At 61.5% G+C, this 56667-nt stretch carries 61 protein-coding genes and 1 tRNA gene (2 of these 62 cut by a window edge); 30 read left to right on the top strand and 32 right to left on the bottom strand.

All coding sequences use genetic code 11. From position 1 onward, the window contains the following. From VFO29_10195 to VFO29_10185, 3 genes are all read right to left on the bottom strand, one after another. Nucleotides 1-547: the 5' portion of a hypothetical protein gene (locus VFO29_10195; protein HET9393872.1), read on the bottom strand. Its footprint begins 224 nt before the window's first position; the window shows 547 of its 771 coding nt (coding positions 1-547); its start codon is at nt 545-547; its stop codon lies beyond the left edge, outside the window. A gap of 71 nt (nt 548-618) precedes the next feature. Beyond that, nucleotides 619-1755, bottom strand: a complete 1137-nt coding sequence (locus VFO29_10190; protein HET9393871.1) for an MbnH family di-heme enzyme — start codon at nt 1753-1755, stop codon at nt 619-621. Nucleotides 1756-1759: 4 nt separating this feature from the next. After that, on the bottom strand, nt 1760-2608 hold the full coding sequence (locus VFO29_10185) for an MbnP family copper-binding protein (GenBank protein ID HET9393870.1): 849 nt from the start codon (nt 2606-2608) through the stop codon (nt 1760-1762). 109 nt (nt 2609-2717) lie between these two features. Here VFO29_10185 and VFO29_10180 point away from each other — a divergent pair, with 109 nt between their 5' ends. The 3 genes from VFO29_10180 to VFO29_10170 are packed head-to-tail and all read left to right on the top strand — an operon-like array spanning nt 2718 to nt 4064. Next, entirely contained in the window at nt 2718-3068 is a 351-nt protein-coding gene (locus tag VFO29_10180) for a metalloregulator ArsR/SmtB family transcription factor (protein ID HET9393869.1), read from the top strand. Then, the gene (locus tag VFO29_10175; GenBank protein ID HET9393868.1) at nt 3052-3561 is read left to right on the top strand and encodes an SRPBCC domain-containing protein; all 510 of its coding nucleotides are present in this window, start codon (nt 3052-3054) and stop codon (nt 3559-3561) included. Before VFO29_10180 ends, VFO29_10175 begins: the two co-directional genes overlap by 17 nt. A 50-nt stretch (nt 3562-3611) precedes the next feature. Then, nucleotides 3612-4064 (top strand): hypothetical protein, encoded by a 453-nt coding sequence (locus tag VFO29_10170; GenBank protein HET9393867.1) that lies wholly within the window; start codon nt 3612-3614, stop codon nt 4062-4064. Here VFO29_10170 and VFO29_10165 read toward each other — a convergent pair. Further along, the gene (locus VFO29_10165; GenBank protein ID HET9393866.1) at nt 4061-4441 is read right to left on the bottom strand and encodes a hypothetical protein; all 381 of its coding nucleotides are present in this window, start codon (nt 4439-4441) and stop codon (nt 4061-4063) included. The genes VFO29_10170 and VFO29_10165 overlap by 4 nt on opposite strands. Between VFO29_10165 and VFO29_10160 the strand changes: the two genes are divergently transcribed. The 6 genes from VFO29_10160 (at nt 4433) to ileS (ending at nt 12886) form a co-directional block, all read left to right on the top strand. Next, nucleotides 4433-5752 (top strand): S41 family peptidase, encoded by a 1320-nt coding sequence (locus tag VFO29_10160; protein HET9393865.1) that lies wholly within the window; start codon nt 4433-4435, stop codon nt 5750-5752. The two genes, VFO29_10165 and VFO29_10160, sit on opposite strands and share 9 nt — an antisense overlap. A 162-nt stretch (nt 5753-5914) precedes the next feature. After that, nucleotides 5915-5987: transfer RNA gene (locus tag VFO29_10155), tRNA-Val, on the top strand. A gap of 9 nt (nt 5988-5996) precedes the next feature. Continuing rightward, on the top strand, nt 5997-6776 hold the full coding sequence (locus VFO29_10150; protein HET9393864.1) for an enoyl-CoA hydratase: 780 nt from the start codon (nt 5997-5999) through the stop codon (nt 6774-6776). Nucleotides 6777-6984: 208 nt separating this feature from the next. Beyond that, nucleotides 6985-8985 (top strand): DUF5693 family protein, encoded by a 2001-nt coding sequence (locus VFO29_10145; GenBank protein ID HET9393863.1) that lies wholly within the window; start codon nt 6985-6987, stop codon nt 8983-8985. A gap of 5 nt (nt 8986-8990) precedes the next feature. Beyond that, nucleotides 8991-10094: a polysaccharide pyruvyl transferase CsaB gene (gene csaB, locus VFO29_10140; protein ID HET9393862.1), complete on the top strand. Its 1104-nt coding sequence runs from the start codon at nt 8991-8993 to the stop codon at nt 10092-10094. Continuing rightward, a complete protein-coding gene (gene ileS / locus VFO29_10135; GenBank protein HET9393861.1) occupies nt 10091-12886 on the top strand; it encodes an isoleucine--tRNA ligase in 2796 nt (931 codons plus the stop codon). The genes csaB and ileS overlap by 4 nt, the downstream gene beginning before the upstream one ends. 226 nt (nt 12887-13112) lie before the next feature. Here ileS and VFO29_10130 read toward each other — a convergent pair whose 3' ends face one another. Genes VFO29_10130 through VFO29_10105 form a run of 6 tightly spaced genes read right to left on the bottom strand, consistent with a single transcriptional unit; the run spans nt 13113 to nt 17477 of the window. After that, complete coding sequence (locus tag VFO29_10130) at nt 13113-13559, bottom strand: c-type cytochrome (GenBank protein HET9393860.1); 447 nt, start codon at nt 13557-13559, stop codon at nt 13113-13115. Between the two features lie 9 nt (nt 13560-13568). After that, a complete protein-coding gene (ygiD, locus tag VFO29_10125) occupies nt 13569-14342 on the bottom strand; it encodes a 4,5-DOPA dioxygenase extradiol (GenBank protein HET9393859.1) in 774 nt (257 codons plus the stop codon). Next, nucleotides 14339-15430 (bottom strand): tRNA guanosine(34) transglycosylase Tgt, encoded by a 1092-nt coding sequence (tgt, locus tag VFO29_10120; protein HET9393858.1) that lies wholly within the window; start codon nt 15428-15430, stop codon nt 14339-14341. Before tgt ends, ygiD begins: the two co-directional genes overlap by 4 nt. Further along, entirely contained in the window at nt 15427-16320 is an 894-nt protein-coding gene (locus tag VFO29_10115; protein HET9393857.1) for an RluA family pseudouridine synthase, read from the bottom strand. The genes tgt and VFO29_10115 overlap by 4 nt, the downstream gene beginning before the upstream one ends. Further along, entirely contained in the window at nt 16298-16717 is a 420-nt protein-coding gene (gene lspA, locus VFO29_10110) for a signal peptidase II (GenBank protein HET9393856.1), read from the bottom strand. The genes VFO29_10115 and lspA overlap by 23 nt, the downstream gene beginning before the upstream one ends. 31 nt (nt 16718-16748) lie before the next feature. After that, complete coding sequence (locus VFO29_10105; GenBank protein ID HET9393855.1) at nt 16749-17477, bottom strand: cytochrome c biogenesis protein CcdA; 729 nt, start codon at nt 17475-17477, stop codon at nt 16749-16751. A 26-nt stretch (nt 17478-17503) separates the two neighbouring features. Here VFO29_10105 and lgt point away from each other — a divergent pair, with 26 nt between their 5' ends. The 5 genes from lgt to leuB all read left to right on the top strand — a co-directional run bounded on the left by lgt (nt 17504) and on the right by leuB (nt 21073). Then, on the top strand, nt 17504-18334 hold the full coding sequence (lgt, locus tag VFO29_10100; protein ID HET9393854.1) for a prolipoprotein diacylglyceryl transferase: 831 nt from the start codon (nt 17504-17506) through the stop codon (nt 18332-18334). Further along, complete coding sequence (locus tag VFO29_10095) at nt 18331-18981, top strand: YggS family pyridoxal phosphate-dependent enzyme (GenBank protein ID HET9393853.1); 651 nt, start codon at nt 18331-18333, stop codon at nt 18979-18981. Before lgt ends, VFO29_10095 begins: the two co-directional genes overlap by 4 nt. Before the next feature lie 64 nt (nt 18982-19045). Next, the gene (gene sepF / locus VFO29_10090) at nt 19046-19450 is read left to right on the top strand and encodes a cell division protein SepF (GenBank protein ID HET9393852.1); all 405 of its coding nucleotides are present in this window, start codon (nt 19046-19048) and stop codon (nt 19448-19450) included. After that, on the top strand, nt 19447-20004 hold the full coding sequence (locus VFO29_10085; GenBank protein ID HET9393851.1) for a DivIVA domain-containing protein: 558 nt from the start codon (nt 19447-19449) through the stop codon (nt 20002-20004). Before sepF ends, VFO29_10085 begins: the two co-directional genes overlap by 4 nt. Before the next feature lie 13 nt (nt 20005-20017). Further along, nucleotides 20018-21073 (top strand): 3-isopropylmalate dehydrogenase, encoded by a 1056-nt coding sequence (gene leuB / locus VFO29_10080; GenBank protein ID HET9393850.1) that lies wholly within the window; start codon nt 20018-20020, stop codon nt 21071-21073. Here the strand turns inward: leuB and VFO29_10075 are convergent. Beyond that, nucleotides 21059-21418, bottom strand: coding sequence for a hypothetical protein (locus VFO29_10075; GenBank protein HET9393849.1), 360 nt, complete (start codon nt 21416-21418; stop codon nt 21059-21061). The genes leuB and VFO29_10075 overlap by 15 nt on opposite strands. Nucleotides 21419-21462: 44 nt before the next feature. Here VFO29_10075 and VFO29_10070 point away from each other — a divergent pair, with 44 nt between their 5' ends. The 5 genes from VFO29_10070 to VFO29_10050 are packed head-to-tail and all read left to right on the top strand — an operon-like array spanning nt 21463 to nt 23784. Then, nucleotides 21463-21981, top strand: a complete 519-nt coding sequence (locus VFO29_10070) for a flagellar basal body rod C-terminal domain-containing protein (protein HET9393848.1) — start codon at nt 21463-21465, stop codon at nt 21979-21981. After that, on the top strand, nt 21978-22706 hold the full coding sequence (locus tag VFO29_10065; protein ID HET9393847.1) for a flagellar hook-basal body protein: 729 nt from the start codon (nt 21978-21980) through the stop codon (nt 22704-22706). Before VFO29_10070 ends, VFO29_10065 begins: the two co-directional genes overlap by 4 nt. Further along, nucleotides 22699-22857 carry a hypothetical protein gene (locus VFO29_10060; protein HET9393846.1) on the top strand — a complete coding sequence of 53 codons (159 nt, stop codon included), beginning with the start codon at nt 22699-22701 and terminating at the stop codon, nt 22855-22857. Before VFO29_10065 ends, VFO29_10060 begins: the two co-directional genes overlap by 8 nt. Beyond that, nucleotides 22821-23525, top strand: coding sequence for a sigma-70 family RNA polymerase sigma factor (locus tag VFO29_10055; protein ID HET9393845.1), 705 nt, complete (start codon nt 22821-22823; stop codon nt 23523-23525). Before VFO29_10060 ends, VFO29_10055 begins: the two co-directional genes overlap by 37 nt. After that, nucleotides 23506-23784: a hypothetical protein gene (locus VFO29_10050; protein ID HET9393844.1), complete on the top strand. Its 279-nt coding sequence runs from the start codon at nt 23506-23508 to the stop codon at nt 23782-23784. The genes VFO29_10055 and VFO29_10050 overlap by 20 nt, the downstream gene beginning before the upstream one ends. Here VFO29_10050 and VFO29_10045 read toward each other — a convergent pair. The 7 genes from VFO29_10045 to VFO29_10015 are packed head-to-tail and all read right to left on the bottom strand — an operon-like array spanning nt 23755 to nt 30082. Beyond that, entirely contained in the window at nt 23755-24495 is a 741-nt protein-coding gene (locus VFO29_10045; protein ID HET9393843.1) for a purine-nucleoside phosphorylase, read from the bottom strand. The genes VFO29_10050 and VFO29_10045 overlap by 30 nt on opposite strands. Further along, entirely contained in the window at nt 24492-25991 is a 1500-nt protein-coding gene (gpmI, locus tag VFO29_10040; protein ID HET9393842.1) for a 2,3-bisphosphoglycerate-independent phosphoglycerate mutase, read from the bottom strand. The genes VFO29_10045 and gpmI overlap by 4 nt, the downstream gene beginning before the upstream one ends. Next, nucleotides 25988-26731 carry a triose-phosphate isomerase gene (gene tpiA, locus VFO29_10035; GenBank protein ID HET9393841.1) on the bottom strand — a complete coding sequence of 248 codons (744 nt, stop codon included), beginning with the start codon at nt 26729-26731 and terminating at the stop codon, nt 25988-25990. Before tpiA ends, gpmI begins: the two co-directional genes overlap by 4 nt. After that, nucleotides 26728-27930 (bottom strand): phosphoglycerate kinase, encoded by a 1203-nt coding sequence (locus VFO29_10030; GenBank protein HET9393840.1) that lies wholly within the window; start codon nt 27928-27930, stop codon nt 26728-26730. The genes tpiA and VFO29_10030 overlap by 4 nt, the downstream gene beginning before the upstream one ends. Continuing rightward, entirely contained in the window at nt 27930-28943 is a 1014-nt protein-coding gene (gene gap / locus VFO29_10025) for a type I glyceraldehyde-3-phosphate dehydrogenase (protein ID HET9393839.1), read from the bottom strand. Before gap ends, VFO29_10030 begins: the two co-directional genes overlap by 1 nt. Before the next feature lie 16 nt (nt 28944-28959). Then, nucleotides 28960-29844 (bottom strand): DNA-binding protein WhiA, encoded by an 885-nt coding sequence (gene whiA / locus VFO29_10020; protein HET9393838.1) that lies wholly within the window; start codon nt 29842-29844, stop codon nt 28960-28962. Beyond that, on the bottom strand, nt 29837-30082 hold the full coding sequence (locus VFO29_10015; GenBank protein HET9393837.1) for a S4 domain-containing protein: 246 nt from the start codon (nt 30080-30082) through the stop codon (nt 29837-29839). Before VFO29_10015 ends, whiA begins: the two co-directional genes overlap by 8 nt. On the opposite strand from VFO29_10015, the gene VFO29_10010 reads away from it, so the two are divergent. Both VFO29_10010 and VFO29_10005 read left to right on the top strand, forming a co-directional pair. Continuing rightward, entirely contained in the window at nt 30081-31550 is a 1470-nt protein-coding gene (locus tag VFO29_10010) for an MATE family efflux transporter (GenBank protein ID HET9393836.1), read from the top strand. The genes VFO29_10015 and VFO29_10010 overlap by 2 nt on opposite strands. A 198-nt stretch (nt 31551-31748) precedes the next feature. After that, nucleotides 31749-32063, top strand: a complete 315-nt coding sequence (locus VFO29_10005; GenBank protein HET9393835.1) for a hypothetical protein — start codon at nt 31749-31751, stop codon at nt 32061-32063. Nucleotides 32064-32067: 4 nt separating this feature from the next. Here VFO29_10005 and VFO29_10000 read toward each other — a convergent pair whose 3' ends face one another. Genes VFO29_10000 through mfd form a run of 4 tightly spaced genes read right to left on the bottom strand, consistent with a single transcriptional unit; the run spans nt 32068 to nt 38242 of the window. Further along, nucleotides 32068-32466, bottom strand: a complete 399-nt coding sequence (locus VFO29_10000) for a hotdog domain-containing protein (protein ID HET9393834.1) — start codon at nt 32464-32466, stop codon at nt 32068-32070. After that, nucleotides 32445-33668 (bottom strand): nucleoside triphosphate pyrophosphohydrolase, encoded by a 1224-nt coding sequence (gene mazG, locus VFO29_09995; GenBank protein HET9393833.1) that lies wholly within the window; start codon nt 33666-33668, stop codon nt 32445-32447. The genes VFO29_10000 and mazG overlap by 22 nt, the downstream gene beginning before the upstream one ends. Nucleotides 33669-33683: 15 nt before the next feature. Further along, a complete protein-coding gene (locus VFO29_09990; protein ID HET9393832.1) occupies nt 33684-34619 on the bottom strand; it encodes a peptidylprolyl isomerase in 936 nt (311 codons plus the stop codon). Between the two features lie 23 nt (nt 34620-34642). Further along, nucleotides 34643-38242 (bottom strand): transcription-repair coupling factor, encoded by a 3600-nt coding sequence (gene mfd, locus VFO29_09985; protein ID HET9393831.1) that lies wholly within the window; start codon nt 38240-38242, stop codon nt 34643-34645. Between the two features lie 67 nt (nt 38243-38309). On the opposite strand from mfd, the gene VFO29_09980 reads away from it, so the two are divergent. Further along, nucleotides 38310-38756 (top strand): hypothetical protein, encoded by a 447-nt coding sequence (locus VFO29_09980; protein HET9393830.1) that lies wholly within the window; start codon nt 38310-38312, stop codon nt 38754-38756. Here VFO29_09980 and VFO29_09975 read toward each other — a convergent pair. After that, complete coding sequence (locus VFO29_09975; GenBank protein ID HET9393829.1) at nt 38696-40123, bottom strand: hypothetical protein; 1428 nt, start codon at nt 40121-40123, stop codon at nt 38696-38698. The two genes, VFO29_09980 and VFO29_09975, sit on opposite strands and share 61 nt — an antisense overlap. Here VFO29_09975 and VFO29_09970 point away from each other — a divergent pair. Further along, nucleotides 40100-41428 carry a thymidine phosphorylase gene (locus VFO29_09970; protein HET9393828.1) on the top strand — a complete coding sequence of 443 codons (1329 nt, stop codon included), beginning with the start codon at nt 40100-40102 and terminating at the stop codon, nt 41426-41428. The genes VFO29_09975 and VFO29_09970 overlap by 24 nt on opposite strands. A gap of 3 nt (nt 41429-41431) precedes the next feature. On the opposite strand, the gene VFO29_09965 is transcribed toward VFO29_09970, so the two are convergent. Both VFO29_09965 and VFO29_09960 read right to left on the bottom strand, forming a co-directional pair. Continuing rightward, on the bottom strand, nt 41432-42217 hold the full coding sequence (locus VFO29_09965) for a sulfite exporter TauE/SafE family protein (protein HET9393827.1): 786 nt from the start codon (nt 42215-42217) through the stop codon (nt 41432-41434). Nucleotides 42218-42227: 10 nt separating this feature from the next. Then, entirely contained in the window at nt 42228-43187 is a 960-nt protein-coding gene (locus VFO29_09960; GenBank protein ID HET9393826.1) for a glycosyltransferase family 2 protein, read from the bottom strand. 96 nt (nt 43188-43283) lie between these two features. On the opposite strand from VFO29_09960, the gene VFO29_09955 reads away from it, so the two are divergent. Together VFO29_09955 and VFO29_09950 are read left to right on the top strand one after the other, a co-directional pair. Beyond that, nucleotides 43284-43796, top strand: a complete 513-nt coding sequence (locus VFO29_09955) for a hypothetical protein (protein HET9393825.1) — start codon at nt 43284-43286, stop codon at nt 43794-43796. Nucleotides 43797-43804: 8 nt separating this feature from the next. Next, nucleotides 43805-44260 carry a hypothetical protein gene (locus VFO29_09950; protein HET9393824.1) on the top strand — a complete coding sequence of 152 codons (456 nt, stop codon included), beginning with the start codon at nt 43805-43807 and terminating at the stop codon, nt 44258-44260. Here the strand turns inward: VFO29_09950 and VFO29_09945 are convergent. Continuing rightward, nucleotides 44257-45087, bottom strand: a complete 831-nt coding sequence (locus VFO29_09945) for a hypothetical protein (GenBank protein ID HET9393823.1) — start codon at nt 45085-45087, stop codon at nt 44257-44259. The genes VFO29_09950 and VFO29_09945 overlap by 4 nt on opposite strands. Next, the gene (locus VFO29_09940) at nt 45084-47051 is read right to left on the bottom strand and encodes a hypothetical protein (protein HET9393822.1); all 1968 of its coding nucleotides are present in this window, start codon (nt 47049-47051) and stop codon (nt 45084-45086) included. Before VFO29_09940 ends, VFO29_09945 begins: the two co-directional genes overlap by 4 nt. Nucleotides 47052-47107: 56 nt before the next feature. Here VFO29_09940 and VFO29_09935 point away from each other — a divergent pair, with 56 nt between their 5' ends. From VFO29_09935 to murJ, 3 genes are read left to right on the top strand one after another with little or no spacing between them, the layout of a single operon-like run. Continuing rightward, the gene (locus VFO29_09935) at nt 47108-48238 is read left to right on the top strand and encodes a phosphopentomutase (GenBank protein HET9393821.1); all 1131 of its coding nucleotides are present in this window, start codon (nt 47108-47110) and stop codon (nt 48236-48238) included. Then, entirely contained in the window at nt 48229-48915 is a 687-nt protein-coding gene (locus VFO29_09930; protein ID HET9393820.1) for a sugar transferase, read from the top strand. Before VFO29_09935 ends, VFO29_09930 begins: the two co-directional genes overlap by 10 nt. Beyond that, a complete protein-coding gene (murJ, locus tag VFO29_09925; GenBank protein ID HET9393819.1) occupies nt 48911-50530 on the top strand; it encodes a murein biosynthesis integral membrane protein MurJ in 1620 nt (539 codons plus the stop codon). Before VFO29_09930 ends, murJ begins: the two co-directional genes overlap by 5 nt. On the opposite strand, the gene VFO29_09920 is transcribed toward murJ, so the two are convergent. From VFO29_09920 to VFO29_09905, 4 genes are read right to left on the bottom strand one after another with little or no spacing between them, the layout of a single operon-like run. Beyond that, on the bottom strand, nt 50527-51510 hold the full coding sequence (locus VFO29_09920) for a GNAT family N-acetyltransferase (protein ID HET9393818.1): 984 nt from the start codon (nt 51508-51510) through the stop codon (nt 50527-50529). The genes murJ and VFO29_09920 overlap by 4 nt on opposite strands. Beyond that, nucleotides 51507-52415: a class I SAM-dependent methyltransferase gene (locus tag VFO29_09915; protein HET9393817.1), complete on the bottom strand. Its 909-nt coding sequence runs from the start codon at nt 52413-52415 to the stop codon at nt 51507-51509. The genes VFO29_09920 and VFO29_09915 overlap by 4 nt, the downstream gene beginning before the upstream one ends. Next, a complete protein-coding gene (locus tag VFO29_09910) occupies nt 52412-53377 on the bottom strand; it encodes a glycosyltransferase family 2 protein (GenBank protein HET9393816.1) in 966 nt (321 codons plus the stop codon). The genes VFO29_09915 and VFO29_09910 overlap by 4 nt, the downstream gene beginning before the upstream one ends. Continuing rightward, on the bottom strand, nt 53358-53771 hold the full coding sequence (locus VFO29_09905) for a hypothetical protein (GenBank protein HET9393815.1): 414 nt from the start codon (nt 53769-53771) through the stop codon (nt 53358-53360). The genes VFO29_09910 and VFO29_09905 overlap by 20 nt, the downstream gene beginning before the upstream one ends. A 78-nt stretch (nt 53772-53849) precedes the next feature. Between VFO29_09905 and VFO29_09900 the strand changes: the two genes are divergently transcribed. After that, on the top strand, nt 53850-54014 hold the full coding sequence (locus VFO29_09900) for a hypothetical protein (GenBank protein HET9393814.1): 165 nt from the start codon (nt 53850-53852) through the stop codon (nt 54012-54014). A gap of 77 nt (nt 54015-54091) precedes the next feature. Here VFO29_09900 and VFO29_09895 read toward each other — a convergent pair whose 3' ends face one another. Continuing rightward, a complete protein-coding gene (locus VFO29_09895; GenBank protein ID HET9393813.1) occupies nt 54092-55711 on the bottom strand; it encodes a DUF2079 domain-containing protein in 1620 nt (539 codons plus the stop codon). A gap of 109 nt (nt 55712-55820) precedes the next feature. On the opposite strand from VFO29_09895, the gene VFO29_09890 reads away from it, so the two are divergent. Then, nucleotides 55821-56667: the 5' portion of a hypothetical protein gene (locus VFO29_09890; GenBank protein HET9393812.1), read on the top strand. Its footprint extends 458 nt past the window's final position; only the first 847 of its 1305 coding nucleotides appear in the window; its start codon is at nt 55821-55823; the stop codon falls past the right edge of the window.

The raw sequence follows: 56667 nt of genomic DNA, 5'->3' as shown, positions 1-56667 counted from the left end.
CTTCGGTTTTTGTTAAATTGGACTTGGTCTGAATAACGACGTCCCGAGCTTCTGCAAGGAGCGCCTCGAGGTGTTTAACGGAATCTTCGGCAGCGCTAACCGCGTGCTGTGCCGCGTTTACTTCAGCATCTATCTGAGCGCGATGCTGTTCCGCGTTCTCGCGCTGTTCCGTGAGCGCTCTTGCCTGCGCTTCAGCGTCGCGCTCCGCCTCAGCAAGTTTCGCGACCGCGGCGCGTTTTTCGTCGAGCCGCAGACTCTGAGCGAGCTCCGCTTCGGCCGCTTCTTTTTCGAGCAGTTGCGAGATCTGCCGCGCGTCGTTCAGGAGCTTTTCGAGCCGCTCGCGATGATCTTCGGCGCTGGGGGGAGGCGCCGTGGGTTCGATCGGCTTAGCCGTGACGGTTTCAGCCGCGGCCGGCGCTTTGAAGGCGTAGCGGTCCTCGTTCTCCAGTTCGCTGACCTGCAAATCGCCCAGCACCTTCTCGAGCTGCTGCGGCGCATCGCCGCGTGGTTTGCTACGCGCACCAAATGCACGGCCAATAAGGCTCATAAAAGAGCCGGTTTCCGCATGAGAGTCCCTCCCAAATACTCTATCGGCAGGGCGTCCGCGAGATACAGTCTCTAGTGCTTCAAAAAGGGGTCTGAAAGCGCAGGATTCGTTAAGAACGTTTGGTCTGTTAGCGAATTCAGGAACGCCATGAGGTCGCGGCGCTCTTGGGCGGTTAACGCAAACCCTCGAATCACCAGGTCTTTGTGGGGATTGAGGCGGCCGATGCCCCGGTAGGGGCCGCCGGTAATCGTCCTCCCGCCCGCGCTGTAATGGTCGAGGGCAGCGTCGAGGTCCTTCACGCTTCCATCGTGCATGTAGGGCGCGCGAACGGCGACGTTCCGCAGCGTCGGCGCCTTAAACGCGCCCATGTCTTTCGGCCGGCGCGTGAACTCATACAGTCCGGGATTATTGACCGGGTATGCTCCGTCCGGGCCGATGTTATACAATCCCGTGTTGTGGTAGGCGGTGCGAAAGATGCGCGTCCGGATGTCGGCCGACGAATCGCTGAAATTGATGCCGCCGTGGCAATGAAAGCACTCCAGCTTTTCTCCGAAGAATAACGCCTCGCCGCGTTTTGCCGAAGCGCTAATCGCGGACGGCTTGCCGCCATACCGGTAGAGGTCGTACGGCGAGGAGAACGAGACAAGCGTTCGTTCGAATGAAGCGATCGCTTTTGTGATCGTTCCGAGCGAAATGGGCTGAGCGATGGCGGGGAATGCTTCGCCGAACAGTTTGCGATACAACGCCTGCGCCTGCAACCGGGCGACAAGTACTTTCTCGTGACCCGCAAGGCCGAGCTCGACGGGATGCTCGCCGAACATCGGCAACAGCATCTGCCGCTCGAGCGAATGCTGCGTTGGGTTTGCCCACGTCAGCGCCGTGTTGTAGCCGACATTCGTTAGGTTCGATGCGCGGCGAGGATGATGCTGGCCGGTACTTCCAATTGCGGTCGGCTTGTTATCGGTAAAACCAAACCGCTGCTGGTGACATGTCGCGCACGAGAATGTCTGATTGAGCGAAAGGCGTTTGTCATAAAACAAGTATCTGCCGAGCGTCACTTTTTCTTGCGTCATCGGATTATCGCTCGGTACGATCGGCGGAGCCGCCCATGGTGGCAGGTTCCAACGATAATGGGCAGCGGGACCGGCCGACGCAATCGCAATGGTGGCTGCAATCCACGTTGCAGCCAAAGTTCCGAAAAAACGCATAGCGTTAACGAATCCGAAAAAGCCGCTGTTTGGCTGCCGGTTCGCCTTCAAAGGTCACGCCGAGATCGCGCATGACCGGCTGGCACGCGTCGCCGCGCCCCGACATGCACCCGCCCTTTTGGGCGAGCTGCATCAGGTCTGCATCTGCGAACAGATCCGCAACGTCCGCCACAATGACGTTCTTGGCCGGATCGAAGCCGTCCAGGTCGACGGTGGCGCGATTCGGACTCGCGCAGTGCGCGATTTTAGCGCTCAGGACGCACCCGGTGCTCCCTACGTGAAGAATGTATGATGCGGAGCGGCCCGACGACGCGACCCGGGCGTCGAACCGCAGGAACTTGTAACCGTCCTGCCAGCTCCAAAACATGTCGGACAGATTCAAAGGAGAGAGAGCGATCGTGGCGTCGGCGTGATCCAGATCGTCGGGAACTCCCAGCACGAACTCGATGCCGGTGTAGCGCTGTCGCGGCGCGGACCCCACGATTTGCGTGTGCAACTGCGGCGATCCGTTGGCGCAGCCGCTGTGCGGATCTTCGAAGCTCAGGAACGCGACGTCGCGGCGTTGCCAGACGCCGTCCTGCTGCAGCGTCAGCGGCACGCGTTTTCCGCCGGCTGCAATCAAGGCGACCTGGGATAGATAAAAACGAAAGTATTGGGGAGTCGCGGTCGCGCCGTCACGGCCCAATGAATATGCCAGGCCGCACTGAAACGGCCGCGCACCGACCGTAGCCTCGAAGCGAATATGAAAAGTCTCTGAGGCTCCTAGCGGCGCGGCGGGACCCGGCACAGCCCGGGCTGCCAGAACCGTGATTAAAATCAGGAGCATGCGGATCGCCGAGGTTGTCCAGGTCACTCCTTTCATCGTAGTGCGAACGAAGCATCGCGGTCTTGTACGGAGTTAGCTTGGGGCACATAGCGCGAAATGGTTGACAAACATATAAGTGATTGCTTATGATTAAGCCATGCCTGCCGCGCCGGACCTGGTCATGCGTACGCTCTCGGACCCGACGCGCCGCGCGATTTTCGAGCGCATTGCCGCCCAGAAAGAAGCCAGTGTGGGGGCGCTGACAGCGTACGCCCGCGTTTCGCAGCCGGCCGTTTCCCAGCACTTGAAAGTCCTGTACGAAGCGCGGCTCGTTTCACCGCGGCGTGAGGGCCGCAACACGTATTATCGCGCCGAGCCGCGCGGGCTCGAGCCATTGGCCGCATGGCTGCGGCAACACGAGCGCGCCTGGGCGCAGCGCCTCGATCGCCTGGAAACCTATGTGCAGCAACTGCACGGAAAAGAGAAGAGCCGTGGCCGCAAACGATAAGACCTCCGAACCGATCCTAACGCTTACGCGCGTGCTCGATGCCGCGCCGGATGTCGTGTTCAAAGCCTGGTACGAACCCGAGCACCTGAAACAGTGGTTCGCGCCCGACGGCTTTACGATTCCGCATTGCGAGATCGACCTGCGCCCCGGCGGCACGATGTTGTTCAGCATGCAGTCGCCGCAGTGGCGGGAAGGGCGCGCCGTCTATTCCAAGGCCACGTTTCAAGAAGTCGAGATTCCCAAGCGCACGGTCTCGCTGGTGCATTTTTCAGACGAGCACGGAAACTTCCTCAAACCGGCGGAGTGCGGGTTAAGCGAAGATTTCCCCGACGAGATGGTGATGACGGTAACGCTCGAACCGCTCGACGGCGGCAAGAGAACAAAGCTCACGGTCACGCAGTCGATTCCGCTCTCCGTTGCCGAGCCTAACGGTGCCCTAATCGGATGGGGACAGACGCTCGATCATCTCGTCGAGCACCTGAAGACGATGTAGGTGTCCGGACTTTGCCGGGAGTAAGGCAGTGCTTCAAAGGAGTGCTCTTTATGAAGAGATCGATGGCTCTTATCTTGGGCGCCGCCGCAGTCGCCACGCTGACAGGATGCCCGTTTGGCGCCTCCTACACGGGCCCGACGGCATGTGCCCTGCTCACCGCACCGCTGGCTCAAAGCGTCATCGGCGCCCAAGCAAAACAAACCAGCTCGGAGAAGCTCAGCGACTACGTTACGACGTGCGAATATCGTAACGGCCTGAACACCGTTTCAGTGGAAGCGGGCAGCTGGGGATGGTATTCGCACACGGCCAAAGGGCCGGCCGTCGCCGGAATCGGGGACGAAGCGTACATGAGTCCGTCGGGGCTTTTGGTGCGCAAAGGCGGCAACGGTATCTTGGTCAATCTCACGGTCACCGGCGACTTCCGCGAACCCGTTGCTAAATCTGCGGCGCGCGAGGACAAGCTGAAAAAAGAGCTGGCGTCCAAACTGGTCGCCAACATCTAATGATATGAGTTGCGGACGGTTTCCAGAAACGTATTGCCGCGCGCAGGTTGGCCGTTGGCCATGAGAACGTCGGCGTCAAAACCGGGATAGATCGCGCGAAAGCGCCGCTGCTTCCAGCCCTCGACCGTCATGCGGCCGGGCGCCTTTTTTGCAAAGCGGTTGGAGTAGCCGGGGATGCCGGTACGGTCGCCCCTGAGGTCGCGCTTGTCTTCGGTCACGAAGACGGCGTTAAAGCCCTCCACCCGGGCGATCTGACTTTCGATGCGCTGGATTGTAGCCACGTTAACGATAACCTTACCTCGGCGGTGCGGCGTTGCAGGGCTGCCCGCCAATGCAAACGCTCCCGGGCCGCCGAACGTTAGGATGACATGATACACGGGCTCTTTCGACGGGCGGCCTTTGCCGCAACCATCCTTTTCGCACTCCAGGCCGCCCTGCCGGCAGCCCCGCAGGGGCTGGCCTCGGGCGACCTGTTCCAGAGCTACGAACTTCTGACGACGACCTACTATTCAAAAGTTGACGTTCAAGGCGTGCTCGACGGAGCCCGCAAGGCGCTTGCCGCCGAGGCCGCGCACCGCGGCGTCGTTGTGACGCTGCCCGTTATGCGCGCTCGCGCGAGCAGCGGCGAAAACGTCGCGCAGATCGCCGCTGAGATCGCGCGCACCGAGACCGCCACGCATGAGTCCGAGACAGTGCTCACCTACGTCGCGATCGGCGGCATGGCTAAAGCGCTCGGCGACCAATACACCAGCTTTTTCACGCCCGAAGAGTATCAGAAATTCAACGACGCCCTCGATCCGCAAAAGATCTCGGGCATCGGCGTGCTCATCGAGCCCGATCCGGCAACCCAGTACATCCGCGCATACTACGTGGTGCCCGGAACCCCGGCCGATCAGGCGGGCATTCTCGCGGGTGACGATTTCATCAGCGTGAACGGCACGTCTACCAAGGGGCTGAAACAAGAAGACGCCGTGAAACTCTTGCGCGGCGAGGCCGGCACTACAGTGCATCTGCAAGTTGTGCGCGACGGCAATCCGGTCGGAACGCTCGCGATGACACGCACGGACGTTCAGCCTCCTACCGTCATCTACAAGATGCTGCCCGGCAAGATCGGCTACGTCGCGATCTTGACGTTCGGCCGCGAAACTCCCGACCAGTTCGGCGCGGCGCTGAACCGCCTTGAAGATCAAGGCGTGCGCGGCTACATTCTCGACCTGCGCAACAACGGCGGCGGTTACGTCAACTCGGCGCTCGACATCAGCTCGAAGTTCATCAACAACAATCCGCTGCTGACCGTCGAAGAGCGCGGCTCACACGTTTACACCGTGCAGGCTCCGCAAGACGCGCTGCCCGCCAAGCCGATGACCATTCTCGTCAATCGCTACACGGCTTCAGCGTCTGAAATCACGGCGGGCGCTCTGCAAGATAACGGCATCGGCGTGCTGGTCGGCGAGAAAACGTACGGCAAAGGCGTCATGCAATCACTCACGCAGTTACCGGACGGCGCGGCGATCAAGATCACGACGGCGCATTACCTGACGCCGAAGCATCGCGACATCAATCTCAAAGGCATCGAGCCGGATTTTGCGGTGACGGAAAACAAGAACGCGCGTTTCGGCGATGCAACCAACGACGCACAGCTGCAAGCCGCGATCTCGATCCTCACCAAAAAAATAGCCGACCGCTAACCCGCCTCATTCCACCTCGGGCCCGGTCGTGCTCCGGCATCCCGCCTTCGCGCGCCCTGCTTCTTGGCACCGCTCTCGCCCTCCATGGCTCCGCGGTCGAATTCAGACGCCCTCGGTGGAACGAGGCGGGTTAGCGGTCGGCTCGAATACAGAAGCAAACTCGGGCGATTAGCTCAGCTGGTAGAGCGCTTGCTTTACACGCAAGATGTCGGCGGTTCGAGCCCGTCATCGCCCAAATGAGATTATGTTAGATACAAAACAGTTCGTTACGACCGAGATCGCGGATGGCATCGCGATCGTTACCATGCGCCGTCCCGAGAAACGCAACGCGCTTTCATTAGGCGTGATGCGCGAACTCGTTCGCGCGTTTAATGCGATTGGTGAGGATGCGGATGTCCGCGTCGCAATTCTGTGCGGCGATGGGCCGGCGTTCAGTGCCGGACACGACCTACGCGAGCTGCGCGATCGCGATGTGGCGGCGTACCGAGAAATTTTCGACGTTTGCGTCGAGCTGATGGAGACGATTCAGCAGATTCCGCAGCCCGTGATTGCGGAGGTCGCGACGATCGCGACGGCGGCCGGCTGTCAGCTCGTGGCGTCCTGCGATCTGGCGGTTGCATCGACCGAGGCAACCTTCGCGACGCCAGGCGTTCGCATCGGACTCTTCTGTACGACGCCGATGGTAGCGCTCACGCGGGCCATTGGCCGCAAGCGGGCGATGGAGATGCTCCTGACGGGCGAATTCATCGATGCTCCCACGGCCGCAGAATGGGGACTCGTGAACCGGGTTGTCGCGCCCGAGCAGCTGCGTGCGGAGACGCTGGCGCTCGCGCGAAAAGTCGCCGAGTCCAGCCGCATGGTGGTCGGATTGGGCAAGAAGGCTTTCTACGCGCAGAACGGTTTGGAACAGCACGATGCGTACGGCTACGCCAAGGAAGTCATGACGATGAACGCGCTGGCCGAGGACGCGCAGGAGGGGATGGCCGCCTTCCTGGAGCGGCGGCGCCCGAACTGGCGCACGTAGCGCGGCCAAAAAAATTCTGTGGATGGCGGCAGGGGGGATGCCGAAAACGCGGAAACGTGATTCCTCTCCCGCACGGGCAGTGGGCCCCGGCGGTGTAGCAACACAAAGCGTCGCCCACACCCGGTATGCGGGCAACCGCATACGCGACGACAGTGAGGGCTCGCTTCTGGCGGGCCTTCCTGTTTTTTGACGCGAAAGCGCCCGAGAAGTGAATCGTCTCGACCCGCGGACGCGTTTTGCCGCGTTCATCCTTTTGATTGGTCTGCTCGCATGCGCGGTCGTCTTTGTGGCGCGCCTGCGCATCGAGAACGGGACGCGCCGCGTCGAGATCGCGATGGACTACAACGATTTCCTTTCGTTGGCGCAATCGTACGACTATAATCCGGCCGCGTTCTTGGTCGAGCTGCGCCGCGCAGGGCTTACGTCGCTGGCGCTGACCGAAGAGCTCGGCTCCAACGTCGGCGGTTCGAACAAGGCCCTGGCGATCGACGGCGCCGCGCTTTTGGCGCAGGCGCATTTGGGCGGCCTTACGGATCCGACGCTGTTGTCGCTGGTCCACGCAAACAAGGTCAGCGCCGACGAAGTGTACCTGCTCGTGTACGACGACGCGACGTACGCGCGGTATCGCGCGCAGCTGCCGCTGCACTTTGAAACGAAAAGTATTCGCGTTCTCCACGCCACCAAGCCGTACGTGATCGCGCTTCGCTCGCAGATCGATTACTTCAATACGACGGGGCTTGGAATTCCATCGGATCAGATCGCCCTCGCGCGCCACTTGGCGCTCTTTATCGATCCGCGCTTTCAAAACGACGAGCGTTTCGCTCTGCCGCAGATTCGACGCGAGTTTCAATATACGGGCGCGGGCAACCGCTTGGCGACGGTCATCTTTTTCGGCTTGCGCAATCAGGTGATGGGATTTCCGGATCACATCAAAGACATGGCGCAGCTCTTTAACGAGCCGCCGTTCGGCGAGCTGAATTTCGGCGAAATCGAAACGTACGATCCGACCCAGGTACAAAAAGGCAACGCCGAGCTAGCGTCGCTGATTCCCGGACGCACGGTGCGGGTCGAAGCGATCAGCAAGGTCGAACTCGACAAGCTCAGTTTGCCGGAGGTCGTTGCGCGTTACGAACTCGGGGTGCGCGAGCGCAACGTGCGCGTCATCTATCTGCGGCCGTTCGGGCATCAATACAACGGCCTCTCGATCGAAAAAAGCAATGTCGAGATGGTGCGCGAGCTGGCGGACGATCTTAAAGCGCGCGGTTTCAGGCTAGGTCGTGCCGCGCCGATTCCGCAGTATCGCGGCAACAGTCCTATCCTGATCGGCATCGCAATCCTCGCGGTGCCTTCGATCTTCTTGCTGCTCCTGGGTTTCTACGGCTGGTACCGTCCGTTGTGGGCAGTTTTGGCCTATGCCGGCACCGTGTTGCTCTACTTAGGCGGCATTGTGTCGCACCACGATCTGCTGGCACGATCGATCGTCGCGCTCGCGGGAGCGCTGCTCTTTGCGACCGCTGCGTTCAGTGCGCTCAGCCGCGCGTTTATGCAGCCGCCCGCGACCACCGCCGGACGTCAGATCCGCCGCAGTTTGGGTTGGACGCTGATTGCAACGGGCGTCGCGCTGCTCGGAGCGCTGGTGGTTGTCGGCATCATGAGTTCGCCGCTGGTTATGGAGGAAGTCGAGCCGTTCCGCGGCGTCAAGTTGCTGCTCGCCCTGCCGCCGTTGATTGCGCTGGCCCTCTATCTTTTCACCGACCGGTTCGACCCGCAGCCGCGCAGCGCGCGCGAAACGCTGGCCGAACCCGTGCGCATCTTTCAGTTGATCGCGGCGGCGATCGTCTTGGGCGCCGGCGCACTCGTGCTGCTGCGCAGCGGTAACACGAGCGACATTTCGCCGTCGTCGTTCGAGCTGGCGTTACGTCACAACCTCACGTCGATCTTGACCGTGCGGCCGCGTTTCAAAGAGTTCTTGATCGGGTTTCCGGCGCTCATGCTGCTGCCCGCGTTGCGTTTGCCTCACCGCCGCTGGCTGGGCGTACTGCTCGTGCTGGCGATCGGTATTGGGCTTGGCGACGTCATCGACACGTTTTCGCATCTGCATACGGAGCTGCTCGTCTCGGTGCTGCGCGTCTTTAACGGATTCGTCATCGGCGCGATCGTAGGCATCGCCGCCATCCTCATCTATCGCGCGTTTGCATTCCGCCGCTAACGCTCGTGCGGCTGTTGTTGAGCGGGTATTATGGTTTCGGCAACCTCGGCGATGAAGCGCTGCTCCAGGTGATCGTTTCACAGGTGCGGACGCGCCATCCGTATGCCGAGATCGATGTCCTGAGTGCCAAACCGGAGATCACGGCGCACGAGCTGCGCGTGGACGCCACGCCGCGTTGGGACTCCAGAGCCGTGCGCACTGCGATTGAAAGAGCCGACGTCGTTCTTTCCGGCGGCGGCGGCTTGCTGCAGAACGCGACGAGCCTGCGCAGCCTCATCTACTATACGGGCATCATCCGAGCGGCAGTGCGCGCGCGCCGGAAAACGATGATCTTTGCGCAGTCGATCGGGCCGTTGGATTTTTGGGGAAAGACCGTCGTGCGCGAAACCTGCAAAGGCATCGCCGGCGCAACCGTGCGCGACGATCGGTCGCAGGCGCTGCTCGCTTCGCTGCTGCCGTCCGTGCGCGTCGAACGCACCGCCGATCCCGCCTTCCTCTTCGATGCGGCGGAAGAAACAGTCGATCTCTCAGCCGAAGGACTCGGGCCACAGAGCGATCCGTTCGCAGTCATTAGCGTGCGCAAAGCCGACGGCATGAAGGACCGCATCGATCTGATTGCGCGCGCGGCAGACCGGCTAAGCGAGCAGTATGGCTTGCGCGTCGCATTCGTGCCGCTTGGCGGCGCCTCGGATGCGGAAGTCTCGACGACGGTGATCCGCAAGTGCCGAACGGCGCCGATGCTGCTGCCCGAAGCCTCGCTAAGCCGCACGGCAAACATCATCGGGCGCGCCAAACTGGTGATCGGAATGCGCCTGCACGCGCTGATTTTAGCGGCGCGTCAAGGCGTGCCGTTTATTGCGATCCCATACGATCCAAAGGTGACGTCGTTCTGCAGCGATCTTGCCTACCCGCTCGAGCCGCTGTTTTCGCTCGAATCGCCCGCGGCGAAACCGGCGCCCGAAGCCATCGATGCGGCGATAGATAGCCTGTGGACCCAGCGCGAAGCGCTGCATGAGTATTTGATCGCGGCGCGGGAACCGCTCGAACGTCTGGCGTTGCGCAATTTCGAAGTTCTGGACGAACTTATCGCCGAAAAGCAATCCGGATGAGCGATGTGACGGAGCGCGACTATCGCGACACGCTGAATCTTCCGACGACGAGCTTTCCGATGAAGGCCGATCTGCCCAAGCGGGAGCCGGATCGCGTTGCTTGGTGGGAAGAGCACCGCGTCTACGAGCGCAGACTAGAGCGCAACAAGTCCAGCGAGCCGTGGATTTTGCACGACGGGCCGCCGTATGCCAACGGCGAGCTGCACATGGGCCATTTTCTCAACATGGTGCTCAAGGATATCTTCGTAAAGATCGCACTGCTCGACGGCAAGTGGGCGAAGTTCGTCCCGGGCTGGGACATGCACGGTTTACCGATCGAACTCGAGACGCTCAAGCATCTGAAGATCAAAGATTTCCACGACGTCGATCCGATCGAGCTGCGCGAGAAGTGCAAAGAGCGTGCGCTCTATTGGCTCGATCGCCAGCGTACCGATCGCATGCGCATGGGAAACTTCGGCGGCTGGGAGCATCCCTACCGGACGATCGATCCTGAGTTTGAAGCGACGATCGTCGAAACGCTCGGTGAACTCGCGGACAAAGATCAAATCTACAAAGGGCTGCGCTCGACACTGTGGTGCATTCACGACGAAACCGCGCTGGCGGAAGCGGAGATCGAGTACAAACCGCGAGTCTCGCCGTCGATCTACGTGCGCTTCACCGCGAACACCGAACAACGAGAAGCACTCCTCGGCGTCTTTCTACGGTGTCATGGTGAGCCTGTCGAACCACCGCCGAGCGCAGTCGAGGCGCCGTCGAAGGTATCAATTCTCATCTGGACCACGACACCATGGACGCTGCCGGCAAATGAAGCAATAGCGCTGCGCGCCGATGCGGAGTACGGCTTGTATCGCGTTGGGAATGAAGCGGTGATTGTGGCCGAGGCGCTGGCGGAGAAAGCGCTAGGCGAACGTTTCGCGAGCGCGCAAAAACTCGGAAGCGCGCAAGGCAGCGCGCTGGAGGGACTTGCGGTTCGCCATCCGTTCATGGATCGCGACGCGCCGATCGTGCTCGCAGGTTACGTCGACATGGAAACCGGAACCGGTGCGGTGCACACTGCGCCCGGACACGGCGCCGACGATTTCGAAACCGGCGTGAAGTACAACCTGCCGATCGTGAACCCGGTAAATGCGCGCGGCGTGTTTACCGATGAGGCCGGACCGTATGCCGGCCTGCACATTTGGAAAGCGAATCCCAAGATTGTCGAGGATCTGCGCGCGAGCGGCGCGCTCTGGAACGCATCGGAGCTCGAGCACAGTTACCCGCATTGCTGGCGCTGCCATAACCCCGTTATCTTTCGCGCAACAGCGCAATGGTTCATCGCTATGGATCAGAACCGGCTGCGGGCACGCACGATCGAAAACATTCGCGAAGTGCGGTGGACGCCCGCGTGGGGACAAGAACGCATCACGCAGATGATGGAGACGCACCCCGAGTGGTGCATCTCACGCCAGCGTACGTGGGGAACGCCAATCCCCGCCGTCGTCTGCGCGGCGTGCGGCGAGTCGATTCTCGATCCGCAAATCGCGCGAATCACGGCCCAGCGTTTTCGCGAGCGCGGCGCCAACACGTGGTGGCAAGAGCCGGTCGAAACCTTTCTTCCCGAGAACTTCGCTTGCCCCAAGTGCCGCGGCACGGTCTTTGAGAAAGAAAAGAACATCGTCGACATTTGGTTTGAGTCGGGCGTCACGCATCTGGCGGTGCTCGGCAAGAACGGATTACCGTGGCCATCGGATCTCGTGCTTGAAGGCGGCGATCAATACCGCGGCTGGTTTCGCAGTTCGATCGTAACGGCGACCGCCGTGAAAGGCGCGGCGCCTTACAAGAGCGTGGTGAAAAACGGCTGGGTCAACGACGAGAGCGGGCGGCCGATGAGCAAGTCGCTCGGCACCGGCATCGACGCGCAACAGGCGATGCACAAGTGGGGCGCGGACGTGCTCCGCCTTTGGGCTGCGTCGGTGGAGTTCGTCGACGACGTGCGCTTCGGTCCTCACGTTATCGAGCAAGTCGGCCGGGTCTATCGCAACATTCGCAACCGGCTGCGTTTCATGGTGAGCAATCTCGACGACGTAACGCCCGCCGAGCTGGTGCCGCGCAAGGAGATGGAGCCGTTCGATGCATTGGCGTGCGAGCTGACCGATCGGTTTATCGCGCGCGTTCGCGACTTGTTGGCCGCATACGATTTGCATGGCGCGTACTTGGAGACAGTGCGGTTTGAAGGCGAGGACCTGTCAAGTTTTTATCTCGATGCGTTGAAGGACCGGCTTTATTCGAGCGCCGCAACCGCGCCGCGCCGGCGCAGTGCGCAGAGCGCGCTCCTTTATATCTTCACGCAGATGCTGGCGGTGCTGGCGCCGCTGCTCTCGTTCACCGCGGAAGAAGCATGGCAAGCGCTCCGCGAGGATCTGCGAGGCGAGCGTGCGAGCGTCTTCGATCTCTCGCCCGAAGGACACGCCGCATCCGAAAAATCCGTTGCGCTATGGGAGTTGCTCAAGGAGCTGCGCGGGCAAGTCGCAGCGAATGAATCGCCGCGGGACTTTGAGACTGATGCGGCGCTCGTGGTCGTTCCGGCCGCGATGCTGCACGACGTGCAAGCGCTCGGAGACGGATTGCGCGAAGCGCTGGTCGTCTCCGTTGTGGATCGGGTCGAAGGCAAGGACGCCGAGCGGCGCGTGGAGCTGAAACCTGCGAAGGGCGCGAAATGCAAACGCTGCTGGAAGTATTTGCCGCTCGGCACGGACCCGAAGCATCCGCTGTTGTGCGCACCCTGCGCTGCCATCGTGTCCGCGTTGTAGGAGACGGGCGACGGCCCTATGGTGTCATGGTGAGATTAGTGTCATGGTGAGCCTGTCGAACCACGGCCGAGCCTGTCGAGGCCCGCGTGAGTTCAGCTCGTGCGGGCTTCGTCTACGCTCGCTTCGCTCGCTGCTCAGCCGTGGTTCGACAGGCTCACCATGACACTCTAAGCCTCACGCTGCAGCAACGCGAAGTGCGCGCCCTTATTTGAGCGTTAACGCGCCCTTATTTGAGCGTTAAAACGTACATTGCGACGTCGTGCAGATCGCGCGGCGTCATCTTCCAGCGCGGCATGACGGGATCGAGCGGCTTGTCGAGATTGTCGACGCCGGTGGAGATAGCGCGTTCCAAAGTGGTGAGCGTGTACGGCGGATTTTGATCGGTGACAAGCGCTTTTTGGCGCAAGTCGGCGCTGATTGCGCCGCCGGGCAAATGCACGCCTCCGGAGCCGTTAGCGCGATGGCATGCGGCGCAGGATGCTCGCAGCGGCGCCTGCTGTGCCAAGATGCGGAAGCCGGCGCTATCCTTGCCGGTGAGGAAAATCGACTTGCCGTTTTTTAAAGCGGCCGCGGCCGTCAACGCTTCGGCCTTGTTGGGTGCGGCCGGTTGCGCGCATCCGGCTATTGCAAATGCGGCCGCGCACACGAGAATCAAACTTCGCATAGGCACCATTATACCCGCTCAGCCAAACCGAACGCTGAGCATGGAGATGGAGCCGCCGTCCATTCCCGTAACGGGGAACGAGACCGGATCGGCCGCATCGCGCATGCCTGCAATGTAGAGCAGCGGCAGATAATGATCGGGCGTCGGCGCCGAGAGCAGCGCGTCGCGTCCGAGCGACTCGTAGTCGACCAGCGGCTCGATGTTGCCCGCCGTCAACAACTCCCGGACGCGCTGGTCGAAGCGCACCGCCCAATCGAACGGCTCGGCCGGATGCCGTCCCCACGCGTAGGCGTGAAGGTTGTGCACGACGTTGCCGCTGCCGATCACGAGCACGTTTTCGTCGCGCAGCGGCGCGAGCGACTTGCCAACGCGGTAGTGAAACGCCGGCGGCTGCGTTTCGTCGATGCTCAACTGCACGACGGGCACGTCCGCTTGTGGAAACACATGGCAAAGAACCGACCACGTGCCGTGATCGAGTCCCCACTGGCGATCCATCTCGACGTCGGACGGCTCGAGCAGATCGCGTACGCGCGCCGCCAGTTCCGGGCTGCCGGGCGCCGGGTACGAAAATTCAAACAGTTCGCGCGGAAAACCGCCGAAATCGTGAATCGTGCGCGGTGCGTTCATAACGGTGACGGCCGTGTTCGGCACGTACCAGTGGGCGGAGATCGCAAGAATTGCTTTGGGCCGCGGAATCTGGGCGCCGATTGCGTTCCACGCCTTCGTGTAGTCGTTTTGCGCCAGCGCATTCATCGGGTTTCCGTGGCCGAAGAAGATTGCCGGCATTCTCATGTGAGCAGAACGCTATCGCGAAACTTTTGCCAACTCCCTTCTTCGATCGCAGCCCTGGCCTCGCGCATGAGGTCGTTGAGCAGGTAGACGTTGTGATATGAAAGCAAGCGAGGGCCCAGCATCTCGTTCGAGCGGAAGAGATGCGCGAGATATGCACGCGTGAACGTCGTGCAGACGAAGCAGGAGCAGCTCGAATCGAGCGGCGAGAAATCGCGAACGTACGCGGCGTTCTTAATTGCAAACTCGCCACCGCGCGTCATCGCACGCCCGGTGCGGCCGCAGCGCGTCGGATAGACGCAATCGAACATGTCGATGCCGCAATCAACGGCGGTCACAATGTCCCGCACGGTTCCGACACCCATGAGGTACCGCGGCTTCTCGCGCGGCAGCAGCTCCGCTGCAAAGCGCGAGAGGCGGTGCATCTCCTCGCGCGATTCGCCGACCGAGAGCCCGCCAATCGCGTAACCGGGGAAATCGAGTGCCACGATCTCGCGCGCGCTGCGCTCGCGAGCGTGCGGGTCCGTTCCGCCTTGCATGATCGCAAAGACGGCAGTATCTTTGCGGGTGCGCGCCGCCGCGCTGCGTTTAGCCCATTCGGTCGTCAGATGTACCGCACGTTCGATCGTTTGCGAATCGGCGGGCAACTGCACGCAGACGTCGAGCACCATCGCGATGTCAACGCCGATTGCTTCTTGAAATGCGATCACGTTCTCGGGGGTAAAGCGATGCCGGCTGCCGTCGAGATGTGAAGCAAAGGTCACGCCGTCATCGTCCAGTTCGCGCCGGGCTTGCAGGCTGAAGACCTGGAAGCCGCCGCTGTCCGTAAGAATCGGTCCGCTCCATCCCATGAAACGGTGCAGTCCGCCGGCTTGAACGAGCACGTCCAGCCCTGGGCGCAGCCACAAGTGATACGTATTCGCGAGGATGATCTGCGCGTGCGCCGCGCGCAGGTCGTCGGGCGTTAATCCCTTGACGGTCGCGGCCGTGCCGACGGGCATGAAAGCCGGCGTTTCAACGTCGCCATGCGCCAGGTGCAGCGTGCCGCGGCGCACGTCGCCGTCAGACTTGGTTAGCGCAAAGATGCTCACGGCGACGCGAGGAGTTTTTTCGCCGCGAGATATTCCGGCGGCGGATCGGTTTCAAAAGTCATGTGCTCGCGCGTGCGCGGATGCATGAAGCTCAACCGCCACGCGTGCAATGCCTGTCCAGGCAGCTCGAAACGAGGATCGGTGCGGCCGTATACCGGATCGTTGATCAGCGGATGTCCCAGCGCCGCCATGTGCACGCGAATCTGATGCGTGCGACCGGTCTCCAGGCGAAAGAGAAGTTCCGCGGCTTTCACGAGCCGCTCGCGTATTTCGTAGTGCGTGATCGCATGCTTTCCGCCCGCGGTGATGGCGTATTTCAGACGATTGTGCTCATCGCGTCCGATCGCGCCGTCGATCGTGCCTTTGGGTTGAGCCGGAATGCCGGCCACCAGCCCGAGATACTCGCGCGCAATGTGCCGCCCTTTCATCCCCTTGGACAAGAAACTCAGCGCCTCGGCGTTTTTCGCAACGACGAGAAGTCCGGACGTGTCGCGGTCGAGCCGGTGCACTAACCCCGGACGAACGCTATCGCCGGGCAGCGTTCCAACGTGTCCGAGGATCGCGTTGACCAGCGTTCCGCTCGTGGCGCCGTGCGCAGGATGGGTGACCATACCGGCCGGCTTGTCGATGACGATGATGTCTTCGTCTTCATAGACGATCGGAATGTCGATCGCTTCGGGCTCGACGACGAGCGGGGCGCGCTCTCGAACTTCGTACTCGATGACGTCGCCCTCGCTGAGCACGTAACTGCCCTTGACCGCCTCGCCGTTCACGCGCAGCTTTCCGCCGGCGGAAGCTTCCGCTATAAGCGAACGCGAGATCCCGGCGCGGTGCGCGACGACCAAGTCGGCGCGCTTGCCGGCATCGTCAGGCGCGACGGCGAGTCGCAAGACTGGAAATGATCAGAAGAATCACGCCGGCCGTAATGCACGAGTCGGCGACGTCGAAGATGTTGGGCCAGATCTTGTAAAAATCGATGAAGTCGATCACGAAGCGATAGTGCAGCCGGTCGATGATGTTGCCGATGGCGCCGCCCAGGATCATGCCGAAGGCGATGCGGACGACGACCGATTGTTTGGCCTGATCGCGAAACGACAGCCAAAAAACCGCGAGCACGATCACGGCCATGACGATCAAGAGCGCCGGGGAATCTCCGAAGAGCCCGAACGCTCCGTGCTGGTTTTGCTCGTACGTCCAGCGCAGCAAGCCCGGGATGACTAGACGGCTTTCACCCGGCAAGAAGTGCGTGGCAATATAATTCTTGCTGAGCTGATCGGCTGCCACCACCAATGCGGCAACGCCCAGGAACTGGAGGGCGTCAGATCTTTGGCGTCGGTACATATTGATAGAACCAGCCGGAGATGCGAAGGAAAGAATCGGTAACCAAGACGACTCCAACGGCGATCATAAAAACTCCTGAAGCAATTTCGACCGCCGGTAGAAACTGTTTCATGCGATTGAGCGCCGGCAAAACCGCGCCGAACGCGACTGCGAGTGCGAGAAACGGCACTGCCAGACCCATAGAATAAATGAACAGCAGCAGCGCGCCCTGAGCCACTCCCCCGGCTTGCGACGCCAGCGCGAGAATCGCGGCCAGAATGGGACCGATGCAGGGCGACCAGCCCGCGGCGAACGCCAGTCCGACGACTCCGGAGCCGAGCAGCGACCGGTTTGCCTGCTGCAGATGCAGGCGCGCGTCCATCGCCAAGAATTTCAGACGGAAGACCCCAGTCATTTGCAGCCCAAGAATGATGATGATGACCCCGCCGATCTGCGCGATCAGATGACGGTTGGTTTTGAGCAAGCCGCCGAGCGCACTGGCTGATGCTCCGAGCGCGACGAAAACGATCGTAAAACCAATGATAAATGCAACGGCATGCGCGATGACGCGCGCGCGTGCGGGCGCCGCGAGCTCGCCGCGCAGTTCCTCCAAGCTGGATCCGGTCAGAAACGACAGATATGCCGGAACCAACGGGAGGACGCAGGGGGAAACGAAGGAAACGAGGCCCGCCAGGAACGCAATCCCGGCGCTAAGGTGCGGGGTCACGCGAGCTTCTTTTGACAGGACCGCTCTTGAATCATTGGTTCACGTATCCCAACATCGATCCGATCGCCGTACATCTCGGCTGGTTCAACATTCACTGGTACGGCATTTCATATCTGATCGGGTTCATCGCGGTCTATCTATGGATGAGCCGGCCGGAGGGCAGGCGGCGGCTCGGCTTGACGCGCGATCAAATACAGGACTTCCTGGTGTATGCGCTGGTCGGCGTCTTGGTTGGCGGAAGACTGTTCTTCGTCGTCAACGACATCATCAGCAAGCACGATCTCTCGTCCTACCTTAGCAACCCGATCAATTTCATCGCGGTGTGGAACGGCGGCATGGCTTTCCACGGCGCCATGATCGTGACCATTCTCGCGATCCTGCTCTTCCTGCGCAAACATCCGGGCCTGACGTTCAACGTGCTGGGCGACGAGCTTGTCGTGCTCTTGCCGCTGGGCATCGCGCTTACGCGGTGCGTGAACTTCATCAACGACGAGCTGTGGGGAGACGTCTGCAAACCGGACCGGCCCTGGTGCATGATACCGGGCAGCTCCTCGAATTTGGGCTTGGCGTACCGTCATCCGTCGCAGCTTTACGAGGCGATTCTCGATATCCTGACGCTGCCGATCCTGCTCTTGATTTACAAGCGCCGTCCGCCCGACGGCGTCGTGGCGTGGAGCTGGTTCACGATCTACGGCGTCACCCGCTCGATCGCCGAGATCTGGCGGCAAGCCGACTTCTCGTGGCACGGCATTACCGGCGGTCAGTTGTACTCGCTGCCGATGATCGTCATCGGATTGATCGGCCTCTATCTGTGTCTGCGTAAACCGGTCCGCACCGACGCCGCGCCGGCGTCGTGACAAACGAGATCGCAACTCGTTACGCGGAGCTGCGATCGGCGATTCCGGCACACGTCCGGATCGTCGCAGTGACCAAATCGCAACCCGCTCTGGCCATTGAGGCGGCGCTGGCGGCCGGGGTGACGGAGATCGGCGAAAATTATCTACAGGAAGCTAAAGCCAAGTTTGTTGCGATTGCGGCAGACTACGCGAAGCATTTTATCGGCCACGTCCAAAGCAACAAGGCCAAAGCGATCGTCGAAACGTTTGACGTCGTGCAGAGCGTCGATCGCATCGAAGCGGGCCGTGCGCTGGCGAAAGCGGCGGCCGCCGCCGGCAAGCGCCTTCCAGTGCTCATTCAGCTGAACATTTCACCGTCCGAGCGCTTCGGCGTGCGGCCGGAGGACGCGCCCGAGCTCGCCGACGCGCTGCGCCGCGAGCCGAGCCTGCTGGTGGACGGCGTCATGGCGATCGGGCCGCTCGGCGCATCGCGCAGCGAGACCGCCCGAGCATTCGAACTCGCCGCCAGCGTCTTCGGCGTTGTCGGCGGGACGACGCTCTCGCTCGGGATGTCGGACGACTGGAGCGAGGCCTTGCGCGCGGGCTCGACGATGGTGCGGCTGGGGAGCGCCATTTTCGGAGCGCGGCCCGCGCCTTCGCGGGTCTAGTCGCCACCTTGTCGAACTGCTAGCGTCAAAGGCGCCGAGCGCCATTGTGAGGACCGGCATGAGCATGTTTACCAAGATCGGATCGTTCTTTTCGATGAGTGACGAAGAAGACGATCTGTACGCGGAGGAAGGTTCGCGCAACGTCGTTCCGCTGAGCGGCGTCTCCCGGCGCGGCGGCACGGAAGTCAGCGTCTACGCGCCCCGCTCTTTCGGCGACGTCACCGAGATCGCGGACGCGCTGCGGAACCGCCAAGTCGTTATCGTCAATTTGCAAAACGCGGATCGCTCGCTGCTTCAGCGGGTCGTTGACTTCACGTCCGGCACGGCCTATACGATTGACGGCAAGATTCAAAAACTCGCGGAAGCGATTTATCTCATCGTGCCGGCGGGCGTCGTCGTCAATTCGCAGGGCTTGCGCGAATCCATGATGGCCGACGGTTCGCTCGACTTTCTTTCCAATAGAGGATGAGCATGCAAAGAATTACGCCAGTCGACATCCAGCACAAGACCTTCAAGAAGGCGCTGCAGGGGTACGACCGCGCGGAAGTGGATCAGTTTCTCGACGAGATCATCGAAACGCTGGAGGACGACGCGCAGCATCGCGCCGCGCTCGAAGCGGAGATCGCCGATCTCAAGGAACGCATCAGCCATTTCAAAGCGATGGAAGAGTCGCTGCAAAACACGCTGGTGCTGGCTCAGCGCACGGCCGACGAAGTCAAGGCGTCGGCGCATAAAGAAGCGGATTTGATCAAAGAGCAGGCGCGCATCGCAGCCGAGCGCGAGATTGCAACGTTTACGGAAGCCGCCGCGGATGCGCGGCGCGAGCACCAGCGCGCCAATGAGGCCGCCGAGAAGGCCAAGAGCGAACTGCGAAGCTTGCTCATGACGCACCTGTCGCTGCTCGAGAAGACTCCTCCGCAGGCCAACGGCGAGCCGGCGCAAGCCGCAGCCGCGGCTGCGGAGCCGGTTGCGGCCGAGCCGCAGGCCGACCTCAGCGACACCAACCGCATCACCGTTTATTAGCACGATCGCGGTCTTGCCCGGTGACGGCATCGGGCCCGAAGTGACGCGCGCCGCGGTGCGCGTGCTGAACGCCGTGCGTCCCGACGTTGAATGCATCGAAGCAGAAGTTGGCGGCGCGGCGCTACGCAGCGGCAAATCCGCGCTTCCCGACGAGACGCGCGCGCTCTGCGATCGATCGGCGGCGATCCTCTTCGGTTCGGTCGGCCTGCCGGAATACGATGGTAAGCAGCTGTCGGATCGTCCGGAATACGCGCTGTTCTTATTGCGGCGCGACTACGAATTGTACGCCAACATCCGGCCGGTACGTGTCTTTGGCGGATTGGAGCCGGCGTCGAGTCTGTTACCGGAGCTCGTGAAAGGGCTCGATTTAATCGTCGTGCGCGAATTGACCGGCGGCATTTATTTCGGCACACCCAAAGAACAGCGCACGGGAGCCGACGGCATAGAAGAAGCTGTCGACACGATGTTTTACCGCGCACCCGAGATCGAGCGGATCGCGCGCGTCGCATTCGAACTCGCGCGCGCGCGGCGCAAGCTGGTGACGTCGGTCGACAAGCAAAACATCCTCGAAACGTCGCGCTTGTGGCGGCGCGTCGTCGATCGAATCGCGGCAGAGTATCCCGACGTGCGCGTCGCGCACTTGCTCGTCGATAACGCGGCGATGCAACTGGTGCGGCGCCCGGGCGATTTCGACGTGCTCCTGACCGAGAACATGTTCGGCGACATTCTTTCGGACGAAGCGGCGATGCTGACGGGCTCGATCGGAAATCTGCCGAGCGCGAGCCTCGGCGCGAAGGGCTCGCCCGGGAAGCAGTTCGGGCTCTACGAGCCGATCAGCGGCAGCGCGCCTGATATCGCGGGGCGCGGCGTGGCAAACCCGACCGCCGCAATTCTCTCGGCGGCGATGCTGCTGCGGCTGAGTTTGGCAGACGAAAACGGCGCGGCCAAGATCGAAAGCGCCATCGAGCGGACGTTCGCGAGCGGGGCGCGGACGAACGACCTCGTGAAGGCCGGAGAGAAAGCCCTCTCCACGACCGAGTTTACCGATCGCGTACTAGACTTTTGCTGATTCGCTGAAGACTTCTTCGCCGAAATAGTCGCGCAACCGGACGCGTAGCGTCGCATGCTTGCCGGGATGGTTGGATTTCCATAACGCCTGCCAGCGTTGAAGCGCTTCGGTTTTCATGTAATCTTCAACCGGCTCGTCCATGGAATTCAGCTGATCGGCGTCAACGAAAAGATCCAGCGTCGCGCCTTTGACGTCAATGCCCGTAATGACGGGCTTGTATTTCGCTTTGAACGGCGCGAGGGCTTGGTTTTCGCGCGCGGCCAGCGCCTCGTCGGCGCTCTGAGGGGCGGACTGCGAGCATCCGGCCAGAAACGCGGCGGCCAGCAAGAAGCGAGCTGCTTTCATACTGCGGCCATCTTTCGGTCACGAACGCCCTCTACCATGCGCCCATGGATGGTATCGCATGGGCGGCGAGCGCAATGTCGGCGGCGCAGACGCGGCTCGAGATCGCAGCCGGAAACTTGGCAAACGGATCGAGCGACGGCTTTCGACGAAGCGTCGCGCGCGGATCGCTGCAGCGCGACGGCGTGCGTGTGTCGCCCGGCCGCGACGACGAACAGGGCGCGCTGCGGCGCACGGGCCGGCAGTTCGATCGCGCGATTGCAGGCCGCGGCACGTTCGTGCTGCGCGACTCTGCCGGCCGGATCGTCGAGACGCGCAACGGCGCTTTCACGCGGGATCGCTTCGGGCACTTGCGCGACGATCTCGGCCGGGTGCTCGTCAAGACGTCGCTTGCCAAAGGTTCGTCCGTTCGATCCGGATTCTTGGAGAGCTCCAACGTGGACTCCGTCGGTGAAATGGTCAACGTTCTGGAGGCCGAGCGCTCGTTCGAAGCGGCGCAAAAAGTCTTGACCGCCATCGACCAAACGCGCGAGCGCGCCAACGCCAAGATGGCGGAATTCAAGTGAATCGCGCCCTCTACGCCGCCGCGACCGGGATGGCCGCGCAGCAGACAAATCTGGAGATCATTGCAGACAATCTGGCCAACTCGGACGTGGCCGGCTTCAAAGGCGCGAGCGCGACGTTCACCGACATTGCGTCGCCCGGCGGCGGAACGCTCGGCACCGCCGCAGCCGGAACGCACGTGATGTTCACGCAGGGCAAACTCGAGCGCAGCGGCGGCCCGTTCGATCTCGCCATCGACGGCCTGGGGTTTTTCGCGGTTACGGATGCAAAAGGCCGGCGCGGATTCACGCGCGACGGCGAGTTCGCGCGAGCCGCGGACGGCACGTTGCGAAGCGTGGAAGGCCGGCAACTCGCGGGCGTTCGCATCCCGGCCGACGCGATTGCTGCGACAGTAAGCGCGGACGGCGTCGTCACCGCACAGACCGCAAGCGGAAAAAAGGCGTGCGGACGCATCCGCTTGGCGCAGTTTGCGTCGCCGGAATACCTAGAGTCCGCCGGCGGCACGCTCTTCTTCGAAACGAAAGCGTCAGGCCGCGCGCGATTCGTTGACGCCGGCAAGACCGGCGGTCCGGCGATAAGGTTCGGGATGCTCGAACGCTCAAACGTCACGATCGTCGAGGCGATGATGCAGATCCTCGCGGCGCAGCGAGCGTATGAAGCCAATGCCAAAGGTGTGCAAGCTGCGGACGAAATGATGCGCATCGCCGACAACTTGAGCCGTGATTGACGTCCCGAAACCGGGCGTTCAGCTCGAAGCGCTGATCATCGAGCCGCTGCTCGAACCGATGCTGGCGCCGTTGGCGGATGCGATGGGCGAATTCGGGAGTTTGGTTGCCGAGATGTGCGCGCGATCGATCGCCGCCGGCTTGTCGAAGTGAGCCGGCGCGAAGCGCTCATCCGGTCGTTTCTTCCGCTGGTCAGACGCCTCGCGCGGCGCGTGCGGCGAATGGTGCCCGGCAGCGACATAGACGATCTCATAGGCGACGGATGCGTCGGCTTGATTCGTGCCATCGATGCGTTCGATCCGGCGCGCGGCCCTACACTGCAAGCCTACGTGTCGCGCGTTGTGGCGGGCACGATGCTGAACGGTTTGCGTCGCCTCGATCCGGTTTCGGAGCGCGTCCGGCGCGAGGTTCGCGAAGCCGACCGCGCGCGGTATGAGCTGGCGGTCCAATCCGGCGAGCTGCCGACGCAACGCGAGATGGAGGTGCGGCGTCCGGCGCTGCGCCGCGCAGCGCTGCATGCCTACCGGTACACGCCGCTTTCGCTCGACTCTCCGCTGCCCGTCGAAGAATCGCTTTCGGGAGATTGGACTGCCGATCCGGCGCTGCTGGCGGGCAACCGGCTCGATCGCGCGTTTATACGGGGCTCGCTCAGTGCACTGACGCCACGCCAGCGCACCGTTGTGGCGATGTACTATTTTTACGACAAGACGCTGTATGAGATCGGGCGTGCGCTTTCGATCTCGCCGCAGCGCGCATCGCAACTCCATGTAACCGCTCTACGGAATCTGCGAAAGGTCTTGGATGCTGCGGCCCTGGGTTGAACCGTCCGGCGTCACGGCGGCAGGGCCGTTCGCACTGGTGCCCGACGACGAACTCGAAACGCCGGTTCTCCCTCGCGAACATCCGCGCTGGGTCAAGGACGCGCTGGCGGTTTCGCAACGCGCGCGCAAGCTGTTCGCGCAGCTGCGCCCGGCAGCGATACGGGTCATGACGTTTTGGGATCATCAAACGCGCGGCGTTACGATTGGCGGGCAACGCCTCGGCGTTGATTCAAGCGGCAGCTATTACGCCGTCCAATAGTGCGGCCAGCCGGACGGCGGCGCTTTTTGCAATCTCTTGTACTTCGGCGTGCGACGTGTCGGCGGCGGCCACCGAATTGGTGATCAAGCTCACGCCGAAGACCTCGATGCCGGCCGCGCGCGCCGCGATCGTCTCGAGAACGGTCGACATTCCCACGGCGTCGGCGCCGATCATCCGCAAGTAGCGCGCTTCGGCGGGAGTCTCGTATGTCGGTCCGAGGAGTCCCACGTAGACGCCCTCGCGCAGATTCCCGTCGACATGCCGCGCAGCCGCGCGCAAGCGCTCGCTGTACGCGCCGGTCATGTTCACGAACGGATCGTCGAGCTTCGTGCCGATAAGCGGGTTGAGACCTGTGAGGTTGATGTGATCGGAGATGAGCATGAGATCGCCGGCCTTGAACCGTTCGTTGATCGCGCCCGCTGCGTTCGTGAGCAAGAGCTGCTTGGCGCCGTGTTCGTGCGCCAGCGCGACGGAGCGGGTGATATCTTTGGCCGAAAAACCTTGGTAGCCATGAACGCGTCCAGCAAAAGCCAGAACGCGTTTGCCGTGCCACTCGCCGACGAGCGCTTCGCCGGAATGCCCGGCGAGCTTCGCGACCGGAAGTTTGAGTTTGGCGAATGGAATCCGTTTGAAGTCCGCGCGCTCCGCCAACACCTGCGAGAGGCCGCTCCCCAAAACCAATGCGATATCGATTGTCCCGATCTTTTTCATACTGTCAAGTCGCTTCCAGTCATTGCCGCCGGAACCGGTAGCCCCTCTAAATGTAAGAGCGTCGGCGCGACGTCGCCGAGTTTTCCGCCTGACCGAAGTGTGCCGGCGAAACGGTTGGCAATCAAAACGAATGGCACCGGATTGGTCGTGTGCGCCGTCAAGGGACTTCCCTGCGGATCGATTTTGTCTTCGGCGTTTCCGTGATCGGCCGTTATCGCCAGCAAGCCGCCCGCGTCGAGCACGGCGTTCGCTAACCGCCCCAGGCAGCGATCCAGTATCTCGACGGCTTCGATCGTGGGCTGATATTTGCCCGTGTGGCCGACCATGTCCGCGTTGGCATAGTTCATGACGATGACGTCATATGTGCCGGCGCGGATGCACTCGACGGCGTAATCGGTGATCTCGTTTGCGCGCATGGCCGGCGCAAGATCGTAGGTAGGTACGCTGCGATCCGATGGAATGAGCTTGCGATCCTCATTAGGGAAAACATCCTCGCGTCCGCCGTTAAAAAAATAAGTGACGTGGGCGTATTTCTCCGTTTCGGCGAGGCGCAACTGGCGGAGTCCTTCGCGCGACACGATCTCACCGAACGTGTCGAACTGCGGCCGCGGGCCGAAGAGCACTGAGTTTTCAAACGTTTCGTCATACTTTGTCATCGTGGCGAAGATGAAGTCCGCGAATCCCGCCCGATTGAAGGCGACCGTCAATTGGCGCGCGCGGTCGGGACGAAAGTTGAAGAAGATGCACGCATCGCCGTCGCGTACCGGCAGTCCGCCGGCGATCGTGGTGGGCTTGACGAACTCGTCGTCTTCGCCGCGCGCATAGCCCGCCAACAGCGCGTCCAACGGCGTAGCTGCGTCGTATTCGCCTTGGGCTTTGGCAATTGCGTCGAACGCGGCGTCGGTGCGCTCCCAACGATTGTCGCGATCCATTGCGTAGAAGCGGCCGGTTACTGTCTTGATTGCCTCCGGCAATCCGCATTCGTACAGTTTCTCTAACAACTGACTGAGGAATTGCTGCGCCGAGCGCGGCGGCGTGTCGCGGCCATCCAGGAACGCATGTATTGCCGGCGGCGCTTTCGCTTTGGCAACGGCGTCGATCAATGCAAACAAGTGATCCAGAGAGCTGTGCACCTTGCCATCGGAAACCAAACCCATGAGATGGAGCGTTCCGCCGGTGCGCTTGACGTGGTCGATGCATGTCTGCAACGTTGCGTTGGTCGCAAAGTCTCCGGAGCGGATGTCTTCATCGATAATGGTCACGCCTTGCGGCACGACACGGCCGCTGCCCATGTTGGTGTGGCCGACTTCACTGTTTCCCATGATGCCTTTGGGCAGGCCCACCGCTTCGCCGCTAGCTTCCAGCATCGTCCACGGATAGCGCGCCAGGAACCCGTCCCAATTCGGCAGCGCGGCTGCCGCGATTGCGTTGCCGTGCGTTTCGTCGCGGCATCCCCAGCCGTCCAAGACGCAAAGAACGAGCGGTCTGTATTTCAAGCAGCGGCCGCGCAGAGCGCCGCAAACGCCGCCGGATCCAAGGAGGCGCCGCCGACGAGTCCGCCGTTGATGTTGGCTTGCGCCTTGTACTCGGCGATGTTTTCCGGTTTGACGCTGCCGCCGTAGAGAATCGGAACGTCTTGCAGCCCGTCGACACTCGCCCGCATTGCGCCCATCACCGCGTTTGCCTCGACGGCATCGCAGTTTTGCCCGGTGCCGATTGCCCAGATCGGTTCGTACGCCATCACGATGCGCGCAATCTGCTCTTTGCCAAGCCCGCGCAGCGCCGCCCGCGTCTGGGCGACCACGTGCTCGAGCGTCTTGCCCGTTTCGCGGGTCGCGAGCGTCTCGCCGACGGCCACGATCGGGGTCAAACCGTTTTGCAGCGCGGCCGCGGTTTTCAAACGCACGGTTTCATCGGTTTCGCCGAAATATTCGCGCCGTTCGGAATGTCCGACGATGACGTATGTAACGCCAAGATCGCGCAACATGGGGCCGGAGATCGCGCCGGTGAAGGCGCCGCTCTGCTCCCAGTGCATGTCCTGCGCCCCCACCTGCACGCGGGTGTCATTGCGAAGCCCGTGTGCGACGGCCGCGATTGCGGTGAACGGCGGACAGAGTACGATTTCGATTCGATCCGGAATGCGCGCGGCCAGCGGTAAAAATGCAGCGACAAAATCGCTCGCTTCGTGGGCGGTCTTGTGCATCTTCCAGTTGCCGGCGCAGATCTGCCGTCTCATACTTCGAGCGCCTTGATTCCCGGAAGCGCTTTGCCCTCCAAGAATTCGAGCGTCGCGCCGCCGCCGGTGCTCAGGTGCGTCACTTTATCGGCGAACTGCAGCTCCTCCGCGGCTGCAGCCGCGTCGCCGCCGCCGACGATCGTGCGTGCGCCGCGTTGTGTAGCGCGCGCCATAGCTTCGCCGACAACGCGCGTGCCTTCGCGATACGGCGCCTTTTCGTAGACGCCCATCGGGCCGTTGAACACCACCGTGCGCGCGCGCTCGATGACTTGCGCGTATTCCGCGGCCGTCTTCGGCCCAATATCCAGAATCATCTCGCTGCCGACGCCGGCGATGTCGACGGCGTGAGCGCCCGCATCATTATCGAAACGCGTCGACACGATCGCGTCGCTCGGCAGCAGCATCGCAACATCGTGCGTGCGCGCCAACTCAAGCATGGCCGTAGCAGGCCCAAGGTCGTCATCACGAAGTGAACCGCCGACGTTTACGCCTTGAGCGGCCAGAAACGTGTTGGCCATTCCTCCGCCGATGCAAAAGGCATTCACGCGTTCCATGAGATTGGTAAAAACGCCGACCTTGTCTTTGATCTTTGCACCGCCGATCACGCAGACATACGGCTGCTCGGGATCTTCAAGGAGCGCGGAGAGCTCGCGGATCTCGGCCTCCATCAGCAGGCCCGCAAAGCTTGGCAGGTAGTGCGTGACGCCTTCGGTGGAGGCGTGCGCGCGGTGCGCGGTTCCGAACGCGTCGTCCACGTATACGTCGGCCAGCGATGCGAGCTGTTTTGCAAACTGAGGGTCGTTCGTTTCCTCGCCCGGTTCGAACCGGACGTTTTCAAGCATGGCGACCTGTCCGTCGCGCAGTGACCCGGCGGCCTCCTGTGCCGCCGGCCCGACGACGTCCGGTACGAAGATCATGTCGCGCCCAAGACGCTGCGCGAGAGCTGCCGCGACGGGTTTCAGCGTATACTTCGAAGTGCGCTTGCCGTCCGGACGGCCAAGGTGGGACACCACGATCACGCGCGCGTTGTGCTGCACTAAGTAGCGTATTGTCGGCAGCGCAGCGTCGATACGCTTCGGATCGAGAATCTCTACCGAGTCCGGAGCCTGCCCCGAGCCTTGTCGAAGGGGAACGTTCAAGTCCTCGCGCAGCAGCACGCGCTTGCCGCGAACGTCCGCGTCCTTGAGGGTGCGCAGCACTAGGCGCGCGCGGGTATTTTGTCGAGCACCATCGCGGTCAAGTCCGCGAGGCGGCACGAATAGCCCCACTCGTTGTCATACCACGCCGCAATCTGCACGAGATCGCCGTTGGCATTCGTCAGCTGCGAGTCCACGATCGAACTGTAGGGTGACCGCTTGAAATCGCTCGAGACGAGTTCCTCGTCGCAGTAGTAGACGTACTCTTTCAAGCCGCCCGCCGCCGCGCGTTTGAGGATCTCGTTGACCTCATCTTTGGTTGTCTCGCGTTTCACCTGGGCGACGAGATAGATCATGGACACGGTCGGCGTGGGTACGCGCAGCGAGAAACCGTCGAACGTCCCTTTGACTTCGGGGATCGTCAGATAGAGTGCTTTAGCGGCTCCGGTCGAGGTCGGAATGATATTGGTGGCAGCGCTGCGCGCGCGCCGTAAATCTTTGTGCGGCGCGTCCAGAATATTCTGGTCGTTCGTATACGAATGAACCGTGCACATGAAGCCCTTGACCCAGCCGAGCGTGTCGACCAGCGGTTTTACCGCGGTTGCCAAGCAGTTGGTCGTGCACGACGCGTTCGAGATAATGTCGTGCTTGGCCGGATCGTAGCGATCTTCGTTCACGCCCAAAACGACGGTGATGTCTTCGCCCTTGGCCGGCGCCGAGATGAGGACTTTCTTTGCGCCGCCGCCGGTCATGTGAGCGCGAGCTTTGTCCGCATCGGTGAAGAGTCCGGTCGACTCGATGACGACGTCGACGCCCAGATCCTTCCACGGCAGCTTCGCCGGATCTCGCTCGGCCAAGACTTTGATCGTGCGCCCATCGATCACCAGGGCGCCATCTTTGGCACTGACTTCGCCGTCGTATGTACCGTAGTTCGAATCGTACTTGAAGAGATGCGCGCATTCCGCGGCGCTCGTGAGATCGTTCACCGCCGCGATCTCGACGCCGGGATGGCGTTCCAGCAAAGCTTTCGAAAAGTTTCGTCCGATGCGGCCGAAGCCGTTGATCCCAATTCGCATTAGGCCTCGCAGTTAGTCATCGCGGGGCGGTTTCCCCGCGAAGGCGGCGTGCCAGGCGCGCGAGCGCGCCCAGGCGGCTGTTTACGGTAGGTTTGGAGATCGGCGGGTTACAGCGGCGGCCGAGTTCGGCCAGGCTTTCGTCGGGATGGCGCAGCCGCATCTCGGCGATCTCGCGCAGCGGATGCGAAAGGTGATTCAAGCCGTGTGCGGAGCTGATGAACTCGATCGTCTCGCGCTGGGCGGCCGCAGCGCCGGCCACACGTTCGAGGTTGGCCGCTTCCGTGTTGACGAGGCGGTGAATGCGGTTCTTCGTTTCTTTGAGCGCGTGCACGTCTTCGAGATGCAAGACCGCGGCGTGCGCACCGATGACGCCGAGCAGCTCGACGATAGCTTCGAAATCCTTGTAATAAAGTACGCTGCGTTCGGCGCGGCGCATGCGTTTCGGCGGAGCGGCGACCGCGCGCAAGATCCATTCGAGGCGTGCGCCCAGCTCGTTATCGGGCGGCACGAACTCCAAGTGATAGCCTTGCGCACCCGCCGAGAGCGAACCGCACGCGAGAAAGGCTGCTCGCGCTTCCATAACGCGATCGCAGCGCCGCGGCGGCTTACGTGGCAACTGGCGCAGATCATCGGGAATCGCAACGCGGAATAGGTGCTGTTTTGGCGTGAGTTTTTTCTTGTCATCCTGAGCTTGTCGAAGGACGCCCGAGTAGCGAGCGGAGCGAGCGTGACGAGGGTCCAGGCGCATGAACAACCGTGCCACGCTATTGCGGTGCGTAACGAAAACATGTTTGCGCGCGCCGTAGAGTGCGAGCCCGGCCAGTAACGCTTCTCGGCAGTGCGCGTCGGCGGGTATGCTGCGAGTCAGCGCGTCCTTCGTGTCGGCGGAGAGATTATTCATCGGACGGGCGTTCTTCGAGGATTTCGTAGAGCGCCGCGGCTTTCACGCCGGGCGTCATGCGTAGCGGCACTTCGCGGATACGAACGGTCAAGAACTTCGTTGCGTAATGAATTACCAGCACGTCGCCCGGGTGAACGTCGTAGCCGGGTTTGAGCGGTCTGCCGTCTTTGGTGATGCGGCCGTGCACGAGCGCCTCGTGCGCCTCACTCCGCCGTTTGGAGAGGCGCGAAACTTTCATGAATTTATCGAGGCGCACGCGATGCAACTTCCCGGGGAAAGAGATTGGCACCCTGCTCGCCAACCGAGCGCCGATGGCTGCAGCCCGCCCGGCCGTTCGTCGCGGCCAAGTGAACATCTTCGATGAGAGCCGGCCCATGTGGTCGCTCTTTCTCATCTTTCTCGTCCCGCTGCTGCTGAGCAACATCCTTCAAGCCGCGTCGCAAACGGTCGCGAGTATTTACCTGGGGCAACTGATCGGCGTCCGTGCGCTTGCCGCGGTCTCAGGGATTTTCCCAATCATCTTTTTGCTGATCTCGTTCTTGATCGGTCTTTCGAGCGGCAGCACCGTGTTGATCGGGCAAGCCTTCGGCTCCGGGAATGTCGCTGCGATGAAACGCGTCGCCGGAACGACGCTCACGATCAGTCTGTTATTGGGAATCATCGTTGCGCTGATTGGGTTCTTTCTCACGCCGGAGCTCCTTCGCCTGATTGGCACGCCGCACGACATCTTCGACGGCGCAACCGTGTACGCGGAGATTCTGTTTGCGTCGTGCCCGATGTTTTTTCCATATCTGGCCTACACGACGTTCATTCGCGGGACGGGCGACTCGCAGACGCCGTTTTACGTGCTGTTCGTGAGCACCGCGCTCATCGCGATATTAACGCCGGCCTTCATTCTTGGCTGGGCGCACCTTCCGCGCTTAGGCGTGGCGTCGGCTGCGATCGCCGGCTACATCGGGAACTCCGTCGCTTTTGTCGGCTTGCTGGTGTTGCTGGCCCGCCGCAAGGATCCGCTCTCGTTCGATTTCGAGATGATTCGCGACATGCGCGTCGACTGGAAGATATTCAAGACAGTCGTACGGCTCGGCGTTCCGATCGGCTTACAAGTGATTATGGTCGCACTGGCCGAGATTGCCGTCATCACGTTCGTGAACCGTTTCGGCTCGGATGCGACGGCGGCGTACGGCGCGGTCAACCAAATCGTCGGTTACGTCCAGTTCCCGGCGATTAGCATCGGCATCGCTGCATCGATCTTCGGCGCGCAGTGCATCGGTGCAAGGCGCGAAGACAAGCTCAACAGCGTTATCCGTTCCGGCGTGGGACTCAATTACATCATCGGCGGAATCATCATCACCATATGCTATATCTTCGCGTGGCAGATTCTCGGATGGTTTGTTACGTCCAAACATCCGCTCGATATCGCGCACGGCCTGTTGATGATCACGCTGTGGAGTTATCTGCTCTTCGGCAACTCGTCGGTGCTTAGCGGCGTAATGCGCAGCAGCGGCACGGTGTTTTGGCCAACCGTAAATGGTATTTTCGCGATTTGGGGCGTTGAGGTTCCGGCTGCTTGGATTCTGATGCACAAATTCGGTATCGACGGCATCTGGATGGGCTACCCGATCGCGTACGTCGTCGTCGTATTGTTGCAGTTCACGTACTACGAATTATTCTGGAAGCGGAAGACGCACGAACGCCTGATTTAATGTCGCAGCGCGTCCCGCGTCATGGCGCGGCGATAATGTGTCATGGTGAGCCCTTCGTCAAGCTCAGGACAGGCTCTGTCGAGCCATGACCGAGCAGGGCGCTCAAGGCGCCCGTGACGAGGGCCGCGGGGCAAATCCTTAACAAACCGAACACGGCCAGGAGAACTTCCGGCAACGCGAGTATCGCCTAATCTCTTCATGGAACACGAGCCGAATAACCGCGAACTCATGGACGCCATGGTGGATCTCCGGAACGGTATGGTTGACGAATTCGGGAAGGTCTACCGCCGTTTCGACGCGATTGACGCGAAATTAGTTGAACACGACAAGCGATTCGAAGTCATCGATGGGCGCCTTGAGAGCTTGAAATTTCGCGTTAGCTCGCTCGATCACCGGGTCGGGCACATTGAAACGCGCGTCGAGCACCTAGAGACGAGCTTTGGCCGAATGGAAGGCCACATGGAGCACATCGGAACCGCCGTAGAGCAGCTGCAACAACACCTTCCAACCTAACGTACTATTTCCGTTTCTTGCCCTTTGGCGTGACGCACGTGCCTGATGCCCGGCACACTACGATTGGTTTGTCCAGAAAGTCAGCAGCACTTTCGCCAATAGCAGGCTGTGCGGCTATCACTTTGCGCGCTTCGAACGCCATCTTGCGCGACGTGTTGCCGACGCTGACGATTCGTCCCTCGGCTTCGATATAATCGCCGGCTCGAACCGGCTCAAGAAACTCGACGCTGTCGTAGCCGGCGAAAAGTCCCTCATCGCCGTCCATGCGAATCAACAGTTCCGTCGCGACGTCGCCGAAGAGCTGCAGAATGCGTGCGCCGTCGACAAGGTTGCCGCCGTAATGCGCGTCGTGCGCGGACATCCGCACGCGAACGGTGCTCTTTAGGTCTTTGCCAGCTTCCACAATTCCTCGAGTTCGTCCAGCGTCATGTCGGACAGCGCTTTGCCATTTTTGGCGGCGCGCGCTTCCATAAAACTGAAGCGCTTGTAAAACTTGTCGTTCGCCTCGCGCATGGCCGCCTCCGCGTCGATGCCGAGCGCGCGCGAGAGATTGACCAGCGTGAAGAAGACGTCGCCGAGCTCCTCGCGCACGTGCGGATCGTCCTGCTTGGCGCGCCGTGCATCGGCGAGCTCGCGCAGCTCTTCCACTAGTTTGTCTAGAATCTGCTCGACCGCCGGCCAGTCGAAGCCGACGCGCGCGGCTTTCTCTTGCATCCGTTGACCGCGCTGAAGCGCCCCGAGTTGCTTCGGAATTCCCTCCAGGCGGCTGGTGCGTTTGCGTCCGGTGGACTCTTCGGCTTTTAGCCGCTCCCAATTCTTCCACTGCGCATCCACGTCTTCGATCACAGCCTCGCCAAAGACGTGCGGGTGGCGCCGGATCATCTTGTTGGAGAGCGCGTCGATGACGTCGGCGCTCGTGAAACGTCCAGTCTCACTTGCGACCTGTGCGTGAAAGACGATCTGCAGCAGTAAGTCTCCGAGCTCTTCGGCGAGCGCGGTCTCGTCGCCGAGCTCGATCGCCTCGACCACTTCGTAGGTCTCTTCAATTAAATACGGCACGAGCGTGCGGTGCGTTTGCTCGCGGTCCCACGGGCACGAACGCCGCAACCGCGCCATGATCTCGATCAAGTCGTTCCACGTGTGATGCGCGGAGCCGGGCGGCAGCGGCACGAGCGGCATCGCGATTGCCGCCGAGAGCGTGTCGCGCGGCATGCCGGGAACGATCTCCGTTTGCACGCCGCGCGCTTCGAGCGCGCGCAGCAGTTGCGGGAGGCCGGGAAAATCCGAGAGCGGATTACCGGGCACGCCGATCACAATGTTGTCATCGTGAGGTATCGAACGACCGCGAGCGGCAGCGAGCGGCCCTGAGCGAAGTCGAAGGGATTCCGCAAAGCTCTCAATGACTTCAGAGCTGCCGCGTACGAATAGCGCCGGGTCTATTGCAAGGTCCTCGGCGAGCCTTACGCCTTGCGCCTGCAGATAGGCCGTCAGCTCGCCGGGCGCCAGCATGACGACGGCGCGATCCGACGCGCGCAGCGCGTCGAGACTTCCCAAGGTGAGCAGTCCGGGATCGCCCGGCCCCAACCCGACGATGCGCACGAGCATGGTGCGCCTATGCGGCTACTTCGTCGGCGCTGTGGTCGGTGCCGGCGCTGCCGACACGGCCGGAAGCGGCGTCGGGAAGATTCCCGCAAATCGTTGATCGTTCACGTCGATCTTTGCGGTCATCTGGAGTTGCTGTAAGAACTGCTGAATGAGCGGACTCTCTTGCTGTTGGCGCAGCATCGTCGCGATCTTCGCGCTGGAGTTTGCGAGCGTCGCCTTCATCGCCGGCTTCCGTTCCTCGATTTGAATGATGTGATAGCCCAGCGGCGACTTAACCGGCGCGCTGATCTTTCCGACCGGGCCGGTGAAGACGTACGTATCAAATGCCGGTACCATGCGGCCGCGCGGGAACCAGCCCAATTCGCCGCCGGCGTCTTTGCTGCCGGGATCGAGCGAATACTGTTTGGCCACTGCCGCGAAATCTTTGCCCGCTTTGAGATCAGCCTCGACTTTTTGCGCCGTCGCCGCGTCCGCCACCAGAATGTGCCGCGCGCGCGCTTGCGCCGGCTGGTCGAGCTGCGCGTGATTCAGCGCAAAGTAAGCCGCAATCTGTTTGGCCGGAACCTTCACGTTGCCGCCGACCGCTTTATCTAGAACGATCTGACGCCGGATCAAATCCTGAACGTCTTGCTCGGACAGACCGCGCGTCTTGAGCAGCTGGTCCCACTGAGCGGCCGGATATTGTGCTTTGTACTGGTTTTCTACCTTGTCTATCTCGGCCTGAGTGACGGTAATCTTGTGGCTCTGCGCGTACTGGTCGATCAGGTCGTCCGTAACCATCAGCTGCAAAACTTGCCGCGCCGTTACCGGCGACGTGCTGTTTTCGAGTTTGTTGTCGAGCTGGTCGCGCGTGATCGCCTGACCGTTGACGGTCAGGACCGTTCCACCGCTGCCGCATGCCGTTAATGTAGCCGCTAACACGATGGCGGCGATTCCTACAAATTTTATCACCGCCGCCCGTTTCGCGCCGGGGGCTAGATCGCCTCTAACAGCTCGCGCAGCAGCGGCATCCAAACCGCTTCGGTCGACGCTCCGCCGCGCGGCGGCGGCAAGTCCACGACCACCTTGCCTTCGCCGAAGCGAAAGTGGTTTTTGGTCAGCGACGCAAAGCGCGCGATCGCGCCGGGCGCCAGCGCAAAGCCCGAGCCTACGCCGAGCGTCAGGCGCTTTTCATCCACGACGACTCGCGTCACGTGCTTGTGCAGCGCGATGGCGCGGAGTTTGGTGAGCTCGACGAGATTCTCAAGCGGTTTGGGGAACGGGCCGAACCGGTCGCGTACGCCGGCGGCGACCTCTTCAACCTGCGCTTGCGTGCGCGACTTAGCAAGCTGCTGATAGATTGCAATTTTTTGTGAGACCTGCGGGACGTAATCGTTGGGAACGTAGGCGTCGATCTTGACGTCGATGACGGCTTCGCGCTGCTCCTGGAGCTCGGCTTGCTGACCTTTGCGCTCGGCGATCGCTTCGGCCAACAGCTGGCAGTACGTGTCGAAGCCGACCGACGCAATGAAGCCGGACTGCGCGGAGCCCAGCAGATTCCCCGCGCCGCGAATCTCCAGATCGCGCATCGCGATCTGCAAGCCGCTGCCCAGGTGCGCGAACTCGCGGATCGCTTCGAGCCGCGCTTTGGCTTCCTCCGAAAGCGATTTGTGCGCTTGATAGAGCAAATACGCGTAGGCTTGGTGGTTGGAGCGTCCGACCCGGCCGCGCAGCTGATAGAGTTGCGCCAGCCCGAACTTGTCCGCGTCGTTGACGATAATCGTATTGACGTTCGGTATGTCGATGCCGTTTTCGATGATCGTGGTCGCGATCAGGACGTCGATCTGCCCCTCGATGAAGGCTTGCATGATCGGCTCGAGCTCGGCTTCCTTCATCTGACCGTGCCCCACGGCGATCCGCGCGCGCGGCACCAAGCGTTCCAACGCGTTCTTCACGGCGTAGATCGATTCGATGCGGTTGTGCAAGTAGTAGATTTGGCCGCCCCGGTCGAGCTCCGCCGTAATGGCGCGCTGAACAACGGCGTCGCTGGCGGGAACTACGACGGTCTTGATCGACATGCGGTTCTTCGGCGCGGTTTGTATGAGCGAAAGATCGCGCACACCCATCAGCGACATGTGCAGCGTGCGCGGAATCGGCGTCGCCGAAAGCGTCATGACGTCGACGCTCGCACGCAATTGTTTGAGACGCTCCTTTTGCATGACGCCGAAGCGCTGCTCTTCGTCGACGATGATCAGGCCGAGGTCGGCGAAAACGACGTCTTTCTGCAGCAGCCGGTGCGTTCCGATGACGATGTCCACGCGGCCTTGCGCCAGCTCGCGCAGCGTCTCTTGCTGCGCGCTCTTACTTTTGAAGCGCGAGAGCTCTTCGATGCGGATGGGAAAACCGGCAAAGCGGCTCGCGAACGTGCGGTAGTGCTGCGCGGCCAAGAGCGTCGTCGGCACCAGCAGTGCAACTTGTTTTTTGTCGGCGATCGCTTTAAAGGCGGCGCGGATGGCAACTTCGGTCTTGCCGTATCCGACGTCGCCGCAGACCAGGCGGTCCATCGGCCGTTCGCTCTCCATGTCCGCCTTCGAGTCGACGATAGCTTTGAGCTGATCGGGCGTCTCGTCGTACGGAAAGGCTTCCTCGAGCTCGGACTGCCAGGGCGTGTCGGCGGCGAAGGCGTGGCCGCGCGCCATTTCGCGCTCCGCATAGAGCGCGACGAGTCCGTCCGCGATCTTTCCGAGCGACTCCGAAACCCGTAACTTCGTACGCGCCCAATCCGCGCCGCCCATGCGCGAGAGACGCGGCGTCGCGCCTTCGGCCGCGCTGTACTTGGCGACTTGGTGCATCTGCGTGACGGGCACGAGCATGCGATCCGTTCCGGCGTAATGCAGATCCAAATAATCTTGCGTTGCGCCGAGAATCGTTTCGGTGCGCAGGCCAAAATATTGCCCGATGCCGTGCACGCTGTGCACGACGTAATCGCCGACGCGCAAGTCGGCCAGCGTTACGGGTACGCCTTCCTTGACCGCGCGCATCTTCACGCGCTTGGGCGGCTGACCGTAGATCTCGCGATCGCCCAGCACCCGCAAACGCAACTCGGGAATTGCAAATCCGCTTTCGATCGATCCGTGGTCTATCACGATGTTGTCGGGCGTGTTAAGTGTGTCATGGTGACCCTTCGACTCACTGCGTTCGCTCAGGACTGCGCTACGCGCAGGCGCTAAGGAATCGACATTCAAGCCGGCCGCGCGCACGATGTCCGCTGTACGCGCGGCGCCCGAAGTTACAAGCACGACCGTCTCACCGGCGCCCGTCCAATCGCGCAGCGCTTGCGTGAACATGTCGATTTGCCGGTTGAAGTGTTCGGCCGGACGCGTTTCGAGCACAAACGATTCGATCGTGCGCGGCAGCCAATGCAGCAGATCCGCGCTCTCGATTGCGCCGGGAAACGCCACGGCACGCGTCCGCGTTAAGGCCGGCGCGAGATCGCTCAGGTGCGGGAACGGTGCGGTGACTTCGGCGAGCAGCGATTCCGCGACGTCGGAAGCTCTCACGGATAATTGATCGGACGCGAGCGCCTCGAGCAAGACGTTATGTTCGCGCGACCGTTCTTCGTCGAGTGCCCGTTCGACGGTGGCGAGCATGCCGGGTTCGTCCAGCACGATCGTCGCGTGTTCGTTCAGGTAATCGAGAACCGTTTCGCGTTCGTCGAATGCGAGTGAAAGCCACGCTTCGGGAATGTCGCTGCCCGACTCGAGATGCGCGCGCGCGGCTCGCGCTACGTTCTCCGGCGCGTCAAGCCGTTCGAGAATGCGCGCGCGTAGCGATTCGTCACGCGGAATCTCACTCCAAGGGACGATCTCCAGCGACTGCAGTGCGCCTTCGCTGCGCTGCGACTCGAGTTCAAATGGGCGAATGCTCTCGACTGCATCGCCGAAGAACTCGATCCGCGCCGGCCGGTCTGCAGTCGGCGAAAAAACATCGACGATTCCGCCGCGTACCGCATACTCGCCCACCGCGCTGACCACGTCGCAGCGGCGGTACCCCAACGCGTACAGCCGCTGGAGCGTTCGATCCCAGCCGGCGTCCTCGTTCACCCGCAATGCGAAGCGCGAACGCGCAAACCGTTCGCGCGGAATAACGTACTGCCGTAACGCGATCAGCGGCGCGAGAATGATTCCCGGTTTGCCGTCCGCGAGATCGGCCAGCAACGCCATACGCGCGCTGTGCTCGGACGGACTCTCGAGCGCGCCGACCGCTTCGTCCCGCGAGCGCAGAAGCGACACGCTGCGCGCTTCGTCTTCCTGGAGAAAATACAACAGATCGGTGAAGGCGCGCTCGGCCGCATCCGCCGTCGGCATCGCGACGAAGAGCTGACCTCCTAGCGCCCGGTACAGTGCGGCAAGCAAGGCCGGTCTGGCGGCGGGGATCGTCTCGTGGAGTGCGTAGAACCCCCGGCCCTTGCGCAGGCGTTCGATCAGTGCGGCGAGGGGACGAGCGCTCTGGAGGGCGTGGATCAGCGTCCCCGCTTGGCTTCCAGGGGGGTGTAGCTCGTTTCGTGACGGCGGCGGAGCCGCTGTCGCAGGCATCCGGTGTTGCTAACCCGCGGCTTGCGCTGACGGTTTCGGCGCGCCGGGCCCGGAAGAGGAGCGTGTCGTGTTTTTAGCCGCCGCGCTCGCTGTTGCGATCTCCCCGTGCGCCTATCGCCCGGAATTGAAGATGGTGCCTGTCGTCTCGCAGCTGCGGATTGTCCGCCAAGGTTCGTCGTACCAAGCCGCCGCGCACGTCCGCTTTTCGGTCCGGAGCGTGAGGAAAGCGCAGCTTCCGGATGACGCCGGCTTGCGCGCCCACGTGCACGGGTATTTTACGATCGTGCAGCGCCTGGCGCAGGCGTCGCAAGTGCAAGCGCTTGGAACCGTGCCTGCGCAAGCCCGCGCGCACCTCGCCAAAGCGATCGCCGCGCTGGCGTACGACGTCAACGTGGAATACAAACGGCAGGTGCGAGTTTACGATTCGGTCACCGAGAACGGGAGGTCGCAAGATCAGGGACCGGCGTACGGTTTCCCGGGCGGTCCGAATGCGAACGTGTACTGCGCTAGATGACGGGCGGCAAAAAAGCCTAATGCAGCAGCTGCCAGCGGAGCGAGCGCGATAGCGACAGCTGTCGATTGTGAAACGTCGGTGGTGCTGTCGGGCAGATACCGGACGATTGAAGCGAGCGTTAACGCGATTAACGCCCACCGCGCGGAACCATTTAGAATGAAGGCGAGCGGCAAAATCCACAGCGCGTACCACGGGTAGGGATTCGGGATCGCGATCCAGAGTCCGAGCGCGAGCATTCCCAGGCCGATACGATTGCCTTTCCACGCCCCGATCGCTCCGGTGACGAAGCACGCCGAGGCCAGCGCAGCGGCGAACACGATCGCCGCGGTGGATCCGAACGGCAGCGAGAGAACGTATTGCAACGAGAATTGCGGAAAATAAGAATGCCCGCGCTGGGATGAACCGGCGGCAAGTTGTTCGAGGGCCGGCAGGCTGACCGCCACGCACACTGCGCCGCCCGCGACTACACCCGCGCCTATGCGTAAAAACCGGCCGTCGCGCGCGTAGGCGACAAGCGCGGCGGCGGCAGCTATCAGCCCCGGAATTTTCAGCAGAGCCGACAGCGCAAGCAGCGCCGCACCGGAGAACGCCCGCGACTGTTTGATGAGGGCGAAGCCGGCCAATGCGAGCGCGATTACGTAAACGTCGTTGTGCCCTTCGGCGCAGCACCAAATCGCGACCGGATTCAGCACGATGCCGGTTGCGGCCGCAGCTCGGGTATTTTCGGGAAAAGCAGCGTACGCCAGCGGCGCGCAGAGTATCAATGCCGCGCATGCGGCGGTGCGAAACGCCCACAGCGGTGCGTCGGGGCCGAAGCCCATGAAGCTCGCAACAACCGCTTGCGCGAACCACACGAACGCCGGGCCGTACACGCACACCGGCGGCGGGTTTCCCCATTGCCACAGCACCGCATCCAGCAGAGGTCCGCGCATCGTAACCGCCGCGTGCGCGTATGGATTCAATCCGTGCAGTGCCATCCATCCGTAGGCCGCATAAGCGTACGCGTCGCTTGAGAATACGACCGGAAAAAACAGCGCGGCAATGCACGCGAGGATGCTCCACACAACTGTCATCACGAGCGTGCCGCGGTGACGAAGTGCGGCCACGTATCCCACACTCGCAATCGCAACTGCAGCCAATAGCGCGAGAAACATGAGGGAACCGAAGTTTCCCCAGTACGTGACGACAACGAGCGGCTGCGCGCGATCGATCGCAAATGCCGCGGGCGCTTGCCGAAGGAGCAGGCGGCAGAGAATCGCGCCTACCGCAAATCCTGTCGGAACGAGAAAGGCGTACGTCGTCAAGCGGCGGGCTTCGCTGCCGTCGTCGCGAAACCCGGGCGGATGGACGAGACGGCGATGCGGCACTGCATCGAACGCAAACGTAACGGCAAGCCGCTTTCGGCGAGCGAGTGGGACGCGATTGTCGACGGATTCATGGAAGGGCGCATCGACGAAGCGCAGATGGCCGCACTCTTCATGGCGTGCGTTTGGCGAGGCATGACATTTGAGGAAGCGCACGCGCTGACCGACGCAATGGTGCGCAGCGGTGAGACGGTCACCTTCGATCGCAGCCGGGGCATCGTGGTCGACAAACATTCCAGCGGCGGCGTCAGCGACATCGTTTCGCTCGCGGCCGTGCCGCTCGCCGCCGCGTGCGGCGCGCGCGTTGCGAAACTTTCCGGCCGCGCGCTCGGCCACACCGGCGGAACGATCGATAAGCTCGAGGCGATTCCGGGGTTTAACGCCGCGCTGTCGTTGGACGCGTTCGTCCGGCAAGTCGAGCGCGTCGGTTGCGCGATCGCGGCGCAGACGCAAGCTCTTGTCCCGGCGGATAAGCGGATCTACAATTTGCGCGACCGCACCGGCACGGTGCCCTCAATGGGACTGATCGCCGCGTCGATCGTCTCCAAGAAGATTGCATGTGGAGCGCACGCGATCGTCTTCGACGTCAAGACCGGCCCGGCGTCGTTCACGCCGCAACCCGAGCAAGCCCGCGAACTCGCGCGCTGGGTCGTCGAGATTTGCAAGGGCTTCGGACGCGAGGCGATCGCATTTGTTACCGACATGCATCAGCCGCTCGGGCGAACGGTCGGCACCGGCATCGAGATCGTCGAAGCTCGCGACCTGCTCAGGTGTCATGGTGAGCCCTTCGAATCCCTCAGGACAGGCTCTGTCGAACCACCCCCGAGCTTGGCGAGGGGCGGGCGAGCAATAGAGCTGACGCTCAAGATCACTGCCGCACTCTTGGATGCATCTGCAATCGCGGGCGGGCAAGAGCGCGTGCGCCAAGCATTAAACGACGGCAGCGGTTATGCCAAGCTTCTCGAGATGGTCGAGGCTCAGGGCGCTTCGCGCAGCGCGCTCGAGGGCATGGAGCTCGACGCCAAGCCGCTGACGGTCAAGGCGGCGCATAGCGGCTTCGTGCACGCGATGGACGTCGTGCACTTGGGCAATGCCGGCCGGCGGCTCTGCCAACACGACAAACTCGGCGGGCTTTTCATCTGCGCGCAAATCGGCGACCGCGTCGAAGCGGGTCAGCCGCTCGCCCGCGTCTACGGCGCCGACAAAGAACACGTGCGTAACCTGGAAGCATCGTTCAAAATCGCCGCGACGCCGGCCGAACCGCCGCCGCTGATTTACGATGTGATCAAGCCTGCAGATTCGGCGTGATCGTTAGACGAGCCGGCTTCCCGCAATAATCAGGACGGCCGCAACCATCGGCCGCAGCCAAACCTCGGAGAGCACGTTGCACAACTTGCTACCGATGTATGCACCGGGCAGGGACCCGGCCAAGAGCGTCAATGCGACGCGGTAGTTGACGTCGCCGAGCGTCGCATGGCCGAGGGCCGCGGCCGGAATCAGGAACGCGGCAAAGACGATATCGGAACCGACGAGTCTGCGAATGCCCACGAACGGCACGATCAGAAACAAGAGGGGCAGCGTCATGGCGCCGCTTCCGACCGACGTCACCGCCACCAAAAATCCGACGCCAGCGCCTGACGCGATCAACTTGGCGCGCGTGCCCTGCGCCTCTACCAGGAACGCCGGGTCCTCTGCGCTGCTTTCGGCCGTGCGTTTGAGGAGCAGACTGAGGAGCAAGGCCGCAGCGCAAATGAAGAGCGCGATGCCGACGCACATCTTCACCAATTTCGTCACGGTCTCAAAATCGAAATAGTGGCGCGCCGCAATCAGAAGTATCACGCCGGCAACCACGCCGGGAATGCCGCCCCACAGGAGCGCCCAAACGATGCGCCATTCGATCGTGCGCTGGCGCGCGTGCACGAATGCCGCCAGAATTTTCGTGGGCACGCTGTAGAGCAAATCGGTACCGACCGCAACTAACGGATTGATCCCGAGGACGAGGATCAGGACCGGCGTCATGATCGAACCGCCGCCCACTCCGGAGATGCCGATGAACATGCCGATGATGAGGCCAATCAGCACCAGCTCGATGTTCACTAGGGCGCCGTCACGATCGCTCGATCTCCGAAATAAGATAGAGCGGGCGGCCTTTTACCTCATCGTAAATGCGCCCGATATACTCACCGAGGATGCCGATTCCGATCAACTGCACTCCGCCCAAGAATAGAATAGCAACCATCGTGGAAGCCCATCCGCGCGTGAACTCCGGAATGCCCAAATGGAAGATGCGAAAGAAAATGATCAGGATCGCGTATATGAACGCAGCGGTGCTGACCACGAAACCGAGATACGAGGCGAACCGCAGCGGTACGTCGGAAAACGACGTGACGCCGTCGATTGCCAGTTTGAACATCTTGGAAAGCGGATACTTGCTGACGCCGGCGCGGCGTTCGTCGCGGTCGTACTCTACGGCGGTTTGCGCGAATCCGGCCCAGCTTACCATTCCGCGCAAGAACCGGTGGCGTTCGCGCGACCGTTTCAGCACTTCAACGACTCTGCGGCTCATCAGCCGGAAATCTCCCGCATCCATCGGTATCGAGACGTTGGTGAGGCGGCGCATGATCCGGTAAAACGCGCGCGCTGTCCCGAGCTTGAACGCGCTCTCTCCTTTGCGGCTTCGGCGAACTGCGTAGATCACGTCGTAGCCGGCGCGCCACCGTTCCAGGAACTCCGGAATGAGTTCGGGCGGATCTTGCAGGTCGCCGTCCATGAGCACGATCGCCTCGCCGCGCGAAACGTCCAGTCCCGCGGTCGCGGCAAGCTGATGGCCGAAGTTGCGCGAAAGATTAATGAAGACGATGTGCGGACGGCGCCGCAGTTCGTTCCGGATGCTGTCCGCGGTCCCGTCTATGCTACCGTCGTTTACCAGGATCAGCTCGTAGGTTGGATGATCGGGCAAACTCTCGACGATGCCGACAATCCGCTCGACAAGCGGCGTCACATTGGCCTCCTCGTTATAGAGAGGCACGACCACGCTCAAAGTAACGGGCGCCGAGTTGGTTGCCATCGAGGGGCGGTTCGCCGCGCGTCGAGACTATGGCCTCCACCGCAGGAATGAAACGCCCGCGCGGACGAGCACGTTGCCCTAGCTATGTCGCGCGTATTGATAGCCGCCATTCTCGCAGCCGTCGTTCTCGGCGCGGTTGCCGCACTGGACTGGTACAGCCACGTGGCCGCCGGCATCGCACTCGGCGGACCGGTTCCCCTTGCGTCGATCGCGCCACGACCGTCGCCGCAGCATGCGGCCCCGCCGGTACAAACTTCCGAGCCCTCGCCGCCCGCGGCTCAACCTTCCGCCGCTCCAAGTGCAGCCGGTACTCGCGTTCGTCCGTCCGCCGCGCCGAAAATCGTCGCCGTTTCGCTCAGCACGCCGGTAGCAACCGGCGGTCAAATCGTGACCGGCACCGTCACAACGTCAGCGGACGTGACGCGCGTGCAGGCCAGCATCGCCGGGTATTCGTCCCCGCTGACAAAAGTGAGCGAGGGCTATTTCGCGCTCTCGTACCGCGTTCCGGAGCTTCCGCCCGTATTGCGACGGACCTATACGATCACGATCGTCGCGGCGAACGCCAAAGGTCAGTCGGTATCGAGCTCCTTGCCCATCACGATACGTTAGGCTAGAAGATGAACCTCCAGCACCTCTTCGCAGCCCTGGCCTTCGCACTTTCACCGGCAGCATTCGCGCAGACGATTCCGTCTAGCCCGGCGCCGGTTCCAAGTCCAAGTGCGACGCAGTCGTCGCCCGGGCCGTCGCCCACCGCGTCGCCCTTACCGACGCCGCTTGTACTGCCTCCCGACGCGGCGCCGCAAATACTTGCCGTTACCGTGAACGAACCGGAGTTTCATAGCGGCGATGTGATCTCGTCAACCGTAATCACCTCGACGAATGTCGCGGCCGTCGAGTTAAGAATCCTCGGCCGCGCGATTCGTTATCCGCGCACCGATTTCGGCATCTGGCAGCTCAATTACACGGTGCCGCATATTCCGCGGCACTTTCTGCGGGACTACAACGCACAGATCGTCGCCATGAACACCGCCGGCGCGACCACTGCGTTTAACGTCGTTATCTCGCTGCGCTAAGTCGGCCGCGGCTGCGGCGTCGGCAGATTCGGGAACGGCGCCGGATTGTAGGGAGTTGGAAAAGTCTGCGGTATCGGCAGCGACGCGCCCGCTTGCTGATCGGCCCAGTGGTAGATGGTCCTCGTAAACGTTTGCGCGTCTTCGTCGCCTATGCAAATCGTGTAGGGATCCTGTTCGATTCCGTTTTCTCCGAGTTGCACCGACTGCATGGATCCGCGATCGAACAGTAAGTGCAAAATCGTTCCGGAGAGCAGCTTGAGCTGGACGCGGTAATGCAGCGCGTCGCGCCGGTCCATCCGGTAGGCTTGCGCGTTCCATCCGCTTTGGTCGGTCGTCATGTAGACGGTGTCGGTCAGCGGCGTACTGGGCGGCACTTGCACGGTGACGTTGAGGACTACGGATTTTCCTGGGCGCACGTTCGCACATGGCGAGCTGCTTATCTTCCTTTGCCCGAGGTCCGGATTTGGCGCCGGCGAGGAGAGTGTCACGGCAAAGCGCCGGATTGCGTTCAGATCGCCTTCGGGGGGGAGCTTCGCTTTGGAAAGTTCGATTTTTAGAACTGTGCCCGTTTGATCGAACGTCAAGCGTGCGTATTGACGAGAAACCGGAGGACCTGCGGGTTTGCCGCTTTTGTAATCGACGATGGTGACCGCCGGCAAGACGCGAAATCCGTCGCCGGTCGTGAGGAAGACGTATCCGTTCTGATAATCGAGCAGCTGCGCCGTTACCGCGATCGTGCCGGTTTGCGCGGAGACCGGGAACAGCGAACCTGCGAGAACCGCCAAGCCGGCCACGGCGGCGGGGATGATGCGAAGCGCGAATTTCATTGCATCACCTGGAAGATAAAGTTCGGCGACCATCGCAAGTTCGAGTAATTGAAGTAATACGTCCGCTGTATGTCAATGGACATGTGCGGATTGATCCGCATGCGTACCTCGGCCGTCGCATCGTACGGCGGCTGGCCGAGGAAGTTTTGAACGGTGAAGTTTCCGAGCACGTCGGGCGATGCAAATTGAAAGAAGAACGGAATCGGCGCCGGGAAGTCGGTGTGCTTGCGCGCCAAGAAATTGAACGTGAAGTTGCCGCCGTTGCTGTAGTTGATGCCGAGGCTCAACGTGCGGAACGTTGCCGTCCCATGAAACGCCTGATATCCGGGGTATTCGACGCCGTTCACGACCGGCGTAAAGCCCGGGTATTCGACCGATTGGAGTTTCCCGTAGTTATCCTCGACGTTCCGAACCGTGTAATCGAGGTAGGAAAGCCAATGCTGGTCCAGGATTTTGCTCAGACTGATTCTGCTCTGCGTGGTGTCGGTATAATGCGGAAGCGAGTTCCACAGGCGCTGCTTGTCGACCGATGCGTTGATCGCGAAGTATTTGGTCGGAACGTTGAGGTCCGGACCGAACTTGAGATCGGGCATGAAGACTTCGAGTTCGAGCTGATGCTGCCAGATCGTCGTGTAGTCGACGCCGCCCAGGTTCTGCAGCGCTTTGCCGGGATTCGCCTCGCTGATGAAGATTTGGTGCTGGTATCCGAACCCGGCCGAGGCATGTTCGTAGATGCGCGTTCCGTGAAAATAGGACGTCAACGGACGATCGAACGTTTGGAGCGAGAGCCATGCGTCGGACGGATGGAACGGAACCGTGCAGTGGTCGCTGAAGTTGCCGGGCGTCCTTGGATAACATCCCAGCGGCAGCAGCGAGAAATTCTCGGTCCGGTAACTTCCCTGCAGATACGATCCCCGCAACGCCTGTGTGGCCTGGATCGTCGTGACCTGCTGCGATTCCAGCGGCGAGGAGAGACCGTACTGAAAGGTGTGCAGCTGCGTAAACGTGCGAATTTGCATGTTTTTTGACGGTTGATCCGAGAGCAGCAAATCCCAAAACTTCGAAGGGCGCGTCATCGGGTTGACCGAGAAGACGGCGTAGGCTTTGCGGCCGCTAAAATGCTGTTCGAAAGAGAGATACGTCTTATTGATCGTGTCGTAACGAAAATGCAGCGCGCTGATCGAATTTGCGCCGCCGCCGAACTCCCAGGTGGCATCGTAGTTGGCGCCGGCCAGCGAATTGTCGCCCAGATGCTGATCGCTTGAAAAGTTGATGTAATAGGTCGGAACGGGAATGTAGACGCCGGCGCCTTCCGCCGCGTCGAAACGCCCGCCGGAGAACCGCACGAACGATTTCGATCCGATTACGGCCGAGCTCGCGATCAGATAGGGCTTGGCCTGGCCGAGATCCGGAAAATAAAATGTGTCGCCGGGCATTTCGCGGCCTTTGGCCGGATGCGCGAAGTCGCCGTCAACGAACGTCCAGCGATCGGGAATGCCCGTCGCGTTTTGAGATTCGCGTGTCAGCGGCACCAAGTAGATCCGGTCAAAGTCCATAAAATCCGCGATGGCCGCGCCGTCTTGCGAGCCGGCCGCATTCGAAACGTGAACGTGTCCGGCGAGTAAGAAGCGGTTCAGTTTGAGATCCATCGAAAACGTATCGCCTTCTGCGACCAGGCCGTCGGACGTGCGCACGCGCACGTTTCCGTCGGCTTCCACCAAGAAACGATCGTAGTAAAACTCGACGCGGCTCGCATTCAGCCGGATGATAACCGGCGGCGGCACCGGCGTTGAGGACGGCAGGGGCACGGGCGTCGGAGAAGGCGAGGAGGCCGGCTGGGGCAGCCCGGCAGGCGGCGGCGTAGCGGCCTGCGGCGCGGCAAAGGCAGGCGTGCCCGTCAAAAGGACTGTGAGGAAGGCTGCCGCGCGCAGCGCGCGGGCGCCGGATAATGCGATGGGGGGCACGGCCCCCCTCATTCTGGAGGCCGATTCTCCGGCCTTTTCGAAGGGCGAACTTCCTAATGCCACGATTTGCCGCATTCGTCATCGATTCCGGAGGAGTTGGTGCGCTGGACGATGCCCTCGATTATGGGGACGCGCCCGGCGCTAATACCATAGGTAACGTTGCCCGGCGGCTCGGCGGTCTGACATTGCCCAATTTCACCAAACTTGGGCTCGGCTGCCTTACGGATATCCGGGGTGTTCCCGCGGTGGAGAATCCAAGGGCGCGGGTCGCGCGCCTCCGCGAGCGTAGCAAAGGCAAAGACACCATCACCGGACATTGGGAGATGGCCGGAATCGTCACGGAAACGCCTTTTCCAACCTATCCCAACGGTTTTCCGAAAGACGTTGTCGACGCATTTGCCGAGATTGCCGGCAAACCGCCGCTGGGAAACAAGACCGCCTCGGGAACTGAGATTATCGAGGAGCTCGGCCGCGAGCACATGGCGACCGGACGTCCGATCTTGTACACGTCCGCTGATTCGGTCTTTCAGGTAGCGGCGCATGAAGAGATCGTTCCCCTCCCGCAGCTCTACGATTGGTGCGAGCGGGCCCGCGCCATGCTCGTTCCGCCGAACGCGGTAAATCGCGTTATTGCGAGGCCATTCACTGGAACGCCCGGGGCGTTCGCGCGAACTCCGAACCGCCGGGACTATGCAATCGAGCCTCCGCCAAGCATTTTGGACCGCCTCGCGGCCGAGGGAGTCGCGGTTCATGCGGTGGGAAAAATCTGCGATATCTATTGTGGGCACGGAATTGCCTCGTCGGTCCGGGTGACCGACAATCGCGACGCGATGGAAAAGGCTTTCGGGCTGCTCGAGAGCGTCGATCAAGGATTTATCTTCGTCAACCTTAATGATTTTGACTCAAAATACGGACACCGGCGTAACGTCCGGGGCTATGGTGAGGCCCTCGAGGCGCTGGATGCTCTCTTGCCACGTTTGGAGTCATGTTTGAAGCCCGGTGATGAGGTGCTCTTTACTGCGGATCATGGCTGCGACCCGACGGCCCCGGGCAGCGATCACACGCGCGAGTACGTGCCGTTCGTGCACCTGAGCCAAAATTCGGGCGCCAGCCTGGGCGTTGTCGACGGTTTCGATCTTGTGGGGAAAACAGTAGCTGCATCTTTTGAAGGGGCGGCATGCAAGTAACGACACCTCATCTCGCCGATCGCGGCTCGATTGCAACGCGCGACGAGGCGGAAAAACCAGGGCGTATCGTGCCGGGCTGGTGGTTTGCAGCCAAGCGCGCCACGGACATTGTGGTCGGCTCGTGCTTTCTTTTGCTCGCACTGCCGGTGATCGCCGTGGCAGCGGTGGCCGTCATGCTCGCCGATCGCGGCTCGCCGTTTTACGCGCAAGACCGCGTGGGACAAAACGGCAAGCGTTTCCGGATGTACAAACTGCGGACGATGGTCCACGGCGCGCACGCTATGCGCGACGACATCTTGCACCTCAACGAGGTCGAAGGCCCGGTTTTTAAGATACGGAACGATCCGCGGCTTCATCCAATGGGAGCGTTCTTGCGGCGCAGCAGCATCGACGAACTTCCCAATCTGTGGAACGTGGTTCTCGGAAACATCTCGCTCGTCGGTCCGCGTCCGCCGCTCCCTTCCGAGGTGGAGCATTACTCGGCGTCCGCGCGGCGCCGCCTGAGCGTTCCGCAAGGGATCACATGTTTGTGGCAGATCAACGGACGCTCGGACGTTTCGTTTGAGGAGTGGATGCGGTTGGACAACCGCTACATCGACACGTGGTCGCCGTGGGCCGACCTCGTGATCTTGGCCAAAACAATTCCCGCCGTCATACGTAAGGAAGGCGCGCATTAAGCCCCGTCTGCGCGTTGTTTCTGCGACCACTCCCAATCGCGTCGCGCTGGCAGGCTCGACGCTTTTTATCATCGGCGCCACGCTTGCCTCAACGCTGCTGGGATTCACGCGCGAGATCATCAATGCGCGATACTACGGCACGCAATGGCAGATGGACACGTTCTTGGCCGCCGCGGTCGTGCCGACGATCCTCTTCGGAGTCTTCAACGGCGCACTGGTGACGGCGCTGCTGCCGACGTTCTCGGAATACTTGGCGCACGGGGACGACGACGAAGCCTGGCGCTTGGCCAACACCGTGATCAACGCGCTCTTCCTCATATTAGTGGTTTGCGCGCTGCTCGGGTACGCGTTCGCTCCGTGGTACGTGCCCGTTATCGCGCACGGCTTTAAGGGCCACCAGCTGAGCGAAGCGGTGCGCATGACGCGCTGGCTCATGCCGAGCATCATTGCCGTCAGCCTCGCGGGCGTCCTCACCGCGGTGTTGAACGCGCAGCACCGTTTTAGGGCGACCGCGCTTACGGGCGTCGCGCTGAACGTCGTGACGATCGCCACCGTTCTGGCTTTCAACCACAGGATGGGGATCAACGCGCTCGTCATCGGCACGGCGCTCGGACTGGTGGCGCAGATGCTGGTCCAGATTCCGCCGCTGCTTATGAGCGGCAAGTACCGGCTCTCGATCGACGTGCATCATCCGGGACTCCGGCGCATCGGCCAGGTGCTGGGTCCGGTCATGGTCGGTTCGGCCGCCGGGCAGACGGCGCTGTTGTTCGACCGTTATTTTGCCTCGACGCTGACGCCCGGCTACATCGCCGGCATGAACTACGCCACCAAGGTCGTCAATTTTCCGCAGCAGATCTTTGCCGTGGCCATCGCGACGGTAATTTTCCCGCTCCTAGCCACACAGTTTGCCAGCTCCGATCGCCGCGGTATCGGGCAGAGCATTTCGGTCGGCCTGCGCTTGGTCATGCTCATTGCGATTCCAAGCGCCTGCGCGCTGACGGTGCTCGCCACACCGATCATTCAGACGCTTTTCGAGCGCGGCACATTCGGACCGACCGCGACCACGCTGTGCGCACACCTCGTTCCGTATGCTGCCGTCGGGCTGGTCGCGCTGGCCGCCAACGTCGTGCTGTCGCGCGTCGCATTTGCATGCCGCGAAACCGGTTGGGCGGTTGCGACTTCGATTATTGCGGTCGTGTTGAACATCGTCTTGTCGCTCGCGTGGCTGCCGACGCTGGGGGCGCGAGGTTTGCTGCTGGCCAACTCGGTCAGCCAAACGCTTCAGGCCGCGCTGCTGATGATGATCGTGGTGCGCGTGGCGCACGGCGTGAACTGGGGCGGGTTGGCGTTATCCGCGTTCAAGGTCGCCGTCGCGTCGTGCGCCATGGTCGGAGCGCTCCATTGGATCGCCGCGCTCGGCGTCCATCCGACCGGCGCGTTTGTTTCGCGCGCGTGGTTCCTGTTCGGACAGATTGCGATCGGAGCACTCGTCTTTTTGGCGGTAGCCCGCGTGCTGAACGTTGAGGAACTTCCGCTCGTCGGACGGCTGATTCTGCAGAAGTTCGTCCGTAACGTTCCAAGCGCGCCGGAAAACCGCGAGGCGCCTATCGCCTAGCCCGTCACGCTCCACGCCCAGCGATCGCGAGCCTGTCCCGCGGCTCCCAATCCTTCCTTAAAGAATACGACGCCCTCATTGATCCGGCGGGACGACGCACTCGGTCCAAGATCCAGCGCGCGGGCGCCCGTTGAAGCAAGGCGATCGATCACGGCAGATAACGCGGCAACGGTCCCGTTCTCTCGAGCGTGCGCACTGCTGCTGCAAATGTAGAACGTCTGGCCCACACGATCGTTGAGGCGGAACACGAGTATTGCGGCGAGCGGCACGCCTTCGCGCATCGCCGCTGCGATCTCGATGCGGCCGGGAAAGCGCCGCAGCAGATCGGCGATCTCCGCTTCGCTATGGGTAGCCGCGACGCCATGCCGCTCGTACGTCTCGCGAAAGAGCGCGATGAATGGAGCGAGCAGCTCCTCGCCTCCGTGCGATACGGTGACGCCGCGCCGCAGCGCTGCGCGGACGCCCCACGCCTGTTTCTTGCGGAAGAGGGTCGCGTAGCCATCGACTGCGCCGGATTGAACCGGAACGATAAATGTTAGGTCGCGCTCGATTATGCGGAAGCCGCGGGCGAACAACGCAAACGACGTCACATCCGCCGGAAGGCGCTGGTAGGCTGTCGGACCGAGTACGAACTCGAGGGCAGTCCACCCGCGCGTCCGCGCGTGCGCCTGGAGCGCCTCGACGATCGAAATCGTCTCGGCAAGATGTGGGCGGAGAATGAGCGGGCCGCCAACCGATGCGCCCAGCGGTGAAACGAAGGCGAGCCCGCCGTCGCGCTCGACGACACCGCCCGGCACGACCGACACGATGGTCGCCCCTTGCCTGACGATCAAGTGCTCGAAACGGAAGCGATCCGGTGGGTGATAGGCAAGGAACGGAAGTTCGTGGTAGAGCGTCCCGTCGTTTGACTCGAGGACGAAGTGCGCCCACGCTTCCGCATCGCGTTCTTCGGCCGCAGCGACGACGAGCGGCTGGTTCATAAATTCTTTTCGGCAACGACGACATGACACCGGCGCATCGATCCGGTAGGGCCAAGCTTGCGCAGAAGGCCATGGACGTCGTCAATCCGCGCTTCATCCTCATTTGTGATCTTTCCGGCCGAACGAAGATACCCGAGGACAAGCGACAGCGCTGAGATTCCGCGATGCGACACAATTCGGAGCTTGTTACGCGTCAGGAGTCCATCCAATTCGTCAGCCGTGAAGCAGCGGCTTCGCACGCGCAAACCCGCGGTACCATCCCAGACGTCGCGTGACTCTGCTTGCGCTAAGCACTCCTCTAGACTTCCGTAGAGCAGACTCATGAGAAGGCCGCCCTCGTAATCGCGCTCGGAGACGAGCAGCTGACCGGAATCCGAAAGCACGCGTGCGCACTCGCGGAGACCGTCTTCATAGGCCTCGTTCAGATAATAGAGCGCTTCGATCGCTTGAACGCGGGCGGCGCACCCGGCGACCAGCGGAATTCTCCGGGCGTTCGCTTCGATGAGCAAGAGATTGTTCAGCCACTCCGGGCGTTGCTCGGCCACCCGCGAGCGAAAACGGTCGAGCGCTGAAATAATCGGATCGATCACGACAACGCGCTTGTATCCCCACTCCAGCCAAGGCCACGCGTTTCGCCCATCTCCGCCGCCGACGTCCACGATAAGAGCGTCCAATGACGGCGGCCGCAGAGCGGAGAGATACTCGCGGTAAACAACCGTGTCGAGCGCGGTCATCGCGAAGCTAACGGCTGCGCGTTCGTGCATGTGCGCGCCGCCGATCGAACGGTAATACTCAATGCCGGCGTCACGCTCAGTCGTAAGACAACGGAGCACGCCGCGCTGAACGCTGCGGGCTGCTGCCGTTTCGACGACCTCGCCCGCCCAAAGCGGAAGGTCCTCGGTCATCGCTCTTCCGGCCGGGTTGTCCCCGCCTCCTGTGCGACGAAATAGAGTGGGCGGCCCGTCGTTTCAATGTAAATCATATGCAAGTACTCGCTCATGCCTCCCAACATCAGGCAAACCACTCCGAAGAAAAAGGAGAGCGAGATCATGACGCCCGTCCAACCCGGGAGGGGGCGCGAGAGAAAATAATTCACGATGAGAAAAATTGCGACGGGAATATTCACTAGGAAAATCGCCGCGCCGAGAAGCGTGATCAGCCGCGGCAGCAGGCTGGAAAAACCTAACAGCGCGTCATACATCGCTTTAATCATGCGGCTGAAATTCCAGCCGGAGCTGCCGGCCTTACGGGCACGGCGGTCGTACAAGACAACGTCTTGTTTGAACCCGGTCCACGCGACAAGCGCGAACGTAATGCGATTGTGCTCTCGAAACTGCCGAAAACATTCTACGACGCGGCGGTCGATCAAGAAAAACCCGCCGGTCGAGAACTTGGAGCCCTTGGGCATTGCCTGGACGCGCATAAGCCATGAGAACAGATTCACGAGAAGCACGCGAACTTTGTTCTCCGCGCGAGAACGCCGGCGTCCCCAAACGATCTGCGCGCCGGCGCGCCATTTGTCGACGAACTCCAGAATCGTTTCCGGCGGGTCCTGAAGGTCGCAGGCTAACGTCACGACGGCGTCGCCGTCGGCGCGATCGATGCCCGCCGCGTCTGCGGTGTGGGCGCCGAAATTGCGCGAGAGCCGCAGGCCGCGAAAGCGGGGAGATTCCTCGCAGAAACGTTCGATAATTTCCCAGGAGCGGTCCGTACTGCCGTCATCGACAAAGAGGACTTCGTAATGGACGTCAGTGCGCGAGAGCAAACTGCGAAGGACTTCCGCGCGAAAGGCCTCTAGAGAAGCCTCTTCATTGAAGACGCCGGTAACGATCGTTACCGAAGGCGGATTACCCGCGAAACGCGGCATTGATCTCACCTAGCGTCGCGGTTTTCTTCTGATTGGTCGATACGTAGTCGAGCAACTCGAGAAAAAGCGTACGGGTGCCTCTTCCATCAAACCGGGCAGCGGCTAATTGTTCCGGGTCGTGATAGTACTTCCGCATTGCTTCGACGGCCGGTACGCCGGCTGCATTTATATGGATAAGGTTTGGATGGAAGTCGACCACTTTCATCCCGGGCGCTTCCAAGTTTAAGTTCGCTACGGAAAAGCCCGTCGTCTGCGATACCACATCGAAGTAGTCCGCATAATATGTCGGGATTTCGACAATGTGGTGCTGCTTCCAGAATGGCTGCAAATTCGGAACGAGTTCGAGCCGGAGCGTTGCGTCGTATTCGAGGCCCGCGCGCTCGTAGACGGGCAAAAGGAGAGAATCAAAGAATAAACTGTGCGATCGAGTACCACGTGCCTCGGGCGCAAACGATAGCGCAGTCTGTATCACATGCTCGTAGATCTCGTTATCATTGCGCAAGTGCGCATCGTGCAGCGAGCGGTATACATCACCGTTGCGGCGGAAGTTTGGGTGAAGCCCGCGTTCATGCCGTCCGACGTCGACGCCGGCGTGCGTGACAAAGAACGTGCCCTCGATGCCGCGATCGTCGAGTAACGAACGGATTTCGTCGATGACCGGCTGGCTTGCCCATTCAACGTCGAAAGTGAAACAGATGACGTTCGGATCGTATGTCAATGAACTCGTCGAACCACCGCGAGTCCTTTGAATCCGGGAAACATTTTTGGATGGTCGACGTCATAGCCATCGGCAATCATTCTGGCCTGAACGAGGTCACTCAGCTTTGCTTGCTCATCCGCGCCCAAGTAGCTAACCGAACCGAAATAGCTTATCTTGCCGTTGATATAGTGCGCGCCAAGGACAGCGTAGTCCGCATGATCGAGATCTTCCGGAAAGAATTCTATCGTGCGATCCTGGTACAAGAGAGGCATCCCGCCCTCAACGCTGGAGACCACCGAGTGCGGCGGCACGGCTTGCCGGATTCCGTTAACCGCAGCTTCCAAGTTCCGGCGGGGTTCCGACTGAAACAAAAACTGGTTTGCATCCGCTGCAGCAGTCGGAAAGAAGCTGTCGGCCGCATTCGACAGGGCCAAGCTGATCGGACTGTAACTGTATGGGTTGAGAACGGCTATGTAGACCATGAAAGCCGCCGTGAGCGCGTAAAGCGCGGGCAATCTCCTTTTGGCCGCGGCCTGATGATGCAGTGCAGCGTATCCCATCAGCGCGGCCAAAACCAGCGACGGGAAATAGTACGAAGGGTAATGCGTCGACCACCCCACCTTCTCAGCACCGCCGATGTTTCCGAAGATATTCGGGAGCATGAGGAAGACCGCGATCGCTGCGGTCCGCCACTCGAAGAAGGAGAGGCTCAAGAGAGGTGCGTTCACCAAGAGAAAGAGGGCGACTAAAGGGATAAACTGCGGGAGGTGCACTACGTTCAGGAGCCCATCGAGGCTTGTCGGGAGAAACGTGCTGTACGAGGTGTCGGTCGGCACAATGAATTTAATAGCAACGTAGCTGTAACCCAGCAAACCGGCGCTCAACGCCAGTTTGTAATACCGATCCAAACCGGGTTTCTTCCAATAAAGAGCGACGTAGAAGAGCATGAACACGCCGGCCACCAGCGCTCCTCGCTCATTGATCGAGGCGCACAGGAGCGCCATAACAGCGAGCCACACCCGATTCGTCAGTTTGCCATTCTGCACTGTAGTCAATGCAACGAAGGCCATAAAAGCAAAACCGGCCAGCAGAAAAAGGCGGTCGGGGTAGAACTGGCCTAAAAGCAGACCTTGCCACCATGCCGGCTGCGAGGCGACCAGCAAACAAAAGAGGCAAGCGCTTATGATCGATACACCCTTGATTCGCAGCATGAAGTACGCAAGAAGGATCATTCCGGAAAAACTGAAGGCGTACAATGACAACAGCACAACCTGGACGGGAAGCAGTTTTACGAGCAATGCGATTGGAAAAAGGACGAAGTACGCGTGACCGCGGAGCACGTTGACTTCCGTCGCAGGCGTCGACCGTCCAAACAACGACGACGGGTTTGCAGCTATGGCCGCGGTCGGCGTGGACTGAAACGAGCCGCTGTCCATGTAGTCGTTGACGCTGGCTTTGACTTGGCTGACGGGTGCTCCGCGGCTGGCCAGGTTTTCGGTCGCCTGAAAATAGACGGCGGAATCGCCAAACCATTGATCGCTGCGTATCAGCTTGTAAGCCGTGCACATGGTAAAGACTATCGCAAAAATCGCGATGGCGGCGAAGAATTCCGTGCGACTAACCGTGCGTCCCATCTGTCCGCTCTCCCGTGCGTGCCTACGATTGGGGTATTTGATGCGATTCCCTCCCCGTCGAGGCGCGCCCGAGGGCCTTTTCGGCTACGGCTGCAAGGAATATTTTCGCATGCGTAACCCACTGCTGCAAAAGGTCCTGCGCAGCGAGTTTGTTCGCCACAGCGCTCTTGTTTTTGGCGCGACGACGACGTCAAGCGTCTTGAGCTATCTGTTCAACTTTGCCGTCAGCCGCCGTCTGGGCGTCGTGGACTACGCGAGCGTTTCATCACTCAGTGGACTCCTGGTCATTCTCTCGCTCCCGGCGCTCGTGATCAACTTGATCGTCGTAAAATATGCGGCCGAGTTTCACGCCGTCGCGGACGTGGCGCGGCTTGCCCGGCTCAAGCATGTCGTTTTGCGCGGGTCCGCGATCCTTGCCGCAGCATTTTTCGTCTGCGGTTTTCTGCTGCGCGGCTTCGTCGCGAGCTTCTTGCACATTCCAAACGATTCCGCGGTAGTCTTAACTCTTGCGATCGTGGCGCTGAGCTACATGATTCCGAGTGTCCGCGGCATTCTCCAAGGATCGCAGAACTTCAGGATGTTCTCCGTATCCGTCGTGCTCGAGGTATTCCTGAAGGTGCTTTTTGCGGTCGGTCTCGTCTACGCCGGCTTCGGTGTGCGCGGTGCGATGTTCGGCTGGAGTGTTGCGGTGGCGGTGACGCTGCTGTACACGATGTGGGTGGTGCGGGCAACGCTGTCCGGAGCTGCCGAAGTGAAGCTTTCAATTGACGGCCCGCGCCTGTTCAAAACCATTTACGGGGTCGCGGCGGCGACAGCCGGACTAACACTGCTGAGCTTTCTTGACGTCGTGTTGGTCAAACATTTCTTCGACGCGCGGCAAGCGGGTTTGTTCGCTGCGGTGAACTTAACCGGCAAGGTGGTGCTGTTCATCGTCGCCTTTCTTCCGATGACGCTGC

Origin of the sequence: Candidatus Rubrimentiphilum sp. (assembly GCA_035710515.1) — a bacterium.
Taxonomy (GTDB): Bacteria; Vulcanimicrobiota; Vulcanimicrobiia; order Vulcanimicrobiales; family Vulcanimicrobiaceae; genus Rubrimentiphilum.
Note: the sequence above shows the minus strand (reverse complement) of the source record. Positions and strands in the feature narration are given on the sequence as shown.

Excerpts from the sequence above, each read along its gene's own strand:
- VFO29_10190 (HET9393871.1), bottom strand. The coding sequence starts at position 1,755 with ATGCGTTTTTTCGGAACTTTGGCTGCAACGTGGATTGCAGCCACCATT.
- VFO29_10180 (HET9393869.1), top strand. The coding sequence starts at position 2,718 with ATGCCTGCCGCGCCGGACCTGGTCATGCGTACGCTCTCGGACCCGACG.
- VFO29_10170 (HET9393867.1), top strand. The coding sequence starts at position 3,612 with ATGAAGAGATCGATGGCTCTTATCTTGGGCGCCGCCGCAGTCGCCACG.
- VFO29_10160 (HET9393865.1), top strand. The coding sequence starts at position 4,433 with ATGATACACGGGCTCTTTCGACGGGCGGCCTTTGCCGCAACCATCCTT.
- VFO29_10150 (HET9393864.1), top strand. The coding sequence starts at position 5,997 with ATGTTAGATACAAAACAGTTCGTTACGACCGAGATCGCGGATGGCATC.
- ileS (HET9393861.1), top strand. The coding sequence starts at position 10,091 with ATGAGCGATGTGACGGAGCGCGACTATCGCGACACGCTGAATCTTCCG.
- VFO29_10130 (HET9393860.1), bottom strand. The coding sequence starts at position 13,559 with ATGGTGCCTATGCGAAGTTTGATTCTCGTGTGCGCGGCCGCATTTGCA.
- ygiD (HET9393859.1), bottom strand. The coding sequence starts at position 14,342 with ATGAGAATGCCGGCAATCTTCTTCGGCCACGGAAACCCGATGAATGCG.
- sepF (HET9393852.1), top strand. The coding sequence starts at position 19,046 with ATGTTTACCAAGATCGGATCGTTCTTTTCGATGAGTGACGAAGAAGAC.
- VFO29_10085 (HET9393851.1), top strand. The coding sequence starts at position 19,447 with ATGAGCATGCAAAGAATTACGCCAGTCGACATCCAGCACAAGACCTTC.
- VFO29_10075 (HET9393849.1), bottom strand. The coding sequence starts at position 21,418 with ATGAAAGCAGCTCGCTTCTTGCTGGCCGCCGCGTTTCTGGCCGGATGC.
- VFO29_10070 (HET9393848.1), top strand. The coding sequence starts at position 21,463 with ATGGATGGTATCGCATGGGCGGCGAGCGCAATGTCGGCGGCGCAGACG.
- VFO29_10050 (HET9393844.1), top strand. The coding sequence starts at position 23,506 with ATGCTGCGGCCCTGGGTTGAACCGTCCGGCGTCACGGCGGCAGGGCCG.
- VFO29_10045 (HET9393843.1), bottom strand. The coding sequence starts at position 24,495 with ATGAAAAAGATCGGGACAATCGATATCGCATTGGTTTTGGGGAGCGGC.
- tpiA (HET9393841.1), bottom strand. The coding sequence starts at position 26,731 with ATGAGACGGCAGATCTGCGCCGGCAACTGGAAGATGCACAAGACCGCC.
- gap (HET9393839.1), bottom strand. The coding sequence starts at position 28,943 with ATGCGAATTGGGATCAACGGCTTCGGCCGCATCGGACGAAACTTTTCG.
- whiA (HET9393838.1), bottom strand. The coding sequence starts at position 29,844 with ATGAATAATCTCTCCGCCGACACGAAGGACGCGCTGACTCGCAGCATA.
- VFO29_10010 (HET9393836.1), top strand. The coding sequence starts at position 30,081 with ATGAATTTATCGAGGCGCACGCGATGCAACTTCCCGGGGAAAGAGATT.
- VFO29_10015 (HET9393837.1), bottom strand. The coding sequence starts at position 30,082 with ATGAAAGTTTCGCGCCTCTCCAAACGGCGGAGTGAGGCGCACGAGGCG.
- VFO29_10005 (HET9393835.1), top strand. The coding sequence starts at position 31,749 with ATGGAACACGAGCCGAATAACCGCGAACTCATGGACGCCATGGTGGAT.
- mazG (HET9393833.1), bottom strand. The coding sequence starts at position 33,668 with ATGCTCGTGCGCATCGTCGGGTTGGGGCCGGGCGATCCCGGACTGCTC.
- mfd (HET9393831.1), bottom strand. The coding sequence starts at position 38,242 with ATGCCTGCGACAGCGGCTCCGCCGCCGTCACGAAACGAGCTACACCCC.
- VFO29_09970 (HET9393828.1), top strand. The coding sequence starts at position 40,100 with ATGGACGAGACGGCGATGCGGCACTGCATCGAACGCAAACGTAACGGC.
- VFO29_09960 (HET9393826.1), bottom strand. The coding sequence starts at position 43,187 with ATGGCAACCAACTCGGCGCCCGTTACTTTGAGCGTGGTCGTGCCTCTC.
- VFO29_09950 (HET9393824.1), top strand. The coding sequence starts at position 43,805 with ATGAACCTCCAGCACCTCTTCGCAGCCCTGGCCTTCGCACTTTCACCG.
- VFO29_09945 (HET9393823.1), bottom strand. The coding sequence starts at position 45,087 with ATGAAATTCGCGCTTCGCATCATCCCCGCCGCCGTGGCCGGCTTGGCG.
- VFO29_09935 (HET9393821.1), top strand. The coding sequence starts at position 47,108 with ATGCCACGATTTGCCGCATTCGTCATCGATTCCGGAGGAGTTGGTGCG.
- VFO29_09930 (HET9393820.1), top strand. The coding sequence starts at position 48,229 with ATGCAAGTAACGACACCTCATCTCGCCGATCGCGGCTCGATTGCAACG.
- VFO29_09920 (HET9393818.1), bottom strand. The coding sequence starts at position 51,510 with ATGAACCAGCCGCTCGTCGTCGCTGCGGCCGAAGAACGCGATGCGGAA.
- VFO29_09915 (HET9393817.1), bottom strand. The coding sequence starts at position 52,415 with ATGACCGAGGACCTTCCGCTTTGGGCGGGCGAGGTCGTCGAAACGGCA.
- VFO29_09910 (HET9393816.1), bottom strand. The coding sequence starts at position 53,377 with ATGCCGCGTTTCGCGGGTAATCCGCCTTCGGTAACGATCGTTACCGGC.
- VFO29_09900 (HET9393814.1), top strand. The coding sequence starts at position 53,850 with ATGCTCGTAGATCTCGTTATCATTGCGCAAGTGCGCATCGTGCAGCGA.
- VFO29_09895 (HET9393813.1), bottom strand. The coding sequence starts at position 55,711 with ATGGGACGCACGGTTAGTCGCACGGAATTCTTCGCCGCCATCGCGATT.